This window comes from Desulfitobacterium sp. LBE (assembly GCF_007830365.1).
Taxonomy (GTDB): Bacteria; Bacillota; Desulfitobacteriia; order Desulfitobacteriales; family Desulfitobacteriaceae; genus Desulfitobacterium; species Desulfitobacterium hafniense.
Genome location: NZ_VLKD01000001.1, coordinates 1511806 through 1569476 on the forward strand (window position 1 = coordinate 1511806; position 57671 = coordinate 1569476).

Annotated in this window: 46 protein-coding genes and 1 pseudogene (2 of these 47 only partly in view); 10 read left to right on the forward strand and 37 right to left on the reverse strand. The window is 50.6% G+C overall.

Features of this window, described 5'->3' with window-relative positions; all coding sequences use genetic code 11:
- The 4 genes from DESLBE_RS07295 to DESLBE_RS07310 all read left to right on the forward strand — a co-directional run.
- Positions 1-357: the 3' end of a DmsC/YnfH family molybdoenzyme membrane anchor subunit gene (locus DESLBE_RS07295; RefSeq protein ID WP_144676017.1), read on the forward strand. Its footprint begins 477 nt before the window's first position; 357 of the gene's 834 nt are visible here — the last part of the coding sequence; its start codon lies beyond the left edge, outside the window; the stop codon is at positions 355-357.
- A 442-nt stretch (positions 358-799) separates the two neighbouring features.
- The gene (locus DESLBE_RS07300; protein WP_144676018.1) at positions 800-1783 is read left to right on the forward strand and encodes an ABC transporter substrate-binding protein; all 984 of its coding nucleotides are present in this window, start codon (positions 800-802) and stop codon (positions 1781-1783) included.
- A 35-nt stretch (positions 1784-1818) separates the two neighbouring features.
- Positions 1819-2718 (forward strand): ABC transporter permease, encoded by a 900-nt coding sequence (locus tag DESLBE_RS07305; protein WP_144676020.1) that lies wholly within the window; start codon positions 1819-1821, stop codon positions 2716-2718.
- Positions 2711-3505: an ATP-binding cassette domain-containing protein gene (locus DESLBE_RS07310; RefSeq protein ID WP_005808997.1), complete on the forward strand. Its 795-nt coding sequence runs from the start codon at positions 2711-2713 to the stop codon at positions 3503-3505. Before DESLBE_RS07305 ends, DESLBE_RS07310 begins: the two co-directional genes overlap by 8 nt.
- An 83-nt stretch (positions 3506-3588) precedes the next feature.
- Here DESLBE_RS07310 and DESLBE_RS07315 read toward each other — a convergent pair whose 3' ends face one another.
- Complete coding sequence (locus DESLBE_RS07315) at positions 3589-5676, reverse strand: heavy metal translocating P-type ATPase (RefSeq protein WP_018213309.1); 2088 nt, start codon at positions 5674-5676, stop codon at positions 3589-3591.
- Positions 5677-5700: 24 nt separating this feature from the next.
- A complete protein-coding gene (locus DESLBE_RS07320) occupies positions 5701-5922 on the reverse strand; it encodes a DUF6110 family protein (protein ID WP_015943762.1) in 222 nt (73 codons plus the stop codon).
- A 413-nt stretch (positions 5923-6335) separates the two neighbouring features.
- Here DESLBE_RS07320 and DESLBE_RS07325 point away from each other — a divergent pair, with 413 nt between their 5' ends.
- Complete coding sequence (locus tag DESLBE_RS07325; RefSeq protein WP_144676022.1) at positions 6336-7061, forward strand: methyltransferase domain-containing protein; 726 nt, start codon at positions 6336-6338, stop codon at positions 7059-7061.
- Positions 7062-7185: 124 nt separating this feature from the next.
- Here DESLBE_RS07325 and DESLBE_RS07330 read toward each other — a convergent pair whose 3' ends face one another.
- From DESLBE_RS07330 to DESLBE_RS07340, 3 genes are all read right to left on the reverse strand, one after another.
- Positions 7186-8931: an ABC transporter ATP-binding protein gene (locus DESLBE_RS07330; protein WP_144676024.1), complete on the reverse strand. Its 1746-nt coding sequence runs from the start codon at positions 8929-8931 to the stop codon at positions 7186-7188.
- Complete coding sequence (locus DESLBE_RS07335; RefSeq protein WP_144676026.1) at positions 8924-10738, reverse strand: ABC transporter ATP-binding protein; 1815 nt, start codon at positions 10736-10738, stop codon at positions 8924-8926. The genes DESLBE_RS07330 and DESLBE_RS07335 overlap by 8 nt, the downstream gene beginning before the upstream one ends.
- A gap of 268 nt (positions 10739-11006) precedes the next feature.
- Positions 11007-11627: a TetR/AcrR family transcriptional regulator gene (locus DESLBE_RS07340; protein WP_005809017.1), complete on the reverse strand. Its 621-nt coding sequence runs from the start codon at positions 11625-11627 to the stop codon at positions 11007-11009.
- Between the two features lie 180 nt (positions 11628-11807).
- Here DESLBE_RS07340 and DESLBE_RS07345 point away from each other — a divergent pair, with 180 nt between their 5' ends.
- Positions 11808-12518: a DUF421 domain-containing protein gene (locus tag DESLBE_RS07345; RefSeq protein ID WP_144676028.1), complete on the forward strand. Its 711-nt coding sequence runs from the start codon at positions 11808-11810 to the stop codon at positions 12516-12518.
- A 90-nt stretch (positions 12519-12608) separates the two neighbouring features.
- Here the strand turns inward: DESLBE_RS07345 and DESLBE_RS07350 are convergent, their stop codons facing one another.
- Positions 12609-20396 carry a DUF4073 domain-containing protein gene (locus tag DESLBE_RS07350; protein ID WP_144676030.1) on the reverse strand — a complete coding sequence of 2596 codons (7788 nt, stop codon included), beginning with the start codon at positions 20394-20396 and terminating at the stop codon, positions 12609-12611.
- Positions 20397-20765: 369 nt separating this feature from the next.
- Here DESLBE_RS07350 and DESLBE_RS07355 point away from each other — a divergent pair, with 369 nt between their 5' ends.
- The 3 genes from DESLBE_RS07355 to DESLBE_RS07365 are packed head-to-tail and all read left to right on the forward strand — an operon-like array spanning position 20766 to position 23683.
- Positions 20766-21134 carry a BlaI/MecI/CopY family transcriptional regulator gene (locus DESLBE_RS07355; RefSeq protein ID WP_144676032.1) on the forward strand — a complete coding sequence of 123 codons (369 nt, stop codon included), beginning with the start codon at positions 20766-20768 and terminating at the stop codon, positions 21132-21134.
- Positions 21135-23048, forward strand: coding sequence for a M56 family metallopeptidase (locus DESLBE_RS07360; RefSeq protein WP_144676034.1), 1914 nt, complete (start codon positions 21135-21137; stop codon positions 23046-23048).
- A 50-nt stretch (positions 23049-23098) separates the two neighbouring features.
- The gene (locus DESLBE_RS07365; RefSeq protein ID WP_144676036.1) at positions 23099-23683 is read left to right on the forward strand and encodes a DNA-3-methyladenine glycosylase I; all 585 of its coding nucleotides are present in this window, start codon (positions 23099-23101) and stop codon (positions 23681-23683) included.
- Between the two features lie 85 nt (positions 23684-23768).
- Here the strand turns inward: DESLBE_RS07365 and DESLBE_RS26935 are convergent, their stop codons facing one another.
- From DESLBE_RS26935 to moaA, 4 genes and pseudogenes are all read right to left on the reverse strand, one after another.
- A complete protein-coding gene (locus DESLBE_RS26935) occupies positions 23769-25547 on the reverse strand; it encodes a hypothetical protein (protein WP_243131252.1) in 1779 nt (592 codons plus the stop codon).
- A 10-nt stretch (positions 25548-25557) separates the two neighbouring features.
- Positions 25558-25992: an ATP-binding protein gene (locus DESLBE_RS26810; RefSeq protein ID WP_202980543.1), complete on the reverse strand. Its 435-nt coding sequence runs from the start codon at positions 25990-25992 to the stop codon at positions 25558-25560.
- A gap of 217 nt (positions 25993-26209) precedes the next feature.
- Positions 26210-26584 (reverse strand): annotated as a pseudogene (locus DESLBE_RS07375) (Rpn family recombination-promoting nuclease/putative transposase); the annotation flags it as partial.
- Between the two features lie 134 nt (positions 26585-26718).
- Complete coding sequence (gene moaA, locus DESLBE_RS07380) at positions 26719-27678, reverse strand: GTP 3',8-cyclase MoaA (RefSeq protein ID WP_015943757.1); 960 nt, start codon at positions 27676-27678, stop codon at positions 26719-26721.
- A 434-nt stretch (positions 27679-28112) separates the two neighbouring features.
- On the opposite strand from moaA, the gene DESLBE_RS07385 reads away from it, so the two are divergent.
- Positions 28113-28868 carry a type II toxin-antitoxin system prevent-host-death family antitoxin gene (locus tag DESLBE_RS07385; RefSeq protein ID WP_144676040.1) on the forward strand — a complete coding sequence of 252 codons (756 nt, stop codon included), beginning with the start codon at positions 28113-28115 and terminating at the stop codon, positions 28866-28868.
- Positions 28869-29071: 203 nt separating this feature from the next.
- On the opposite strand, the gene DESLBE_RS07390 is transcribed toward DESLBE_RS07385, so the two are convergent.
- The 27 genes from DESLBE_RS07390 to tig all read right to left on the reverse strand — a co-directional run.
- A complete protein-coding gene (locus tag DESLBE_RS07390; protein WP_144676042.1) occupies positions 29072-30016 on the reverse strand; it encodes a hypothetical protein in 945 nt (314 codons plus the stop codon).
- Between the two features lie 3 nt (positions 30017-30019).
- Complete coding sequence (locus DESLBE_RS07395) at positions 30020-31468, reverse strand: sodium:solute symporter (protein ID WP_144676044.1); 1449 nt, start codon at positions 31466-31468, stop codon at positions 30020-30022.
- A gap of 87 nt (positions 31469-31555) precedes the next feature.
- Positions 31556-32551, reverse strand: coding sequence for a radical SAM protein (locus tag DESLBE_RS07400; protein WP_144676046.1), 996 nt, complete (start codon positions 32549-32551; stop codon positions 31556-31558).
- Positions 32552-32592: 41 nt separating this feature from the next.
- Entirely contained in the window at positions 32593-33588 is a 996-nt protein-coding gene (locus DESLBE_RS07405) for a radical SAM protein (protein WP_172625401.1), read from the reverse strand.
- 31 nt (positions 33589-33619) lie between these two features.
- Entirely contained in the window at positions 33620-34636 is a 1017-nt protein-coding gene (gene arsS, locus DESLBE_RS07410; protein ID WP_144676050.1) for an arsenosugar biosynthesis radical SAM (seleno)protein ArsS, read from the reverse strand.
- Between the two features lie 50 nt (positions 34637-34686).
- On the reverse strand, positions 34687-35019 hold the full coding sequence (locus tag DESLBE_RS07415; protein WP_005809059.1) for an arsenosugar biosynthesis-associated peroxidase-like protein: 333 nt from the start codon (positions 35017-35019) through the stop codon (positions 34687-34689).
- Between the two features lie 90 nt (positions 35020-35109).
- Positions 35110-35754, reverse strand: coding sequence for an ATP-binding cassette domain-containing protein (locus DESLBE_RS07420; RefSeq protein WP_015943751.1), 645 nt, complete (start codon positions 35752-35754; stop codon positions 35110-35112).
- A gap of 22 nt (positions 35755-35776) precedes the next feature.
- Positions 35777-36979 (reverse strand): ABC transporter permease, encoded by a 1203-nt coding sequence (locus DESLBE_RS07425; protein WP_144676052.1) that lies wholly within the window; start codon positions 36977-36979, stop codon positions 35777-35779.
- A gap of 41 nt (positions 36980-37020) precedes the next feature.
- Positions 37021-37464: a DUF4418 family protein gene (locus DESLBE_RS07430; RefSeq protein WP_243131253.1), complete on the reverse strand. Its 444-nt coding sequence runs from the start codon at positions 37462-37464 to the stop codon at positions 37021-37023.
- A gap of 14 nt (positions 37465-37478) precedes the next feature.
- Positions 37479-38513: an ABC transporter substrate-binding protein gene (locus DESLBE_RS07435; RefSeq protein ID WP_144676056.1), complete on the reverse strand. Its 1035-nt coding sequence runs from the start codon at positions 38511-38513 to the stop codon at positions 37479-37481.
- A 1-nt stretch (position 38514) separates the two neighbouring features.
- Entirely contained in the window at positions 38515-39315 is an 801-nt protein-coding gene (locus DESLBE_RS07440; protein WP_144676058.1) for an ABC transporter ATP-binding protein, read from the reverse strand.
- Positions 39309-40331, reverse strand: a complete 1023-nt coding sequence (locus DESLBE_RS07445) for an ABC transporter permease subunit (RefSeq protein WP_144676060.1) — start codon at positions 40329-40331, stop codon at positions 39309-39311. The genes DESLBE_RS07440 and DESLBE_RS07445 overlap by 7 nt, the downstream gene beginning before the upstream one ends.
- A gap of 100 nt (positions 40332-40431) precedes the next feature.
- Positions 40432-40593 (reverse strand): hypothetical protein, encoded by a 162-nt coding sequence (locus DESLBE_RS26520; RefSeq protein WP_015943745.1) that lies wholly within the window; start codon positions 40591-40593, stop codon positions 40432-40434.
- A gap of 43 nt (positions 40594-40636) precedes the next feature.
- Entirely contained in the window at positions 40637-41728 is a 1092-nt protein-coding gene (locus DESLBE_RS07450; RefSeq protein ID WP_144676062.1) for a GTP-binding protein, read from the reverse strand.
- Positions 41729-41850: 122 nt separating this feature from the next.
- Entirely contained in the window at positions 41851-42696 is an 846-nt protein-coding gene (locus DESLBE_RS07455; protein WP_144676064.1) for an MIP/aquaporin family protein, read from the reverse strand.
- Between the two features lie 78 nt (positions 42697-42774).
- Complete coding sequence (gene arsM / locus DESLBE_RS07460; protein WP_144676066.1) at positions 42775-43749, reverse strand: arsenosugar biosynthesis arsenite methyltransferase ArsM; 975 nt, start codon at positions 43747-43749, stop codon at positions 42775-42777.
- 106 nt (positions 43750-43855) lie between these two features.
- Complete coding sequence (locus DESLBE_RS07465) at positions 43856-44179, reverse strand: hypothetical protein (RefSeq protein ID WP_144676068.1); 324 nt, start codon at positions 44177-44179, stop codon at positions 43856-43858.
- 374 nt (positions 44180-44553) lie between these two features.
- Entirely contained in the window at positions 44554-45852 is a 1299-nt protein-coding gene (locus tag DESLBE_RS07470; RefSeq protein WP_144676070.1) for a VWA-like domain-containing protein, read from the reverse strand.
- Positions 45828-46496, reverse strand: a complete 669-nt coding sequence (locus tag DESLBE_RS07475; RefSeq protein ID WP_144676072.1) for a hypothetical protein — start codon at positions 46494-46496, stop codon at positions 45828-45830. The genes DESLBE_RS07470 and DESLBE_RS07475 overlap by 25 nt, the downstream gene beginning before the upstream one ends.
- Positions 46493-47575, reverse strand: a complete 1083-nt coding sequence (locus DESLBE_RS07480) for a MoxR family ATPase (RefSeq protein WP_144676074.1) — start codon at positions 47573-47575, stop codon at positions 46493-46495. Before DESLBE_RS07480 ends, DESLBE_RS07475 begins: the two co-directional genes overlap by 4 nt.
- A 317-nt stretch (positions 47576-47892) precedes the next feature.
- On the reverse strand, positions 47893-49875 hold the full coding sequence (locus tag DESLBE_RS07485; RefSeq protein WP_144676076.1) for an FAD-dependent oxidoreductase: 1983 nt from the start codon (positions 49873-49875) through the stop codon (positions 47893-47895).
- Between the two features lie 234 nt (positions 49876-50109).
- A complete protein-coding gene (locus DESLBE_RS07490) occupies positions 50110-51876 on the reverse strand; it encodes a sigma-54-dependent Fis family transcriptional regulator (RefSeq protein WP_144676078.1) in 1767 nt (588 codons plus the stop codon).
- 479 nt (positions 51877-52355) lie between these two features.
- The gene (locus DESLBE_RS07495) at positions 52356-52799 is read right to left on the reverse strand and encodes an FKBP-type peptidyl-prolyl cis-trans isomerase (RefSeq protein ID WP_144676080.1); all 444 of its coding nucleotides are present in this window, start codon (positions 52797-52799) and stop codon (positions 52356-52358) included.
- On the reverse strand, positions 52800-53297 hold the full coding sequence (locus tag DESLBE_RS07500; RefSeq protein WP_144676082.1) for an oxidoreductase: 498 nt from the start codon (positions 53295-53297) through the stop codon (positions 52800-52802). It abuts the gene before it with no gap.
- A gap of 2 nt (positions 53298-53299) precedes the next feature.
- Positions 53300-55633: a molybdopterin-dependent oxidoreductase gene (locus DESLBE_RS07505; RefSeq protein ID WP_144676084.1), complete on the reverse strand. Its 2334-nt coding sequence runs from the start codon at positions 55631-55633 to the stop codon at positions 53300-53302.
- A 76-nt stretch (positions 55634-55709) separates the two neighbouring features.
- Entirely contained in the window at positions 55710-56336 is a 627-nt protein-coding gene (locus DESLBE_RS07510) for a hypothetical protein (RefSeq protein WP_144676086.1), read from the reverse strand.
- 592 nt (positions 56337-56928) lie between these two features.
- Positions 56929-57671: the 3' portion of a trigger factor gene (tig, locus tag DESLBE_RS07515; protein ID WP_144676088.1), read on the reverse strand. The gene runs 562 nt beyond the window's last position; the window shows 743 of its 1305 coding nt (coding positions 563-1305); its start codon lies beyond the right edge, outside the window; the stop codon is at positions 56929-56931.

The following is a 57671-nucleotide window of genomic DNA, read 5'->3' on the forward strand; positions in this document are numbered from 1 at the left end:
GCCAGCCTCAAGGAACTGCAGAATGTGGATAAAAAGATCTACGGAGCCATTGTCCTGGCTGCAGTGATCTTTCAGGCCGTCTCTGCCGTTCCCCATGCCTTAAGTTTAGGTAAGGCGGGTATGGCTGCCCAAACCAGCGCAGCCATCTTAAGCAGCATGACCATGGTCATCGCCCTCAAATGGCTGCTGATCCTGGGGGGCGCGGTGCTCCTCTTCTGGCCCTCCAAGCAAAAGTCCGGCAGCGGCTTTAAAGCCGGTCATGTCTATCTGGCCTGTGCTCTCCTGGTCTTTGGTGAACTGATTGGGCGGTATGTCTTCTACGCGGCGATTGTAACCACAACCATCGGCATAACCTGAGCATTGTGAGCATCGTGCGAAAAAATCGAAACCACTTTATTTTCTTCCGTCTGTCCACAAAAAAACCTTGACAAAAGAATCCACCCCATGATACTTTATTAAAAACCGTTGATGTAGAGATCAAACCGTGGAGCGCACTTACAGAGAGCCGGGAGGGCTGGAAACCCGGCAGAAAGCGGTACGGCAAATGGACTACAGAGGGCGCATGGAACGAAAGCCTGGGCTTTTTAGTATGATGCGACGCAGGCCAGCGTTATGAGGCAGGAGTGTGTTGGCACTCTGGAAGAGTTGGGTGATAGTAGTCTATTACCAAGCAAGGTGGCACCGCAGGTATAAGCCTGTCCTTGATTACGGGTATCCGTATCATGGGCAGGCTTTTTTGCATATTCCCGACACCTTCTGATCTCAAAAAACCAACAGAAAAAGGAGAGGAAGATAAATCATGAAAAAAACACTGGCAAAAATCCTTACTTTAATGCTGCTTCTGGCTGCTACCGGCTGCAGTGCGGAAACCACCCCCAAAAACAGTGACTCGGCCAATGCCATCCAGGTCGGTTTAGTCCAGCTGGCCGATAATGGTGCCTTCACGGACATGCGGGAAGGATTTATCGACAAGCTGCGGGAGCTGGGGTATACGGAAGAACAATTGGTCATCGACTACAAAAACGCCAATGGGGACACAGCAACCCTGAATTCCATCTTTCAAACCATGGTGGATGCTCAAAAAGATCTGATCGTGACCATCGGAACCCCCGCAACTCAGGCCATTGTCAATATGGACAGCGGCATTCCCGTGTTTTTCATCTCCGTTTCCAACCCAGTAGGAGCTAAAGTCATTACAGATATGTCCACACCTGATAAACATGCCACCGGCACCTCCAACGCTATCCCGGTCAGCGAAATGTTCAAGCTCTCTGATCAGCTGACACCTGACCGCCAAACTTACGGGTTGATTTACAATACCGGTGAAGTCAATGCCGTAACCACCATTGAACAGGCTAAAAACTATCTGGACTCCGTCGGCTTAAACTATAAAGAAGCTATCGTCACCTCTTCCTCCGAAGTTCAGCAGGCCGCCGAGTCTTTGGTCGGCAGTGTGGATGCCTTCTTCATTCCCAATGACAGCATGGTGCAAAGCGCTATGCCCCAAGTTGCTGAAATTGCCAAGCAGGCCAAGCTGCCTGTCTACGGCAGTTCTGCCGTCATGGTCCAATCCGGCGCCTTTGCCACAGTCAGCATCGATGACATCACTATCGGCGGCATCACAGCCGAAATGGCCGTGAAGTTCTTAAAGGGCACGCCAATTGAACAGATTCCGGCCATTACAGTGTCCGACTTTACCACTGTCATTAACCAATCCACGGCGGACGCTATCGGCGTGACCATTCCCCAGGATATACTAAGCCAGGCCGCCATCATCGAATAACCACCCTGACACATATTCTCACAGGAGGTAGGATTATGACTTTGCTTCTCGGCTCCGTCCAGCTCGGATTAATCTACGGCATGCTGGCTCTTGGCATCTATATTTCCTTCCGCATCCTCAACATTCCGGATCTTACCGCCGATGGGAGCTTCACTCTCGGACTCTCTGTGTCCGCTGTCATGACCCTGGCCGGCCACCCTTTTCTCGGTATTCTGCTGGCTGTTGCCGCCGGGGCTGCCGCGGGAACCGTAACCGGGCTGCTGCAGACCAAACTGGAGATCCATCCCATCCTTGCCGGAATTATTACCATGAGCAGCTTGTACAGTATTAATCTCTATATTCTCGGGAGCCGCTCCAACCTTTCCCTGATCGGCAGTGACAGCCTCTTCAGTCCCCTGGCCTGGCTTCCGGCCAACAAAGAAGTATTGAAGACCCTTGTCCCCTTTATCGTTTGCTTTCTTTGTGCCGCCGCTCTGATTTGGTTTTTCAAAACCCATCTCGGCCTCTGCATACGGGCCACCGGGAATAACGAAGACATGGTCAGAGCTTCCTCCATCAATGTGGATGCCATGAAAATCACGGCCATAGCCATTTCCAACGCCTGCATCGGACTGTCCGGCGCCGTCCTTGCCCAGTATCAGGGATATGCCGACATCAGCTCCGGCATTGGCATCATGGTGGTTGGTCTCGCTTCCGCTATCATCGGAGAAGCCATTTTCGGACGGCGTTCCTTGACGATAGGGCTGCTCTCGGCCATCTTCGGCTCTCTCATTTACCGCTTCATCATCGCCGCCGCCCTGAAATCCAGCATTTTCCCCGCCTATATGCTCCGGGTTGTCTCAGCCGTGATCGTGGTCATTGCTTTGTCCCTGCCCGTGATTAAAAAACACCTGGAATTACGCAGCATGAGAAAGCAGGTGGATCAGGATGCTTAAGATCATCAACGCAACCAAAGTCTTTTTAAGCGGCACACCCAACGAGCATATAGCGCTGAATAACATCAGCCTCTCCCTGGCCCAAGGTGAATTTGTGACCCTCATCGGTTCCAACGGTGCCGGAAAATCCACCCTCTTTAACGCCATCGGCGGCACTTTCTGGCTAAATCGCGGCCGGATTTTCCTGGAAGAGGAGAACATCACTTACCTGGCTGAGCATAAACGGGCCGCCATGATCGGACGTTTGTTTCAGGATCCACTGAAGGGAACCGCTCCCGATATGACCATCGAGGAGAATCTGGCCCTGGCTTATAACCGCCAAGGCCGGAATGGTCTGCGCCTAGGCGTGCACCCTCAGGATGTGAAAATCTTCCGTGAGAAAATCGCCCAATTGGATATGGGCCTTGAAAACCGCCTGCGGACCAAGGTAGGACTGCTCTCCGGCGGCCAGCGGCAGGCCCTTTCCCTGCTCATGTCCACCATTGCCGGCCCCCGCCTGCTCCTGCTCGATGAGCATACTGCAGCCCTGGACCCGGCAGCTGCCGAAAAGATCATGGCGATTACCCGGGACATCGTCAGTCAGGAGGGCATCACCACCATGATGATCACCCACAATATCCAGACCGCTCTGACAACCGGCTCGCGAACCATCATGCTGGACCAGGGCAAGATCATCCTGGATCTCGCAGGTGAGGAGCGCAAAGAAATGACGGTTCCCCGTTTGCTGGAATTGTATTCTCAGCAAAGTAAAACCGCCTTCGCTAATGATCGCATGCTGTTAAGTTAAGTCTAAATCCAGTTTATGTCTCTTAAGCCTCTTAAACCTTTTAAGCTTTTTAAGTCTGTAAGTCTGTTTAAAACTAAGCATTCCTATTCCGGCAAATAATTCCGCATACTGCTCACCCCGGTGGCTACCGTGGAGAGATTGTGCAGCAGCGCCGAGCTGCCGGGAGAGATAATCCCCAGCACACCAAGTGTCAACAGACCGGAATTAAAGCCCACCGTAAAGCGGAAGTTATTTTCGATCCTTCTGATCAGCAACGAGCTTAACCGGCGCAAGGCAACGATGGATTTTAAATTGCCCTGGGTTAAGACCACATCGGCAATATCCCGGGCGATATCCGCGCCGTTTTTCATGGCAATCCCTACATTTGCTGAGGAAAGGGCCGGCGAATCATTGATTCCGTCTCCCAGCATCATGACTCTTCTGCCTTGCCGCCGCAGCGAATTAATATAGTCGGCTTTTTCCGCCGGCAGCACCTGGGAGCGATAGTCATCGGCATCAATCCTTCGGGCAATGGCCTGAGCCGCTTTCTCACTATCTCCGGTGAGAAGGGCGATATGATGGATGCCCAGAGCCTTCAGCTCACCAACTATCCCGGCGGCTTCAGGCCGGATGGGATCTTCGATGCAAAGCATTCCCGCCAGTCTGCCCCCTACGGCCAGAAACAGCAAAGAGTACGCTTCCGCCTTCTTATCAATAACCTCCTGCTCGGCAGCTGTTACCTCCACCTTTTCATCCTCGAAAACAAAATGCCCGCTGCCGATGACGACACGCTTGTCCTCCACATAAGAAGCAATCCCATGAGCTACAATGTACTCCACATTGGCATGCATTTCCCTGTGCTTCAAATTCTTTTCATTGGCTTTGGCCACCACAGCAGCCGCTACCGAATGGGGGAAATGCTCCTCCAGACAGGCCGCCAAACGGAGAACCCGGTCACGCCGATACCCGCCAAAACCGATCACGTCAACCACATAAGGCTTGGCCTCGGTCAGGGTTCCGGTTTTATCGAAGACAATGGTATCGACCAAAGCCGCTTCTTCAAGGAATTTCCCGCCTTTGATAACAAAACCGTGCTGAGTTCCCTCCCGCATCGCTGTTAAAATAGCGATGGGCGTCGTCATCTTCAGCGCACAGGAGTAATCCACCATGAGAGCCGCCGAAGCCAGGGCCACACTTCTGGTCGCCAGATAAACACCTCCGGCGATCAGAAAGCTGTAAGGCACGATGGCATCAGCCATGTTTTCGATTTTTGACTGTACCGCCGCTTTCAGTCCCTCGGATTCATCGATAAGTTTTATGATCTGATTCAGTTTTGTTTCACTCTCTAAGGCGGTTACCCCGATCAGCAGCTCGCCCTCTTCAATGACCGTGCCCGCATAAACCGTATCCCCTGGGATACGCCTCTGCACGAGGGACTCCCCGGTCATAGTGGATTGATTGACCATGGCCTCCCCTTGGAGGACCACACCGTCCACAGGGATATAGCTCCCCATTCTGGCCACCACCTGCTCGCCGATGGCAATATCCTTCAGGTTGGCCAGACTTTCCTGCCCATTGCGTCTGACCCAGGCGGAATTCACTCGCAAAGCCAGGCCTTTGGCCAGATCATCCCGGGATTTCTTGTGGGTCCATTCTTCCAGCAGATTGCCTACGGAGAGAAAAAACATGACACTGCCTGAAGTATCATAATCTCTCTTTAAAATGGAGACGCTGATTGCCGCGGCATCCAACACGTCCACATTGAGCTTTTCTCTGCTCCAAAGCCGCTTAACCGCCTTCAAAACATAGGGCAAGGCTCCTTTCATCATCCATAAAGCCTTCAATCCCGGCGGCATATAGAGCTTTGTCAGAACCCTTTTGCCAATCATATATACCAGCTGGTTAAGGTATTGATCCGTGTAAGCATTGTAAGGAACTTCTCCCACCGGCAGCTCATAGTCTTTCAATTCCGCCCTCTTCAGCCCGGCTACCGCCTCAATGACCTCTTCGCGGCACCCTTCTTCGTAGTTCACGGCAAGGCTGCCGGAGAGCCGGTAGGGCTGGATCTTATGTATAAAACTATTTTTCGCAAGACTATGGCATAACGCTGCCGTTTCCTCTTGGGAAAAACCGCCTCCGGGAAATTTAAAGCGAATTCTTCCGGGAATATCATGGCTTATTGTATAGTTCATATCCGGCACCTAATGAATACTTGTCTATTCATGCTCGGAGACAAGCTTTGCCTCGGCCATGATATCGTCCACATTGGCCTTCGCTTCTTCAATCATTTTGTCGCATTCAGCCTTGGCCTTTAAGCCGGTTGCCAGGGTCTTAACATAAGCTTTCTTGGCCGTTTTGCTTGTCGCCAGCTTCAGGCCAAAGGTTCCCGCCATTAGCCCCAATCCGAACAAAGTTATTTTTTCTTTCCCTAACATCATAAGTTCCTCCCTTTCATTATTAAAAATGCATATATAATGATAATCATTATCATTATTTTAATAGAGTATACTACTCTCTTTTTTCTCTGTCAAGGGCATAGCAGGGGTCGCGCCTGGAAAAGATCCGGACTAGCAGCACTAGAACGGATTCAAAATAATCTCTGGCCATAATGAATAGTGCTATGATATAGTGAGTTAAAGAAAGAGGGAGTGTATTGATGTCGGTAATTCTGTAAGGGTTTAGTTAAGAACATGAAACGAGCAGATTGTTCTGCTTTTATTGGTGTTGTCAAAAACTGCCTTACAGATTGAATGAGCATCCATTATTTATAATGGTGTAATTTGTAGCGCAGTGTCACACTGTGCTTTTTTTGTTTTCTTTCTATAAGGCGAAAATTAGAAAGGAGCATACCATGTATACATTTACAAACCAGTTTATTTCTAATGATAAAAATGTTGAGTTCCTGAAAGCCGCTATGATGGGGCCAAATGCCATGCGCTTAGCGGAGGAATTGTCATCACACCTGAACATTGATGAGACTATGCGCATACTTGACCTCGGCTGCGGGTGTGGTCTTTCCACCCTTTTGTTAACGAAAAAATATGGCGCCTCCGTTTTCGCCGCCGACCTTTGGATCTCGCCAACTGAAAACTATGAGCGTTTCCAATCTCTGGGGATTGCTGATAAAGCCGTGCCGATTTCCGTAGACGCGACCAAAGGGCTGCCTTTCGCCAAGGGCTATTTTGACTTGTTGTTCACCGTGGATGCTTACCATTATTTCGGGGATACGGCGGAAATGCTCCCGTCCCTTATTCCTTTTGTAAAAAAGGGGGGCTATATCGCCGTGGCTATTCCTGGATTAAATTACGAATTTGAGGATAAGGTTCCCGATGAAATGCAGCCGTTTTGGAATAGCGAGATGGCAAGAACCCTGCACTCTCTTGATTGGTGGAAAGATTTGTGGAAGAAAGCAGAAGGCATTGAAATGGTGGACAGCCGCGAAATGGCCTGCTGCAGAGAGGCGTGGCAGGAATGGCTGACCGCTTATCATCCCATTGTCGCTGAGGACATCAAAATGATGAAGGCTGAAGGCGGAAAGTATTTTAATCTTGTTCAGTTGATCGCTAAAGTACTCTAATACCTTTGTTCCAAACTTTGCCCCTCAAAATGCCAAAGACGGACTATCAGCTTTACGCCGATAGTCCGTCTTTGGTTGTCACATTCCCCTTGCCTACGGCCCGATCTGAATGCTCCCTTTTTTCTTACCGCACCGACCAGCCCAAACTTTCCTGCTGGATGTTAAAGAGCTTTTTATACAGACCGTTTTTCTCAAGAAGGTTCTCATGAGTTCCCTCTTCAGCCACTCTCCCCTGGTCCAGGACAATAATCTTGTCGGCGTTGCGGATGGTGCGCAGACGGTGGGCGATGACAATCACCGTTTTGCCCCGGATCAGACGGGAAATGGCCTGCTGGATGGCGGCCTCGCTCTCCGGATCCAGAGAAGCGGTGGCTTCGTCCAGCATGACGATGGGAGCATCCTTCAGCAAAGCCCTGGCAATGGAGAGGCGCTGGCGTTCGCCGCCGGATAAAGTGGAACCGTTCTCACCCAAAAGGGTATCATACCCCTCGGGCATCCGGCTGATAAACTCGTCGCAGCGGGCGGCTTGGGCGGCGGCCAGAACCTCCTCCCGGGAAGCCTCCATGTTGCCGATGCGGATGTTGTTGTAGACAGTGTCGTTGAACAGGACCACATCCTGAAAGACAAAGCTCATATAGCTCATCAGATGCTCCGGGTCCAAGGTCCTGACATCCACTCCCCCCACGGTGATCCGGCCCCCGCTCACATCCCAGAAGCGGGCAATCAGCTTGGACACCGTGCTTTTGCCGCTGCCGGAAGGCCCCACCAGGGCCGTTATTCCTCCGGCGGGAATGGTTGCGGTCATATGGTGGATGGCCCCTTCCCCTTCCCGGTTATATTGGAAATCCACCTTTTCAAAATTAATGGTAAAGTCCTTAAGCTCCAGCTCCTTGTTCCCTTCCATGGGCTGGATGCTCATCAGCTTCTGCATGCGCTTTACGGCGATGCGGTGATACAGAAACTCCGGCAAAAGAGCCAGTTCGGTTACGATGGGACCATAGATGCGCACCACAACCAGCATATACAGCAGCATGGGCACAAATTCAATCTGACCTCCGGTGAGCAGGGTTGTTCCTATCAACACGGTAAGACCGATGCCTGCCTGCAGAACCACCTGAGCGCCGGTCACGAACACCCCGGTACCGAACTCCATGGCTATAGCCAGTTTTTTCATGGTCCGCAGGGCTTTTTCCAAGGCACTGAACTTCTCTCCGTCCAGATTGCAGGCGCGAATGACCTTGATTCCTTCAATATATTCCTGCACCTGTCCGGCCGCCGCCATCTTGGCCTCCAGGTGCTTTTTGTGAAGCTTGCCATAGAATCTGCGGCTGATAAAAATAATAGCGAAGGCCAGGGGCACCGTGATAAAGATGGCCAAAGCCATCCGCCAATCATAGAAGGCCATCATCACACAAATCACGGTGACCGAGATGGCATTCGCTGCAATCTGGGGCACCACATGGCTGAGGACATGTTCGCTGGTGGCCACATCATCCATCAGATGGGTGGTGACTTCGGAAATATCTTTATCATTAAAAAAGCTCATGGGCAGCTTGCGGATCTGCTCCGCCAGAGTAACCCGGGTATTCTCGCTTTCCAGATAAGACACGATATAAGTCTTTTTATAATCGTTTCTCAGGCTGAGGAAGATGAGCAAGGCCGCCAGAATCCCGGCCCCCAAAAGCATCCACATTTTCGTCCAGGCTACCTCTCCCCCGGAAAGAGGTTTGATCAATTCTATAATCATCTGGATCATGACGATAAAAGAAAGCATCATGGAAAAATTGCTCAGGGTGCAGGCGGCAATGGCCTTTTTCAGATCCTTGTAGCCTTTATCGGTCAGCATAAAAGCGGCTTGTAATTTAGGCATGAGCGAAAACCTCCTCCTGACTCATCGTCCAGCTGGCGGTGTCCATATAGGTCTTCCACATCGCGGCGTATTTGCCGCCCCTGGCCAGCAATTCCTCATGGGTTCCTTCCTCGCACACCTTGCCTTCCTCCACTACCACGATCTTATCCGCACCCTGGACCGTAGACAGGCGGTGAGCGATCATAATCACAGTTTTATCCTTCATCAGCCTTTCAAAGGCCTTTTGAATCAGATGCTCATTTTCCGGATCGGCAAAAGCCGTGGCTTCGTCCAGCACCACTATAGGAGCATCCTTGACAATGGCCCGGGCGATGGCAATCCGCTGCTTTTCCCCCCCTGACAAATGCACTCCTCTGGTGCCGATCACCGTGTCATACTCCTGGGGCAGCTTCATAATAAAGTCATGGCATTGGGCGGCTTGGGCCGCTTCCCTGACCTCCTGATCGGAAGCCTGGGGGTTGCCCATCCGGATATTGTCCATGACACTTTGTTTAAAAAGGAACACATCCTGAAAGACAAACGTCACCTTCTCCATCAGGTAATGGCTGTTCATCTGCCGCACATCCACACCGCCGATGGTGATCTGTCCCCCGCTGACATCAAAAAACCGGGGAATCAAATGGGCGATGGTGCTTTTACCCCCGCCGGAAGGGCCCACAATAGCCGTGATCTGCCCCTGCTTCGCCGCAAAGCTCACTCCGGAAAGAGCCTCGGTTTTCTTATCTTTGTCGTAAGAAAACACCACATCCCCAAAGTTCACATCATACCCGGTCACCGTTTGGGGATTAGCCGGCTGAGGGAGCTCCGGTTCCGCCAAGACCCTATCCATGGCCTCCACCCCGCCGATGATCTTCATGGCGTTGCCGTTGACATACATAATCTTCATCAGAATCGTAGCCACCGACTGGACAAAAATCAGATAGAAAATAAAATTGCTTAAAAAACCGATATAGTCCGTGGTTCTCATCCCGATGAAAATTCCCACCGGCACCACAAAAAGATAGATATTGTTAACCAGGGCGACAAACGCCGAAAAAGAGTTTTGCCAGCTTAAGGTGTAAGGGATGACCATGGAGGTATAGGCCTTGATGGTGTCATGAAGACGGCGGAAGGAATAGACCGTCTGCCGGAAAGCCTTCACCACCGAAATTCCTCGCACATACTCCACCGAAGCGTTGTTCATATCCTCCAGAGAGGCCTGATATTTTTTCATCATGGCCTTGGACCCTTCATTGCCATAGACGGACATCTGGATCAAAAAAGCGACGATAATTCCCGCCAGGGCCGCCAGCCCCAGCCGCCAGTCCACCGCCAGCAGAATCACGATCATCACCACCGGCGCCACAAAAACGGCCACCAGATCGGGTAGTTGGTGGGCAATGAACCCTTCCACCTTTTCAATATTGTCATCGGTGATTTTCCGCAGCTTGCCGCTGCCGATCATCACATGAAAACCCAGGGGAACCTTGGCCAGATGGGTGGCAAAGTTGACCTTCAGTTCGTACAGGGTGCCAAAGGCCGCCAGATGGGAGCAGCTCAGGGCCCCGAAATAAAGCAGAATATTTCCCACCACTCCGCCAAAGGCCAGCCAGCCATAGCGAATCATCAGAGCACTGTTCAGGACCTCCAGATCCGGCAAAGCGGTTAAGACTTCCTTCACAATCAGATAGATAGCGATATAGGGCACAAAGCTCACAATGGATGCCAGGGCCGATAATACTCCGGCGCCAATGATCAGCGGTTTTTTGGTACCGGCAAGTTCCAGCAGACGCGCCGTGCCGGTTTTTTGCTTCCCAGCGGATGACATAACAGATATCTCCCCTTTCAGTGAACAGCTCTTTTTTGGGTTAGTTCAAGTAATCAACTCTGGTTAGCTCAAATTAGTGCAAGGAATCGGCTTTAGTTAGCCAAAGCTAACCTTGTGTTAAAAAAATAAACCCCTGCGGTGAAACTTTCCTGCCTCCTTTCTCTTCCTGGGTTAGCGTAAGCTTCTTAGGTTAACAGCCCCTTCGGTTAGCTTATGCTAACCAACTGGTTTTATATTCCCCCTTTCCTATAGAGTTGGAAAGAGGGAGTTATGCACCGATAAACAGTTTTTTCCATCCTGCCGCAAAAAAGCGGAAGATACTGCTGGTATACTCCACAGCCCGCTCCCGGGGAACATCGTGAAGCACCATCTCGAAAAAGGCGGAAAACTGCGCGTTAACAAAAATGTGAATTACTTCTCTGGAGACATCCTTGATCATGTAGCCCTTTTCCCGGGCCAGTCGGATATACTCCAAGGTCATATCCACTTCCATCTCGATCAGGATATGGACAAAGCTCTCATAAGCGGTTTTTTCCGCTGCCGAGAGGAGCAATTTAAAGACCTCCAGATGGTCATAGATATATTCTGTCCACCTCAGCAGACTTTGCTCCGAGGAAGACCAGTTATGGTCAAAATCATAGGAGTCTTGCCCCCGGAGATAGTCCTCCCCTTGCTGCCGGAACATTTGGATAAAGCCATGAAAACAAGGAGCCACCAAAGCCTCAAATAAGGCGGCCTTGTCTGTAAAATGACGGTACAGCGCACCGGTCGTCACCTCGGCCCCCGTGGCAATCTTGCGCAGCGAGGCAGCGGAGAAGCCCTTGGCCAAAAATTCAGCTTGAGCGCTTTTCAAAATAGCTTCCCGTGTCTGTTCTCCGTCACGAACCATGTCCTGAGTACCTCCATGCTTTACATTAAGATAACACCGTTATCTTAATCCTTAACAGTTATTTTGTCAAGGACCTTCGGCAAATTATTGCTATTCTTCTTCTTCTCAAAGTCTGCATGTTCGACCGGTCTTTGGGCTCATAATACCATAATAAGCATAAAAACGAAGGAGTGAACAGATTTGGATTACTTAATTATCGCGCTCCGCATTATCTCTGTTATGGCACTGTTCCTGTTTTTGGTTCTGAAAACCGGCCGGCGCAAGATCGCCGAGCTTCCTGTCTATGACTTTTTATCGATTATCGTGCTGGGCAGCGTGATCGGCGCCGATATTGCGGAGCCCAATATTCCTCATCTCCCCGTCTTATTCGCGGTAGTACTCATCATAGCCCTGCAATATCTGGTAAGCTCCCTCTTGATCAACAACAAAAAAATCGCCCGTAAAATCACCTTCGGCCCCACTGTCATCATCCAGAACGGCCAGTTTATCAAAGCCAACATGAAAAGACTGAAATACTCCATCGAAACTGTCCTGATGGTATTGAGGGAAAAGGATATCTTCGACTTAAATGAGGTTGAATATGCTATCGTCGAAGGCAGCGGCAGTATCAGCGTTCTTAAAAAACCTCAGTATCTGCCCTTGACTCCTTCGGACATGAAGCTTAAGCCTGACGCCAAAGGCCTGCCTCTTCCTCTGATTATTGATGGCAAGGTCCAGGACGGCAATCTTCAGCAACTCAAGCGTGACCGCTCCTGGCTCGCTGCAGAATTGGCTCAGGCCGGTATCCCTGATTTCAGTGAGGTGTTTTACGCCGATTGCACCAGGGAGGGCAGATTATACATATCAAAAATAGTGCAGGCCAAAAACTTCCATGATGACTTCACGTTATAGTTACCTGTAAGCAAGCACTCCCTATCCGGTTTTGAGCGGATAGGGAGTGCTTGGATTATATGTGCCGGTCTTTAATTGTTGTGTGCCATTCTACTTAATGAGCTCCTTCAGCTTCTGCTCTATCTCGGCATTGATGACCGCCTCTCCCCCAAATATTGTGGCTCCGGTCATCTCCCTTGACTTTAAGTAGTCTATGACGTCATTGGGTATCGTGTCGTTCAGCAATAAGATGGGGGCATTATGGTTGGCTGCATAGACACTGCCCGCCAGGGCATCGGGGAAGTTGTTGCCCGTAGCGATGCCGATGTTTTTGCCGGATAAGTTAAAGTACTTTGCCACGGCCAGAGAAGTCTGATACCGGTCTACTCCCCCAATTCTGACGATGTTTTCTTGCTTCAGGGAGGTTAATTGAGCCACTTCATCTTCAACCTGCTGGCTGATGACTCCTTCCAACCCGATGATATAGACTTTGATGGGTTTGATCTGAGCTAGTTTGTTTTTTACCCCTTCACTGATGCCGTTTTTCTCCACCAGGAGAATGGGGCTTTGGATGGCGGCGGCGGCACTGCTTACGGATAAAGCATCGGGATAGTTTCCGCCATAAGCCAGGATGACCGGCCTGCCTTGTTCTACTTTAAGTTCTTCAGCGATCTTCAGAGCTGTTTCGTAGCGGTTGGCTCCGCCTAATCGGATGATCTGGCTGTATCCATGGGCTTGGATTGTCTCTTCTACTGCTGCCGGGACGGCACCGGTGCCTCCCAGGATAGTGATGGTTCCTGCTGTTTCTACATGCTCTTTCAGATAGTTCAACAGGCTCTCCTGATCCTGGGCTGTGCTGCCTACCAGCAGCAGAGGAGCATTGAGTTTGTAAGCCAGGACGCTTCCCGCCAGGGCATCCGGGTAATTATTGGCTGTGGCTAAAACTACATTGGCGACTTTGCCCGAATAATTGGCTTGAGCGATGGCGATGGCCGTCTCCACCCGGTTGGAGCCGAAAAGCCGTTGGACTCCGCTCAGGGATTGATGCATTTTGAAATCCCATTTGACGATGTCCTGCTCTACGGTGATGATGGGGCTTTTGTAGCGTTCATAGCCTGCTTGGGTGGCTAAGAGATAGTAGTCCGACTGGGGAAAGACCATATAGGCATAGGCGCCATAACTGTTACTGACCTGGGGATTGGCATTGTCGTTGGGCTCAAACCCGGTAAGGGTCGGCAGCGCCACCAGGGTATCCGGGGTTTTGCCGCCGGCCCGGTTGCGGGCGGTATCGGCATAGTAGAGTTTGACGTCCACTCCGGTGATAGGCTGGTTGGTGGCGGAGTCCAGGATGATGCCATAGGGGTCGATTAAGGTGCTGGTCAAACTGATGGCTCCGTCCTTGTCTACTTTGACCTCAATTCTCCCAATGGCAATTTTCTGTCCGTTGCCCAGATCAAAGGTGACCTTAAATTGGGATTCGGTTCCGTTGGCCAGATTTTTCACCTGGATGGTGCCGTCGGCGGACAGGCTGATGGAGGAGGCTGTTCCTTGGTCGGGAGTAAAACCTACTTTGTCAAGATTGCCGAACTCCGTTCTGGTGCCGTCGGGTTTCTTTTCCAGGATGGCTTCCTGGGATTTGAAGGAGAGGGTCTTGGTGCCATTGCTGTCGTTGGTGATCTGGGCATTGATGGTTTTCGTGGTTGAGTTGGCGTGGCTGTCGGTGACATTCACCGGGATTGCGGCAGGGTTTGCCGGTGTTGTGGGTTGTGTTGGGGTGGGAGCCGGAGTTGAGGGCGAAGAGTCGTCATCGTCATCATTGCGTGAGTCTGCCGCCCGGTTGATAGTTACTGCATAGTATTGGACGGTGGTTCCGTCCTGGGCTGTGACTTTGATGTAGGCTGTGGTGGCTCCTCCGGAAGTAAGAGCCAGGGTGGAACTTCCTGTTACTTCTTGAGTGAAGGCTGCATTGGTGTACAGCTTCACTGTGGCGTTGGCTGCTGCTCCTATGTCTGTAAGTCCGATACTGGCTTTGGCATGGGCTACGTTCACAGAGGCAGTCTTCGGTGCTTCTTTTGTGCCGGCCTCAGTACCCGCTGTGATCGCCGTTCCTGCTAGAGTGGCAATTCCTGCGTCATTGCTTTCGGTTAAGACAATAGCATATGCTTTTAAAGTTACTCCATCTTCGGCCAGCACCGCTAATTTGTCTCCTTTGGCAAGCTTGGCAGCCGCAGCTTTAGCCGTTGCATTGGCAAAATCCGTAGGACTCGCCATTGGTGTTCCTTCCGGGACGATCTTCCACGCTGCATTTTCATGCTTATTCAAATTGCCGAGGAAGCTTTCTACCGTAACATCTGTATGAATAACGGCGGTATTTGATTGGATGGTATTTCCGCTGATATTATAGGAGGTTGCCTTTGCTGTTACAGCAGCATCCTCTGAAAGATTTACTGTAAAGGTCAACGTGGTTGCAGGTCCCGCCGGATTGCTTCCGCTTGCTTTTATCCTGACCTGCACTGTTTGATTTCCTGTAAATATTGGCGGATTTGCGGAATCATAGGCTGTCCATGTTGTTCCCCCATTTGTGGAATATTCCATGGTATTGTCTGCACCTGTGATCTGATTGGTCAGATCGTTTGCTGTCACATTCGGCGATGCTACTTCATCGTCCATTATGGTCAGGGTGGCGCTGCTCTGACCCAATGCCGCTCCGCCTGCGGCATTGCTCAGGGTGAGGTTCACCGTCTCATTTCCTTCCAGAATAGCATCTTGAATGATTGCTACAGTGAAGGTCTTGCTTGCCGCATCTCCGTCTGCAAAGCTCAGTGTCCCGCTGGCAGCTGTGTAGTCAGTTCCCGCTGTGGCTGTTCCATCACTGGTAGCATAATCCACCGACACCGCTCCGTCACTGCCGCCGGTCCGGGTGACGGTAATGGTCACGCTGCCGCCGCCTTCTCCGATAGTGTAGGCCGCATTGCTGAATGCCAATACTCCCGGCTGGGTTGCCTGTCCAATTATAATCTCCGCCGAATCTGAGCCAGCATGATACAGATCGTTTCCGGCAAGGCGCACCACATAGGTGCCTGCCGAAAGCCCGGTGATCTCACCGGAAGTGTTGGCGGTGACTGCCGTATAAGCACCCCCGTCTTTTTTATGTTCGTAGAGCCTGTTGGGTATCAGTCCGGTAATTTTACCGTCGCTTCCGCCATAGCTGCCTGCATCGGTTTTCCCCAGTCCGGCGGGGACATCCTGAGTTCCCTTATCCACAGTAATCGTGGCGGTTATTTTTGCGCCGGCCTGATGGGTAGATGTTTCCGCTGTTGTAAGGCCAATTTCTATGGTTCCTGCTTCGGTGACCGTAAGGAGGTTACCTGAAATGGTTCCTGCTCCGGTGCCGCCTTCCTCTATCGTAAAGGTTTGTGCGCCTGCGCTGGAATCCACCGTAAACAATCCGGACACGGCGGTAAGATCGATCTCCGTTCCGGCATAGGCAACGGTTGCAGCACCGGCTGTGTTGTTTACCGGCAACTTATCTTCCCACTGCGCATAATAGGTAGCTGATGAATTGGTTGCAGACGTTACCTTGCTGCCGCCGGTACCTGCTGTATACCAGCCCTTAAAAGGAGAATCCCCTTTTGTTGGTGCATTGAAAGTAGTTGCCAAGGTATCGCCATTAAACAAATACTCCGTTTTAGCGGCGGTATCACCATCAATATTTCCGCCGTTCAGATTGTAGGTAATTCTCTGCGGGATTGCACAAAGATATGCTCCGTATATCCAGGGCTGAAGGCCCGGGATATTACCATAGTCCTGATAGCGTACTACAGTCAGCAGTAAACTCTTACTTCCACTGCGAATGTCTATTTGGGAGCCTTCAGAATAGGTACCAAATGCCTTATAATTGCCATTGTCTATATACCAAGAACCACCAGCGTTAATTAATTCTAATGGCGTGGTTGTTCCAAGCCACCACACACCCGCATTGACATCAGCTATATTTGTATAGTCTTCACAATCTCCAAAATCCACAACATACACCAATGTATATTCACTTGGAATAACAGGAACATTTGTAATAGTCGCATATCCGTGCTTATCAAATACTACTGTGGGTGAAATCTCCTGTCTTGTTTCACTTGGTGTAAAAGTTACTGTTGCATTCACTTTATAGTAAAGGGTGGTGCTTTCGTCCTGGGCTACCACTTTGATGATGAAGAAGTCCCCGTTGCTGATGGCTTCGTTTCCATAAGGAGCTGCACCTGTAAAAGCTGCTTCATCCGGAGATGCCCCCGAAGCATATTTGACCACCTTCACTGTTGCATTGCTGTCGTTGGAATCGAACAACGTTACATAGGAACCTGTATTGCTGGTATCCGCTGCCTGTGCCGCAGTGAGGGTCACTGAGCCTGCCACTACAGAGGCCAGTGCCGCATGGGATGTTCCCAGATCTGTCACGGTCTGGCCTTTGACCGTCGGAAATGCTTTCAGCGTTGCATCATTGCTTAAGGCTGCTTCCCTGCTGATAGTGACCGCATAGTATTTGATGGTGGTTTCGTCTTGCGCCGTGACCTTGATGTAGGCTGGGGTGGCTCCTCCTTCGATGAGAGCTAGAGTGGAACTTCCTGTTATCTCTTGGGTAAATTCTGCATCGGTGTAAAGGTTCACTGTGGCGTTGGCTGCTGCCCCTATATCTGACAGCCCTAATTCTGCCTTGGCATTAGCTACACTTATTGAAGCGGTCTTCGGTGCTTCTAATGTGCCGGCCTCACTGCCCGCTGTGACAGCTTCTCCTGCTATAGTGGCAATGCTCGCATCATTGCTTAAAGCTGCCGCTCGGTTGACAGTCACGGCATAGTATTGGACGGTGGTTCCGTCTTGGGCTGTGACCTTGATGTAGGCTGGGGTAGCTCCTCCTGAGGTAAGCGCCAGGGTGGAGCTTCCTGTTACTTCTTGGCTAAAGTCTGCGTCAGTATACAGCTGTGCTGTGGCGTTGGCTGCTGCTCCTATGTCGGTAAGTCCGATGCTGGATTTGGCATGGGCTACGTTCACAGAAGCGGTCTTCGGCACTTCTTTTGTGCCGGCTTGATTGCCCGCTGTGATCGCCGTTCCTGCTAGAGTGGCCATCCCTGCGTCATTGCTTAACGCTGCCGCCCGGTTGACAGTCACGGCATAGTATTGGACGGTGGTTCCGTCTTGGGCTGTGACCTTGATATAGGCTGTGGTGGCTCCCCCTGCGGTAAGCGCCAGGGTGAAGCTTCCTGTTACCTCTTGGGTAAAGTCTACGTCGGAGTACAGCTGCGCTGTGGCGTTGGCTGCTGCCCCTATATCTGACAGCCCTAATTCTGCCTTGGCATGGGCTACATTGATGGAGGCGGTCTTCGGCGCCCCAATAATTCCTGCTTCACCGCCTGCCGTGATGCTCTGGTCTAGAACACTGTCTAAGCTCGCATCATTGGAAAGAGGATCCGTTGTCAGGTCAGTTATATTACGTAAATCCAGATTGTCTATGCTATAAACAGCAGCGTCCGAAGATACTCCGGTATACGTTAATGTAAAGCTACTTATTCCGGTAAAGCCCGTTCCTGAAAAATTCAGTAACTTATACGTTGCATTACCCAAAGTAGATGCGATACTTCCTGAAGCTGATCCGCCTTTATTTGTTGAAACAACATAATCGCTGCCTGGACCTGTTATATCTGCAACCTGATTATACAAATCAAAGGACTCAAGATCAAAGATCTTTCCTGGTATGAAAACAGTAAGTTCGATAGGCCCTCTATGATTTACATTTGACACAAACCATGATTCTCCATCGAAATTCGCACTGCCTACCATCCCATCTTCTGGTGGGGCGCCTGCTCCTGTCACTGAAATATCAAGAGTATAGCCGCCTTCAGTCCACTGGGCATGAGTTGGAGTCAGGAACTCCTCTGAACCCTTATCGAGATCGAATGTGAAAACTTGTGACCCCGCATTAGTTGATTCAGGTGTTACCGTTACGTTGACCCGATAATATAGGGTTGTAGTTCCGTCTTGTGCTACCACCTTGATAATGAAGAAGTCCCCGTCGCTGATGGCTTCATCTTCATAAGGCGCAGCATTGGTAACGGCCGCCTCATCCGGAGAAGCTCCCAATGCATATTTGACCACCTTTACTGTGGCGTTACTGTCGTTCTTGTCAAATAACGTCACATAGGAGCCTGCATTGCTGGTATCTGCTGCCTGCTCCGCGCTTAGCGTAACCGAACCTGCCCCTGCAAAGGCCAGTGCTCCATTGGGTGTTCCCAGATCGGTCACGGTCTGGCCTTTCACCGTCGGAGAGGCTTTCAGCGTTGCGTCGCCGCCGAGGTTAGCCGACAGAAATGCTGCCAGCTCACCGCTTGCAGACCATGTTGCAATAACAAAGGCCATCTTGTTCACATCTGATGTAACAGCATTCTGGATGGCTGGTCCCGGGTCCACATCTGCAGTATCACTAATTTTAAGTATAACCCTTGCTTCATTGTTAGGGGCCATTTCAACATCTACAAAACTGTCTTCCCCTGATCCTCCCACAGATTTAACCCACTGGGTTGTGCCTGAGGAATTCAGCTTCCATAGGAATGCGTCGGTATTTCCGGCGCAGACGAGGCTTTCTCCATCAATGGAATGGGTTCCGGCAATGTTAATGGTTCCGGCAGCATATATATTGTCCATGGTATCCAAAAATACTCTTGTAACCATCTCGCTACCTGAACCAGTACCGGTTGCCAGCTTATACCATACCAGATCTCCTGAAGGATCCAGCTTTGCTACAAAACCATCCACACCATTGCCTGTCAATGAGGTCGTCCCTGTTCCCGGGTCTATATCAAAACTAGCGGCAGGGGCACTAAAGTCGCCCACAACAATTAGATTGCCGGAAGAATCCACCGCAACCTGAGCTATATGTTCGTTTCCGTTCGTTGAGGCCATTGTTTTAAACCACTGTAAAGTTCCTGCGGAACTAATTTTTAAAATATAGCTGTCCATTCCAATGGTACCTAAACGATTGTATAGAGTACCTCCAATATTCATTTTATAAAAGGTTCCCGTCGCATAAACATCGCCTGTCGAATCGTTTGCAGCAATTCCCAGGGCACTAGGATCACCGCCTAAATTTTGCCCTGTCACAGACCACACAATATTCCCGTTATTATTTAACTTCATAACATAAATATTCTTTCCTGCTCCTTCTGTAAAAGCAGCCGATGTTCCATCCCTTCCGGTTACGGTCGCGGATCCAGTGTAGATTCCTGTCGTGTACACATTTCCGCTTGAATCAACAGCCAGTCTGGTCACCGATGAGGCAGCGCTTCCGGCAATTCCAATTGACCACTGATAATTTCCGTTCATATCGAATTTGGCAATAAATCCTGTTGTATAGGTTTGGTTTCCCGATAACTCATAGATGCCATCCTGATCAACATCAAGTTCTCCAAAAAAGGTTCCACCGATGAAAACATTGCCGGATGAATCCACTTTAATGCTTGTTCCAACGTCTCCATAATAAGGGCTCTGTTTGGGGGATCCTATTGCCTTAGCCCATACCAAAGCTCCTGTTGGAGCATACTTAGCGACAAAAATTGTATTAAGGCTGCCGTCGGATTTGGTTAGTATAGTGCCTCCAAAATCAACTGATCCCGATGCTACATGATCTGTAAATTTGCCGACGACATAAGAGTTGCCAGCGCTGTCTGTAGCCCCTCCCTGGGCGGTGCAGTTGCTGGTTGTTTCCATCGCCTTCACATTGATAAATGAAGGCGGAGCCGCATACACCGGCGTACTTCCCATGAAGCCCTGCAAAAGAAGCAGCAGGGACAGTATCACACTTACTAATCCGCGGGTTCCTTTTCCCCTTCGCTTGTTTCCTTCCTTTGTCATATAATCGCATTCCTCCTCTAAATAGCTTTGATGATTAAGAAATTCATATTGTTAATAGTTAAGATCCTTTTCTTCTTTGCTTTTCTTTTGCCATTATGGCCCCCTTTTAACTCTTTATTGGTCTCTCCATGCCTTATGGACAAAAATAGCTTATTTATAATTGTAGCAAGCACTTCTCTCAAAAAACTCTCAAACCTTATAAGATATTTTTGGTGAAAAAAGTCACACATAGGATATATGTGTCCATTCTTGCTTTGGCGATATTGCCAAAGGGGCAGGAAATAATTTTTGAACTACTTAGTTGACAAAACCCGTTTTACACTTGTAAAATTAAATCATTCGACATTTGTAAAATAAGGAGCAGCGACTATGACAGACCTACAAAAACTTCCCGACAGTGAGCTGGAAATTATGATGATTATCTGGGATGCGGATGAAGGAGTAACCTCCGATTACATTATGGATCGCCTGGATAAGACCTGGCAGAAAACCACCGTGCTTAATTTTCTAAGCCGGCTTGGCGACCGCGGCTTTTTAACAGTTCATAAGCAAGGCCGATTCAATGTTTATGAAGCCCTGGTAAAAAAAGAGGATTATCTGCAAAAGGAAAGCAAGACATTTTTGCAGAGAATGCACCACAATTCCCTGACCAGCCTGGTTGCCTCCCTCTATGACGGTGCCGGCATTTCCAAGGAAGATTTGCAGGAACTGAAAAAGTTTATCGAGGAGGCGGAATAAATGCTGGGGAATATTCTCCTGGTTTCCCTCACCCTGTCGCCGGTCATTATCTTGCTGCTCATGATTTCGCCGTGGTTACATAAAAGATACAGCGCCCAATGGTGTTACCTTGTCTGGCTTGTATTAGCGCTCCGTCTGATCATTCCTTGGCGGTTTGAACTGCCTAATGCCCCTGTCAATCTACCCACACCGCCCCAGCAAACGATTATGTTTCAACAAGACGGCAGGCAAGGCCTGTTCATCGGCAATGGCCACCTGGAGAACAGCCATAACCCGCCTGCAGCTGCATCCGGTTCAACCTCAACCCCAGTCTCTGCACCCGGTTCAGCCTCAGTCTCCGCCTCCGTCCCTGATTCAGTTTCAACTTCGTCCATAGCCGCAGCAGATCACACCTCCGTGATCACCCTGCAGGAACTATTGCTTGTCGTTTGGGCCTTGGGGGCCGTGTCCTTCTTCCTGTTCCATCTGATCAGCTATACACGGTTCAGGAGAAAAATCAGGCCGTATTGCCGCAAGACCGATTCCGCGGTGCCGGACAGCGTTTTCGAAAGTGTCTTGCTTGACCTGAAAATCAAAAGCAGGCCCCAGCTTCTCAGCTGTTCTGAAATCGCAAGCCCCATGCTGACAGGCTTTTTCAAGCCGGCAATCTTATTGCCTGACCTGGAGTATACCCGGGAGGAATTGTCCCTCGTCCTGCAGCATGAGCTTACCCATTACAAACGGGGCGATACCTGGTATAAGCTGCTTTTGCTGGCGGCCAATGCCGTCCACTGGTTCAATCCTCTCGTCTATTTCATGGTCAAGGCGGCCAACCGGGATCTGGAGTATTCCTGCGATGATCTGGTGGTCAAAAACAGCGACCTGAGTTTCAGAAAAGAATATTCCCTTACCATTTTGAAAACAATGCAAAACCAGCAGCCGCCGGCCCTTTCCACAGGTTTTTCCGCAAGCGGCGAGAATGCCAGGAGCAGATTTGCCAATATTTTAGACGGCCAAAACAAAAAAAGAGGGATTTGGGCCCTGGTTTTGGTGCTGGGTCTGGCCGCTGTCAGCAGCACCCTGGTCGCTTGCAACCAGGTGCAGGCAAGCGTCAATAGCCTGGAAAGCGCCAATAGTCAGGAAAGCAACCCCGTCCGGCTACCGGGCAGTTATGCCGAAAATCTATATCAATATCAAGGCACTGATGTGGACGATAAGGCGAGAGTAAGTGCCCTTGTCCAGGCCCTTCAATTTACGGATTTGTCTGTACAATCTATCGAGATCAAAACGGACAGCGAACCTTATCAGATTACGGTCAATTATCAGGTGGGCAGCCGAGCCGATTATCGCTTTGCCCAGGATACTTTCACCGGCTTAAGCAGAAATGCGGCCGTGCTGTTCAGCTTAATTCCCAAGGCCGACCATATTTCTTTGAATCTTTATGATGAATATGGCGACTTTAGAAGGAGTCCTTATAGCCGGGAGGATTTAGATACATATTACGGCATGGACTATTTTACAGCCGATAGGGTGCACGAAGCCACAGACAGCCTGGAATCCTTTACCAATTACCTGGACCATGTTGCCGCCCTGAAAAACGCAGAGGAATTTTACAGTGAGGATAAGCTGATCAGGAAGCAAAACGAGGAAATGATGAAGCAGATCTATGCTGTGATCGGGGATGACTGCGAACTCATCGCAACCAGCTTCATCACCAACAACCCTATGAATTTTCGGGGAACGATCCCGGAAGCCATGGCCGTGAGTCCCGAAATTCAAAAACTGGCAGAGCAAAACGACCTGCTGGCCCAATACAAAGACAAAGAGATAACCTTCTCTGTCCATATCAGCCGCAATTTTAAAATAAACGGCCCCTATACCAATTATCTGTTTGCTTTTGACGGAGAGAGAATGATTGCTTATATGGAGCTGTAAACAGCTGGCGCCGTGCGCTATATAGATACATTAAAAGAAGGAAGATGACCATGCCAAATGAATTAAAACGCAATGAATTAAACCGCTGCGATTGGGCGGTAAAAAGCAAGCTGGAACAGGAATACCATGATCAGGAATGGGGCGTTCCCGTTCATGATGACAAAAAGCTGTTCAAAATGTTAATTTTGGAGGGTAAGCAGGCAGGGTTGAGCTGGGCTACCATCTTGGCAAAAATGGCTACTCTTTGTGCCGCCTTTGACGATTTTGACCCGGCGATTCTTGTGACTTATGATCAGGCAAAAGTAGAAGAACTTCTCCAAAATAACGGAATTATTAAGAACAGACAAAAAGTCAATGCTGCTATCAGCAACGCCAAAGCATACTTCACAATCTGTGAGCAATTCGGTTCTTTAGACAACTACTTATGGTCCTTCGTCGATCATAAACCTATTGTTAATTCCTGGCTTACCCTGGAGCAGGTTCCCTCCAGCACCTCTGTCTCAGATGCCATCAGCAAAGACTTGAAAAAGCACGGTTTTAAATTTGTCGGAACGACCACCATCTATGCCTTTATGCAGGGTGTGGGGATGGTCAATGACCATTTAGTTTCCTGCTCCTTTTACGAGCGCAATTAGCTTTTGTCATCGAAACCAAGGCCTGTTCAGCCCTTCTGTTTAAAAATCCGGCAATTCTGAGCCGACTCATCTAGATGAATAAATTTCAAAAACGGTAATTTTTAATAATCCCCTCGGATACCTCTTCCACCACATCTTTCCAGAGGTTGACCGGTTCCTTGGCCAGCTCTGTCTGCACCGTCTCCTTTAAAGGGGCCTGGCTGCCGCAGGTTTGACTGTCTTGATAACGCTGTTTAACCTGCCGGACTGCTGCCGCTACCTGATCATCATAGTGATTCTGTTCCAGGATCTCATTGGCGATGACCCGGCCCAATTTGGCTTCAAGGCTTTGCTCCAGGCTCTCCTCCATGATATTTTCCGGCGGTATCACTTTGCCTTGATCGTAAAGCCTGATTTTTCCTTCCAGCCAGGCCAGGAACTGAGGGGTGCTCATAGCATTCAGCTCCACCCTGTGCCCCTGCAGCCAATTCTCCCACCTGGGATCAAGATAGCCGGCCACAGCCCTTTTGCGGCCTGTTTCCACCTCTTCGACCTCCAACCCCATGTCCACCGCTTCTTCAGGGTCCAGCCCCAGATTAATGATCTTGACTTTGCGTCCTGGTCTGGCCCTGGTTTCGTTTTGCAAGGTCTCATAGATGAGGGTGCCATAAGCGTCTGCGTCATGAATGCAGAAAAACGTGATCTCCTCCTCCCCATGTTCCCCAAGGGCATCCAGCAAATCCTTCACCGCCCGGCTGGCGTAACCTTTGCTGGTAAGCAAGGCCAGATCGTATTTCTCCGGGATTTTCTTTTCCTTGAGCACATGAAAGAAGCCCTCTTTTTCAATATACAGGACTTTATTGAAGGTCCAGGCCGGCTTATGGTAATTTTCCACCGCGATGGTGCCGATGGAGATATCCCGGCCGGAATGGGGATGGTACAGGGTTCCCCGCTCATCCCGATACATCAGCGGAATGTCGCCGTGTTCCGCCTCATAGCCGCCGATCAGTTCCTTACAAAAATAAGGATAATCCGGTTCTCTGCCGGTTTCCCTGATCACGTAGGGCCGGACGGCATAATAGAGCTGGCGCAGGCTGAAGCGGTATTCTCCGTTGCCGCTGGCTTTGGCAATGGCTTCCTGCAGGCATTCTCCCACAACTTCTTTCTGGGATCTCTTTTTCCCCGCCACCGCGCCAGACAGGGATTTTTGAGCTCTGCTGAGAGTCTTTTTAACCCCCTCGGCCAACTTCGAGGCGACAACCGAGAGATCCGGCTCTTTCCCGTCCGTCACAATCGGGATATAGGGGGTCATGATATTGCTCAACAAAAAGGCAGGTTTGGCCTTCACATCGCAATACAGGCCGCAGCCAAAAATACTCAGGGTATTCTTATCGTGGTAGGCATTGACCTCGCCGGTTATCGGAGATTTGTTGAGCAGCACCGTGATATGGGGCATATCGGAAGACGCGGCGTAGGTTTCCAGAACAAAGGGGATTTCAGCCTCATGTTCCCCTTTGATCGTCCTGACCTTAAAGGTGCCGGTGGATTTCCAGTAACCGCTCCAGCTCTCCAGGCTGCCGATCTTCCCCAGCCTCTCCGGGTTAATATTTTTAACCGCTCCTCTGAGCTGAGCCAAAAGTGCTTCCGTTTCTGTAAAACTTAAAGCAGCGGCAGGGGTCTTGGTATATTCTCCGGCTATTTTTCCCGCTTTGCTGCCGGTGCAGCCGTCAAACTGGGTGATCAGATCCCGGACCGAACCTCGGAAGGCTTGAAACAATTCAAAGAAATTCTCGCTGGTATACCACCAGGGCGAGGTTTTTCCCCGGTAGATTTCTCCACGGGCATAATCAATGGCCATACTCGCCCAATTTAAATTAAGGGGCATTTCACCCAGATTAAAGCTGATTTTTGTCCCCTCTTCGGGGTAATCCTTTAAGCATTCCGGGAGAGCCGTCCCATCCTTTTGGAAATGGATCCTGTAATGCTTGCCCCGGGTGCAAACATGGAGCTCGCCCCCCCGAGGCGGCCACCGCCCCGGCGACCACACGCAGACCGTTGCCCAATGCCCCTCTGGTGGGCAGACGTAAATACTTGGAGGATCGCAGGGGCCTGCTGATGGAAAACAAATCCGGATCCAGACCGACGCCACGATCCTTGACATAGAATAAATCACCCTCGTAACCAATCTCACAAGCACCGCACAAATCCAGGGCATTATCCACCAATTCTTTGCAGACCAGCATGGATAATTTACTTTCCGGCACCCCTGCTTTTTGAGGCAGTGTCTCCATATTTCTGAACAATTTCCAGTCTTCACGCTCAAATAACATACCCAGACTCAGTCCTCCTGCCTGTCAAGGTCATCCTGAAAGCTCACTGGAATATAATATGCACCTGCAGGAGGAACTGCTTATTCTTTCCGGCGGTATATAATTCAGTATAAATTGAAGCCTAAGAACGAAAAAACCGCTCTTAGGCTTCAATTTATACTCTTTTCCTGGAAATATCCCAACTTAATCCTTCTGAGCCCTGTGCTTCCATTGGAAATCAATCTTTTAAGCTCTTGATATCTTTTTCAGACAACCCTGTCGCTTCGACAACTTTCGTTATTTCAAAGCCCAGGTCTAAGAGCTTTTTGGCTACTTCTGCTTTACCTTCCGCTTTACCTGCTGCTATGCCAGCCGCTCTGCCCTTTTCAAGGGCTTCTTTCAACCGAAGCTCAGCCTCTCTGATGGCTGCTTTTTCATCCAGCACAGCCTTGCGCCGATCAAAATAGGCTTCTCTGATTCTCGGATCATCACTCGTTTCCTCCCAAGCGGTCATCGCTTGATGCAGTACGGGATCTTTCATAGCAATCTCCTCCAATGTCTGCAAGATTTCCTGATTATCCGCTCCTTCCAGGAGCAATAACCAGCGTACCAATCCTACAGCACACTACCCATATTATACCATAATCTTTTCATGCAGACATGATTAATCTCTGTTCGATGGATCATTCAAGGCCAGGCCCATCCTAATGAGTAGGGATGGCCAATGTCAGCTTTAGGCATAGAAGTTCACCCGCCTATCTCATTCATGTTGCGTAAAACCGGCTCATAATCTTCGTTTTGCATCGAGTGTCGATTGGGTTTGGCAAAGACACCATCCAATAAGAATCTTTCGTAATCTTCGCCATAATTGCGGATATCCAATTCAAGATCAGAATGCAGACAGGGTTTAAGCTTACCATCAGGGGTAATTCTAATTCGATTGCAATAGTTGCAGAAATGATTGCTCAAGGGGCTGATGATTCCCACTCTGCCTTTGCTATTGGGAAGTTTATAAAGGCGTGCCACTGCTCCCTGCCCTTTAACAGCTAAAGGCATCAATTGTGGCACTCTTTTTAAAATCTCCGTACCTGACAAAAAATGTTCCCGATCCCAGCCGCTTGCTTCTCCTATGGGCATGAGTTCTATGAAGCGAACTTCAACATCATCTTCCCGGGTCAAATTCACAAATTCTTCGATTTCATCATCATTGAATCCGCCGATAAGGACAACGTTGATCTTCAGAGGCCATAACTTGGCCTCTTTGGCCGCTTGAATTCCTTCAAGGACAGAAGAAAGCTTGCCGCCTCTCGTAATCTGGGAATATTTCTCCGCATCCAAGCTATCGAGGCTAATATTCACTCTTGTTAGTCCCATTTTCTTGAGTTCATCGGCATACCCACTGAGTAAGGTTCCGTTCGTCGTTAGTCCTAAATCTTTTAATCCCCGTGATTTAAGCTGAGCGATCTGATGAATAACGTCGATAATTCCCTTCCTGACAAGAGGTTCTCCTCCTGTAATTCTTATCTTTTGAAAGCCTAAATCAACAGCGCTGAAAGCTATTTGCTCAATTGTTTCGAGGCTGAGAATTTCCTTATGGGCCTTCTTCTTGATTCCCCCTTCCGGCATACAGTAGCTACACCTTAAATTGCACATCCCTGTTACAGATATCCGCAGATAGTTAATATCTCTTCCATGGGAATCCAGCATAATTCCACACTCCTTAAACATAAGGGCTGTCTCTGTTTCTCTAATATAATGCAATTAATATGCCAAGCCGGTATAAGCAAAAGCAAAACCAGCAAACGCCCGTTAAATAAGGGTTTTATGGCCGTTCTCGTAATTATTACAGCAAATTCATTTTTGTCTTTTGTCATTTTTGAAAACTTTTTCTTAAATTGAAACAAATGGGACAAAAGCAAAGCTGCCTTAAACTTTTATGTGTCGAGGCAGCTTTGCCTTTGTCCCTGCTCATTATCACTGACCGTGATTACGCCCTTGGCTTGCATCTTCTGTATGCTTTCCATGGTGAGCAGACTGACCTGGCGATGCCAATACCGCCAAGATAAATAGCCAATTTATTCTTGATTAAATAGCTATAATCATTTATATTAATAGCTAACATGATGAATGGAGGTGGTCCCATGCGGATCAATGCCACGGACCTGCAAAACGCCTTCGGCAAATATCTGGCCCTGACCGAAAAGGAAGATATCATTATCACCAAAAACGGCCGGAGCGTCGCCAAACTCACCCGCTACAACGAACCGGATTATTTTCTGCTCCACGAAGAAGCGCTAAAGTACAAAACGACCAGAAAGATCAGCTACGAAGAGTATAGGGAGCTGGTGGAATCCCCCGATCAGCGCTACGAACTGATCGACGGTGAAGTCTACCTGCTGGCCTCCCCTGCTTTTGACCACCAGGTAGCAGTCAATGAGATCGCCTGGCATTTTTACAATTATTTTAAAGGAAAACCCTGCCGGTCTTTGACCGCGCCCCTGGACGTAAGGCTTTTCGGCTATGCGACTAAATTTGAGGAAGATCCCAATGTGGTGCAGCCGGATATCGTGGTGGTCTGCGACGAAGAGAAAGTCAATGCCGACAACCGCTACGAGGGGATTCCCTCCCTGGTGGTGGAAGTCCTGTCCCCATCCACGAAAGGCAAGGATATGGTGACGAAGTTAAACCTTTACATGAAAAGCGGCGTCCGGGAATACTGGATTGTGGATTTGGCGGAGCAGAGCATCACTCACTATGCTTTTTCCCCGGAAAGGGATATCGAAGGTCTGACCATTTTCCGGGAAGATGAAACCGTCCGATCTCCGCTTTTTCCGGGCCTGGAGATACGCCTGCCGGATCTTTTTGGGGAAATTCGGCCCAAGTCCCGGCAGGACTGAGTAGTAATGCCGGCTCTATACGCTTGCCGTCCCCCTGGGCCAGGTATGTAAAGCCCGCGTCCTTTCGTGGTGTCCGCCGCAGTATCCCGGGGATTGACCCCCGTTTCCGCACCAATGTTGTTGGCGCCGCTAACGGGGTTACCTGTCCAAGATTCGAATCCGGTTTCCAATCTTGGACAGACCTTTTCCCTGCGCGAAGATTTTTATTTGTTATTGCACCTGAGAAATCCTCCCAACAGGGCGTCTTCAATCTCATCTTCAGTGCCTTGGACGATGCGTTCCCGATAGGATACCTCCCCAGGGCTTTCCTGGGGCCATAGGTCATCAAACCATCTTATAAATGCCTCATGATCGTAGCGGAGGGGTAATGCTTCAATATAAAGTCCCCCGACTTTACCGCGATATAAAGCGTCCTGATGGGGCAAAGCTGCAATCCGGGTGATTAAACCGCCAAACTGCCCTTTGAAATTCGGCATACCTGCCGCGCCGTTATTGATGACCGCTCCATGCCCCCAGGCCAGGGCGGCAGGCGCGCAGGTATGTGTTGTCGCCAGCACATCTATCCTGCGCTCGGACATCCAGCGGGCGAGTTCGGTTTGCCGCCCGGCTTCCGCTAAAGATTCCCTGGAGCACTCCCATCCCGCCAGAAACTGTTCATCACCGTGAGAGATCGCCACTCGTTGCTTCCCGACTTCAACAACAGCAACACCGGGGCGCCTTGCCAGCGCAGCTTTATATTCGGGCAGGAACGCAAGCGCCTCTTTTAATTCCCGATGAATGAGATTGGAACGCTCCACGGCCTCCTGGGAAACACAGTCCGGATAAGCGCATCCGCAGCCTGCACCGATGTCGGTTTCCCGTCTGAGTTCCGCCTCCACGTTGCCGATCAGCTTGATGTACGGCTCAGCCAATCTCTCCGTATGGATAAAATCCTGAGCAGTCTTGTCAAACCAGTGCATGTCTCCGTTAACCACCACCAGGGAAGCATTCTCTTCATCAGCTAAAAGCGCAAGGGTTTTCAAGGCTTCCGGATTGCCGTATATCCCGCCGGCCACATAGAGTGTATCACAATGGCCACAAGGTTCGGCCTCAAAAAGTTTGGGCGGCAGGGCATAATCGGCGGGACAGCTTCTTCCTGCTGAAATCATTTCTTAAGCACGCTCCTCTATTTCGCCTGCCGCTGCAATCGCTTCGTGTGCTGAGCCACTCGGTCCACTTTCTTTCGCCTCACGGGCTGAGAGAATCAGCCCCGGAATGATATAACCCAGGGTGCACAAAATGAGCCCGTACAGGTTCACGGCCAGCAGAACCCCATTGGTGCCGCCGCCGATCCCAATGCTTGAGGGAACCGCGCCGACAGTAAAGGCGATACCTAAAACGATACCGGTCCAAAAACTCAAATGAAAACCCAGCCGGGTAGGCTTTACCAATCCGTGCAGCAAAAAGATCGGCGCCAGCCCCATCACCATGGTTCCGCTGATTGTTGTCGCTTTCAAAATATCTGTTCCGACAATCATGGGCAGATTTCCGATTAAAGCAAAGACGAGCATGACAAACATGCCGATAATGCGCGCTTTATTGCCGAAATCTTTTCCTGCCAGGGCGGGCAGCTCCTGGGCGCATAGTTTGGCCAGACTTGAGAAAGTGGAATCCAGAGTCGAACCGGCGGCGGAAATCATAATGACCGCCATGAAGAAGAACATTGCCGTGGACATCACTTTACCCAAGGCAGCAGGAACATTCCCTGAAGACGGCAGACCCAGCAAGGTGTAATGAATGCCGATAAAGCTGAAGATCAAAATAGCGAAAAAACCCAGCACGCCGGAGGCAATAAAAGCTTTCACCATAATTTTTTCTTCACTGATGAAGCCGCGGTCAGTCAAAACCGGGTCGTGAAACGGGTAACTGAAGATCTGCAAAAGTGTTACCAGCAGCATGTCTACACCCGTGCTGAGACCCCACACGCCCGATGAAACATATTCACCGATCGGATGCTTAGGTACAATCCAAGCGATGACGAATACTAAAACCACAACGAATAAAACGGCCTGAATCGTGTCGGTAACAATAGAACTGCGCAACCCTCCCCGCATGGAATAAGCAAGCGTGATAAGCGTAAAGAGCACCGCTCCCCAAATAAATGCCGTGCTGCCGCTGTCACCGTAATAAGCACCAACCACTGAAGAATTGCTCCAAACCTCATTGAACAGGCGAATCAGAATGGCTGCCGAAAAAGCCAGCGCCGCGGCCGGACCGTAATTGGAGGTGAGGAAACTAACCAAACCTTTGGCTGCGAATTTGGTACGCAGGCGATAAATGGCAAAACCGGCCAAAGGTATGCACAGCCAGTACGAGGCGTAGGCAAGTCCGCCTACAATGCCGTACTGAGCGCCCAGATTGGCCGCATTGGTGACGGATTTGGCAAAAATCCAGCTGATAAAGATACTGGCGGTCAATAAGAAGGGTGATGAGGCACGTCCATGCTTATCTTCACCGCGGAAAAAACCGCCCAGTGTTATGACACGAGGAGAAATAGCCATCATAATCATTCCGTAAACAATTAAAAAACCCCAAAATAAGTAGCCTTGAAAACTTTCCATTACGCAATCTCCTTTTTCATCTGATACCATAAACTCTGCTTTATACAGTCGCAACGGTCATTGCTCTTTCGCATCAAGCCGCCATCATCATGCCGAAGCCCCGAACATTACCGACGGTCCCTCCAGAACCTCCCAGCCGGCTTCCCGCAATTCATCCTGACGCAGTTTGACGGTGGAGCCCCTGACAGTATTGGTCTCCGTATCCCGGGGGTTGGAGCCGACTTCCGCCCAGGTCAGATTAACACCGGCCATCGCTCCCATTTCCAGCCCGCCGCAATGTCCCCTCACCTGATAGCCTATGGCCAGCTTTACAGCCGCCAGAATATGGGAGGTTTGAGCGCCTGTCAACACACCGTGAGCTTCCAGAACTGAACCGGGTATATGCACCCGGCCTCCCGCGCCGGCATGCACAGGCCCCATTTCTCTGATCAGCATGGTCTTTTCTACGATCTCTTCTTTGCTATGCTCCGGGCCGATGGGTTCAACTGCCGTTCCTATCAGCAAGCCGGCTTTTTGGGCTGCGGCAATGGTCTTCAGCCTGGTCCGGGGTTCAATAGCCGTGGTCGTTCCCTCCCCCATATGTACCACATGATAAATACCATGAAATCCGGCTTCTTTCAAGGCCCGTGCGCCCTCTTCATCAAAGTCATCCGTATTGGCAATAAACGTGGTCTCCGGCTTCAAGGCTGCCTTGACCTCCCTGGCCATCCGGATAAAATCCGCAAAGGGGTACCTGGCCGTTTCCATCAAATAAACGGCATTGGCGCCGTCCGCTTCCAGGGTCAGACAGCTGGCAATCACTTCCTCCAGCGAGCGTATCACCGGCTGGGGAAAGACTTTGTTGACGGCGGCAAAGGAACAGAATCCGCAGTTTTTGGGGCAGGGACCATTGTCAATGCCTACCTGGGCATGGACCTCCGCCTTCCCTCCGGAAGCCGCCTCGCTCATCTTGCGGGAAGCATAGCGGATCATAAATGATTCTTCGGACAAAGACTGAACGGAAAGCAAACTTAAAAGTTCTCCCTCATTGATCTCTCCCCCGTCCAGGGCTTTATGAATAATCTGGTCGATTTTTTTATCCAACGCTTATTCTCTCCTTTTTAACAGGTTGGGCTTTCTCAATATCACCACCGGTACATTACCGACGGTCCCTCCAGGACCTCCCACCCGGCCTCTGTCAACACTTCCTGGGTATTTTTTACAGTCCAGCCGCGCACCGTGCTTTCGCTGGTATCCCGGGGATTGGAGCCCACCTCGGCCCACAGGAGGCTGGCTCCGGCCATAGCTCCGATCTTATTGGGCTCATGGGTGCAATTTCCTACCACATCGTAACCCACAGCCAGACGGACCGCCGCCAGGATAGGCGCCATTTGCGCATAGGACAACGAGCCATGGGCCGCCAGGGGCGAACCCGGGATATTGACCCGCCGTCCGGCACCGCTGTAAGCCGGTTTCATATCCCGGGTGATGAGGGTCTTTTCCACCAGTTCCTCCAGGGTATGCTCCGGTCCCACCGGCTCCAGGCAGGTTCCAACCTTTAAGCCTGCCTTGGCGGCCAAGTCGATGGTTTGCAGCCTTTTCCGGGGATCAATTTTTGTAATAACACCCTCCCCCAGGCGCACCGCATGGTAAATTCCGTCGAAGCCGCTCTTTTTCAAAGCCCTGGCTTCATCCTCGTCAAAATCCCCCACATTGGCAATCAGGGGAACTGCTGTTTTTAAAGCCTGCTTCACTTCCCTGCCCACCTTCAGGAAATCGGCAAATTTATAGGTAGCGGTGGCCATCAGATAAATGGCGTTGGCACCTCCCGCTTCGAAATTCAAGCAGCTTTCGATAATTTCTTCCAGAGGGCGTACTTTGGAGCTGGTAAAAATCTTATTCATGGCCGCAAAAGAACAGAATTGACAGTCCCGGGGACAGGAACCAGAGTTCAATCCTACCTGGGCATGGACTTCCGCTTTGCCCTTGCAGGCGTCATCGCTCATTTTGCGGGAAGCATATTGAATTAAATAGGATTCTTCAGACAGGTAATCGACAGCAAACAGCGCTCTCAATTCAGCGGCGCCGATTTCTCCGCCGCCCAGAGCCTTATCTACGATTTCACGAATAGTTTTACTCATCATCTCTTCCTCCAACTCTTTTATTTGGCTTTTACACGACAGACCCGCCGCAGCTTGAACCGCTGCCGGCCGTGCAGGCATAACAGTGATTGTGAACCGCGATTTCCCGCCGGCAGAGATCTTCTTTCCGGCAGGCGGAGATATGCTGGGGGGAATCGGGCAGCCCCAGCATCTGATTAAAATCACAATCATAAAGATAACCATCCCAGCTGAGGGAAACCATATCCCGGCACATGACATTTTGGACGGTGGACGGATTAAAGGCCCCCGCCAGCTGTTCCATGTAGCGCTGGAGGTTGCCGGAATTCTTCAGGAAAGTTAAAAACCGGCCCACCGGGAAATTGCCGATGGCAAACAAACTATTGAAGGTAATGCCATGCTGATCCAGCAGAACCCGGCGGTAGTCGGCCTCGATCCCCTGCTGGGCCGCCGGCAGAAAAGCGCCCCCCGGATTATAGACCAGGTTCAGCTTTAAACCGCTGCCCTCCCGGCCATAGCCCAGTTCATTGAACTTTTTCAGCAGTTTGATCGAGGACTGGAAAACCCCGTTCCCCCGCATGCGGTCGGCATCCTTCTCGGTATAATAAGGCAGGGAGGAAACAACTTCCACCTGATGCTCCGCGTAAAATTCCGGCATCCACCCATATTTTTCATCGTCCAGTACCGTCAGATTGGTTCTCGTCATCACCTGGCGGTTCAGTTTTTTCGCTTCCTGAATCAGCCAAGGAAAATTAGGATTTAATTCCGGCGCGCCGCCGGTGATATCCAAGGTCTTGATCCCATGGTCCGCCATGACCTGTAAGCCTTGGGCCATAACAGCCTGGGACATGGATTCCCTCCGCAGCGGCCCCGCTTCCACATGGCAATGCTTGCAGCTTAAATTACAGATCTTGCCCACGTTCATCTGCATGGTCTGAATCGTCTCTTTGCTTTTCAGAGGAAGAACGCCGCTCTCCTGCAATCTTTCCAGAAAAGGTTTGATGTTTAAATGATTTAAAGATTCCAGTTGGGAATCGCTGTTTTGTGCTGTTGCCTGCAACAAGCTCACACCCCTTTCTCTTTCCCTTCAGAAACGTGATAACTCCGAAATTGTCAGACCTAGAATCCAATTTTCTTCACGATATTTTTCATTTGGACGCCGTGCACAAGAGAGGCCCCGCCGCGAATGGCACAGGCCACATGGATCGCTTCCGTCATCTGCTCCTCATTGGCGCCCTTTTCCAAAGAGCTCTGGGTATAAGCTTCGATGCAATAGGGACATTGCACGGCGGTGGCCACTGCCAAAGCAATCAAGGCTTTTTCCCGCGGGCTCAGGGCACCTTCCTCAAATACCGAACCGTAATAGGCCATGAATTTCTGCCAAAGGTCCGGTGCCTCCTCACCCATGGTGGCAAATTTGGCCAGATCAGCAGGATTGTAATAGGTATCCATTAAACATTTCTCCTCTCGTCCGCACGTTGTGCGTTTCATATAAAGACTATAGAAAGACTGTGACATATAAAGACTGTTTCACCTCTCCTGCTATTGCAAATGTCCATCAGCAATGGCAACAACTTTGTCCGCCCGGGCAGCCAGCCCCAGATCATGGGTGACAACCACCAAAGCGCAGCCTTGAGCCGGCAAACCCAATAAATAATCACCCACCCAGGAGCATAATTGGGGATCCAGGTCGTTGGTGGGTTCATCGGCAAACACCACTGCCGGATCAAGAAGCAAGGCCCGGGCAATGGCCACCCGCCTTTTCTGCCCGACACTCAGCTCACTGGGGTAATAATCAAGCCGGTGTCCCAGTTCAAATTCCTGCAACAGGTTAACGGCCTTCTCTTTCATTTGCCTATTTTTGGCCAGATAAGCAGGAACCAGCACATTATCGAGAACGGTTAAAGAGCCGATCAGATTGGCGCTTTGAAAGATGAAGCCAAATTCCTGATTGCGCAGACGGTCCTTGCGGTCTTCCGCCAGTTTGCCAATGTCTTCATTTTTATACCATATTTCACCGACCGTAGGGCTCAGCATCAGTCCCAGCAGGGACAGCAGAGTGGATTTGCCGCTGCCGGAGGGCCCGGTGACCGCCAGGGATTGTCCCCCATCAAGTTCCAGGGAAATTCCTTGCAAAATCACTTCTTCACCATAGGTCTTGCCGATATTTTTCGCTGAAAGTAACATGTCTGAACTCCTTTGCCTCCTATTAATCAATGTCACCCCGCTGGATAGCCAGGGACGGATCGATCCTTCCTACCTGCCCCAGGGGCACGCTGACCGCAATGAAACTGATCAGGCTGAACAGACAAACCAGTCCGAAAACTCCTGCCGCCAGGGTCGGGCTGCCGGGTGCACGAAAAGGAAAGGTGCTTTGGGTTTGCAGCAGATTCAAGACCAGCCGGTACAATCCCCCGCCTGCAGCCAAGCCAAGCAGGATGCCGCCGACCGTAAGCAGCAGCGCTTCCCCGGCAATCAGCCTGCGCAGATCCTGTTTCCTAGCCCCCAAAGCCCTGTAGAGCCCCAGTTCGCTTTTGCGGTCCCAGGCCATGGACAGAAAACGCCCAAAGAGCTGGAAGATGGAAGCCAGGACCAATAAAATTCCGCAGCCCAGCATGATCAGGAAGACCACCTGCATCTGACCCTGGATTTCTTTAAAAACACTGCTCTGCTCAATCACCTTAAACTTTCCCAGACGGGAGATCTGATAGGCCACCGCGGCCGACCGGCCTTCTTCCACCTGGACCAGCAGGGCGGAAACCAGGGTTTCCGGTTCTCCGTACCTTGCCCAGAAATGATCATATCCGGCAATGTTTTTCGAAAAAGCCCGCACGGTATCCATATCCATGAGAATCGACTGATCCATGCTGGTCCCGGTAAAGTCCAGGCGGGCCGCCACTTGGACGGGATTGCCGAGGATATTGGCGGAAGCAGCCTCAAACCCGCCCACATTGCTGCCGATAATAATCTCGTCGGCAGCCAGCTTACGGCCGATCAGCTGATCGGTCCAGGGCTGGATCAGCCAATCGCTCTCAGGGTCAAAGCCGATCAAGCGCACCTCACCGGTAGAGGAACAGCAGCTTTCATTCAGGGTCTGGCCAAAAAATTGCGGCGTCACCCGGACTACCCCATCGATTCCTGCCACCTGCCCAGCAACGTCTTCAGTCATATAAATCACCGCCGGGGCTCCTGTAAACAGCAGGTCCGTATCCGTAAGCATAGTTTCCGCCTGAGCAGGGATCACCAGAATATCGGCCCCCAAACGCTGTTTGCTGGTTGCGATGCCTTCCGTAACTCCCTGGTAGACAAGAAAAAGGGCCAAAAGTACCGCCACGCTGACGGTCACCGACAGCATGGTCGCAAGGGACTGCACCCTGCGCTTGTTCAAGCTGTGGAGAATAAGTTTTCTCATAACTTTCGTCATGCCTTTCTAAGCAAAAATACCGGCAATCATTAGAACGTTCTCTTATGCCGCTGAACATCCTCCGCTTTGAACAGTTGAATACCGGCGGCAAGGATTAAAAGGCCATAGATGATCCTGCAGAACAAGGCCGTGGTATGGCAAGCCATCCCTTCTTTCACGCAGATACCGATGACTGCATCCGTCGTGATGGCAATGCCGGCAGCCCCTAAGCCTATGATCACGATTGAGGACAAACGGCGGAGCTGCGGTTCCTTCAGAAAAAACTGTCCGGCAGATACTAAGATCAAAAGAACAGCCACCGGGATTTCCGCCCGGAAGGTCCAATGGCATTTCATGGGCACACTGCCCCCCGCAGCTGTCTCGATCAACCCGCTGCAAGGAGGAAAGACAAACATGCCGGCCAATAGGATAAGGGAAAGGGCGGTGGCCAAACCGGCGAGGAGCCGCCATAGTTTTGAGGACAAAGGATCCACCTCTTTCTAAACAACTAGTGTTCCCCCATGAAGGAGACCATCTGGACGTAGAGCCCGTCAATATAAGTATCCAAGTCGGCAGGCGCCTTTTCCAAGGCTCCGGCTCTGGCAATCTGGTGCCAGATTTCTCTGAAGCTGTCGTCCACTGTCTTCTTGTCCCCGGCAATCCAGGTATAATCCTTGATCAATTGAGCGTTCAAAGCAGCCTCACCGGCAATATAGCCTTTATCCATAACCATTTGAGCGGCTTCATCAGGCTTTTCTTCCAGATATTCGCAGGCTTTGGTAAAGGCTTGTGACATGCGTTTGCCGATCTCGGGATTAGCGTCCAGAGTTCGCTTGTTCATGCCGATAAAGCAGCAGAGAGTATCTTTCAGGCCCGGATCAAAAGTATTGGAATAAAATTTGGTTTTTCCATTCTGAACAGCCATTTCCGGGAAAGGATCGTAAGTAGCAAAAGCGTCCACTTCTCCTTGATCCAGGGCCTGCTCCATTTGGGCATTGGGGTAAGAAAGCCAGGTCACCTTTTTCGGGTCTTTCCCCAGTTTCACCATTTCCGAGGCGATTTGGATCTGAGCAATACCGCCAATAGCGGCCGCAACTTTTTTTCCTTCCAGATCGGCTACGCTTTGAATGCCGCTTTCCTTGGCAGCCGCTCCCTGAATACATCCTTTGTGCAGGGAGTCGATAATCATTAATTCCAATCCCTGTTCCATAGGTTTGAACTTATCAGGAGTCAGTTCAAAAGCATCCAATTCGTCATTGGCCATCAAAACCGCCACATCACCGGTAATTTTTAATAATTTAACATCAAGGCCGGCTTCCTTAAAAAATCCCTTTTCATAAGCCACAAAAATGGGGGATTCGCAGGTTCCGCCCCAATAACCGACCACAGCCGGTATTAGATCGCTGTTTTCACCCGTCTGCGGGGTGTTGTCAGCGGGGGTTGTGTTGGCCGGAGTGGCATTTCCACCCCCACTGCAGCCGGTCAGGACCAAAGCCGCTGCCAGCAGCAGGACCAAAAGCAAACTCAACCTGTTTCTTTTCAATTTAACTCTCCTCCAATTTTTTCTTGTTTTTTATGGTTTGATTTATATTGCAGCATTCCAGAATAGCCATGATCTCCCTGCGCAAGCGGACAAACTCAGAAGAGGTTCTGTCCCGGGGATGTTGGAGGCCGATAGTCACTTCCCCAATTGCCTTACCGGGCCGGGAGGACAGAATAACCACACGGTCGCTTAAGTACACCGCCTCCTCAATATCATGAGTTACCAGAATGATAATGGGTTGATCCCGTTGCCATATTTTGATGATTTCATCTTGAATGGCCATGCGGGTGAAGGCATCAAGAGCGCTCAAAGGTTCATCCAGCAGAATCAACCCCGGGTCCTGAATAAATGTGCGGGCCAGAGAAGTGCGGCTGGCCATGCCCCCGGAGATCTGATGGGGATAAGCCTTCTCAAAGCCCTGCAAGCCCACCAGTTCGATATATTCCTGTACTTTGGCCTGCTCCTGCTTAAAAACCCTGCGGGCCTTGAGACCGAAAGCGATATTGTCGTAAACCGATAACCAGGGAAAGAGGTTGGTGTCCTGAAACACGAACCCCCGGTCATAATGAGGTCCGGCAATCATCTCCCCGTTATAGCTCAATGTCCCGCCCTGGGGTTGATCCAATCCTGCCACCAGGCGCAGGAAGGTGGACTTGCCGCAGCCGCTGGGTCCCACCAGAGCCACGATCTCCCCCCGGGTAATTTCCAGATTGAACTGAGCCAGAGCATGAACCTCCTTGTTGTCTGTGTCATGATAAATGCGCGTAATATTGTCAGCCAGCAAATGGCGTTTCCCTACCATCTCACAGTCCCTTTCTGCCATTTCAGCAGGCGGTTGCGCAGTCTAAAGAGGGTATCCATCAGGATAAAGAAAATTATAATGAAGATGCCCACCGTGCTGAATATTTTAGCGTATTCACCCCAGGCCTCGGCCCATTTGATATACCAGCCCAGTCCTGCTTCCACCCCCAGCATCTCCGCAATAATCAAGGCTCCGAAGGAAGAGCTTAAACCCATGAACAAGCCGGTGAACATGGCCGGCAAGGCGGCGGGGAGCGCCACATGGAGCATGATGTAAACTTCACCGGCACCCAAAACCCGGGCCGTCTCGACGAGCCGTTTATCCGTATCGCGGATGGCCGAACTGACCATCAGGGTCAAAGGAAACCAAATGCTTAAAACGATCAGGAAAACGCTGGCCTGGCGGCTGGTGGCAAAGAGCACCATGACGATGGGCAGCCAGGCCGCCGAAGGAACCGGCCCGATCATTTTCAAAACCGGCATGAACCAATAATTGCAGATCTGGCTCCAGCCCAGCAGGATCCCTGAAATCATGCCGCTGATGATGCCGATCACAATTCCCGTAAACAAGAGTTTCATGGAAAAGTAAAGACTCACCGCCAAGGTCTCCAGGTTGGACGTCACAGAGCTCAGAATCTTGTCGGGGCTGGGGACAAAAGGCAGGCGGAAATGCCCCGTTTTCAGGGTGGCCATATCCAGCGCCGCCACCAGCAAGACGGCCGCCGTCAGGAGCCAGGACAAATAAAGCATTTTGGCCCGCAGCTTCGGCAGCAAAAAGGCAGCCAGACCAAAAATCATATATATTCCCAGGCAGATTTTTAAGAAGGCGGGATAGGTCACGGATTGGTAGCCCTTGGGATAGGCATTGGGCAGGGTCAGGTGCAGGATCAAGGCCGCCAGAAGCGCCCCGGCCGGGGCGAGCATCTGGAGAATCTGCGGCAAACTTGCCGTACGTTTTACCTCTGCCTGCTTTGCTTTTTGCAAAAGATAGTTTCCATCACTCTCTGTTATAGCCACTGGATTTGATCAGCTCCTTCCCAATTAAAATTTGCAGTGACGCTCCTTTTGCTTCAACCTAAATTTCCGCCAAGTTATCTATATTAACAAGTTATTTACATTAATTAATAACCCGAAGAGCTTTCTGCAGCGGCTCAAAATTTTTCACACCTGAATTCTGCCTGGAACCAGGCTTGTTTGCTTCACGAAAATGGGAATTTCTTTGACAGAACATCCCTTTGGCATTTTTTTGCTTGCGGAGACTTACCAAATACTTATACAACCCGTTCACCTCCCGGCAATTATACAAAGCATGCCTTGCTTTATTATCCTACGATTGTCCCATATCTGTAGGTGGGATTAGGGCGTCCCGGTTTCAGGCATTTTAGAACAGCGATAGTGGCGGTGATCTTATCTGCCTGGGCCTTAGCAATCTCTTCTTTCACAATCTCCTCCAGCAGATCCGGCTCCATCTGGACCCGGGCGTTCAAGGTCAGTTGAGCCTTCCGGCCGGTGCCGGCGGATTCACGGATATCCAGGGAATCTTTCGCGCCGGTGATATTGCCGATGACATAGCCTTTGTCCGTGGCAATCAGCAATTTCACATGGCCGATGGCCGCATTGAGGCTGCCAAAACGGCTGCGCAGGGAATTCAGCAGGTTCCTGCCCAAAGTATCCCAATCTGCCCCTTGGCTTTGCAGCTCAATGGTGGCATTCAACCAACCCAAAACCGCTTCTCCTTCTGCGTAAGTATCGTAATCCACTTCCGCCAGATGGGTCCCGGCCCCGCTGCGCTGCTGGGCCTCATGGAGCCAGGCTGCCAAGCCCTCTCCGGTTTTGGCGCTGATGGCGTATACAGAAGCCAGCGGCCACTCCTCTGCCGTGCGCTTCTTCAGGATCTCCACCGCCAGTGGGGTTAACAAGTCCGTCTTGTTGATAACAATCAAATCCGCTTCCTCAAGTTGTTTGCGCAGAATATAAGCGGCACTGGGATGAAGTCCTGCCGTCCTGCCGTCCAAAATATCCGTCAGCTGCCGGGGGTCCACCAGTACAGAAAGAGGGGCAACACTGAGTTTATCCGCAAATTTTTCTTTTAACGGCTGCAGAATGGTTGCCGAAAGATCCGTGCAGCTGCCTACCGGCTCGGCAATAATAATGTCGGCAGGTTTATGGGCATTGACATGGTCAATCGCTTCCATAAAACCCGGAAAGTTGCAGCAGAAGCAGCTGCCGCTCACCTCGGACACTTCAGTGCCAGTTTGCTCCAGATAAACGGTATCCACCAGTTCGGAAGCCTGATCATTGGTAATAAGCCCGACCTTTCTGCCCGTTTGACTGAGCTGGCGGGCTGCCTCGCCGAGCAGTGTTGTTTTTCCCGCACCTAAAAATCCGCCGACTAAAATAAGCTTGGTTTTCATACCCATCCTTCTTTCCGTTTATACTTGTCATCTTATGCTTGTCATTCTTTTCACGATTCAAGATAATTTTGATAATGCCGATTTGTTATCCAGTTAAGTTACTGACTCCTTATCCAATTGAACTAATTGAGGCTGGGGCTTACCCTCTCCCCTAATTCTTCTTCACAGCATTGGCTTTCGGTCTTTCTCATCAAAGGTTCCAACACCCACGTAAAGAGGAGTCCGGCTGCCAGCCCGCCAAGCACAGGTGCCAGAATATAGACAAAGAAAAAACCGCCGGATTGATCGGGAAAAGCAGCCGCACCCCAGCCGAAAATCCACGCCACAAGACGGGGCCCGAGATCCCGGGCCGGGTTCAAGCCGGCCTGAGTCAAAGGAGCGATCAGGCAAAGAACTGAGGTTACCGTCAAACCGATAAACAGCGGAGCTAAGTTGTTGTCCGGTCTCCCCAGGTTGCATCCTTCCGTCAGGGAAAAAATCATCAAGACCAGTAAGAATGTACCGACAATTTCAGCACCGATGGCCAAGGGCATAGAGACAACCGTGGTGCTCCCGGGCAGTTGATAATATTCTCCGAACATTTTGGCTATCGACATGGACTCAGGTGTACCGCGGACAATTTGCTGGGCGCTTTCCAAAGCAACGATGGAAGGATTAAAAAGGACATAGATAAGCAGCCCGGCGCAAAAAGCGCCTAAAAATTGACCCATCAGATAGACAGGCAGTTTCTTGACCGTCATTCTTTTCGTGGCCACCATGGCCAGGGTGACTGCTGGGTTGAGGTGTGCGCAGGATAAATGACGGGTGGCATAAATAGCTAAGCTGACGCCGATCCCCCAGATGATCCCGATTTGCAATAAACCGGTATGAGAATTAAATAAGACCGATACGGCTACCGAACCACACCCGAACAGGACCAATAGAAAGGTACCCAATAGTTCACCGAGAAAATCACGTTGATATTTCATTGGCAAAACTCCCTCGTTCTTATTTATGGTTATAGACAAATGACCATAGACCATTAACCAAGCGGCATCCATGTTCTATCAGCAGCAGCAACCACCTCCCGAACCGCCATAATGATAAGTAGGAGCGGTCACCACCACATCCGTCCGCTCTAACCGCCGAAAGTAAGCGGCTGTTTTCTGACACACGGGGTGGGGAATATCCCTCGGTACAATGCTGCCTTCATCATCCCATAGCCGCTCTTTGCCGAAATAGATGATTGTTTCCCCGGCAAAAATACGGGCTCCTCCCTCAGGCACCGGTTGTTTATAGGCAACCAATTCCAGGGATTCCAGCAGGATATTTTCGGTTAAGGAATAGCGCTCTTTATCTAAAAGCCGGTAAGGCCTGCGGGCTCTGATTTCAATAGTGCCAAATCCTGCCCCGCTGATTTGCTGCAGATAGTCCTCATAGCTCAAGGCTCCGGACAAGCACATGGCCCTGAGGCGTTCATTCTGCCGCAAGTGCTCCGGTATGGGCTGGGAGGCAATCGGGTCGGATATATAAAGCCGCCCCCCCGGCTTTAAAACCCTGTGCATTTCCAGAAGAGCCCGGTTCAAGTCTTCTCCTTCAAAAATATTAAAGAGGCAGTTTTGGGCAGCCACATCCACACTTTCATCCGCCACAGGCAGATCAAGGGCATCCCCTTCCCGCAAGTCAATAAAAGCGGATTGAAACCAGCTGTTGGCTTCCTCGGCAAGCTTAAAGTTAGAACGGGCTTTGGCCAACATTTCCGGCACCCGGTCCACAGCAATGACCGAGGCGGCCCGGCGGGTAAAGTAAGCAAATTCCAGAGCTTCCAGACCACCGCCCACACCGACGTAGAGAATGGTGTCATGAGGCTTAAGCTCCCCCAAGTGAACCGTGGTGCCGCAGCCATAATTCATCTCACTCATGGCCGTCGGCACAGTCAGCCCGGGAAGATAACGGCTGGGTTGTGAGATGCAGCATAGGGAGGCCTGGGGTGTCAATGCCGCCTCTTTGTATAACTCGTGAGTGATCTTTAAGTAACTCATGATTTTCCTGCCTTCTTTCTTTGTCTCATTTCAGTGCATCACAGTGGGATACAGCGCATCAAAACTGTACACCGGCTCCGGGGAATCCTGCCCAGGAGTTTGTCCACTAACTCAGTAAATTGTTGTCACGATTCTCCCGGCTCAAGCTGACCCTGCGGTCAAAAACCTGATCAACCAATCTTACGGTTCGTTCCGTATTATCCAAGGATGGGAAAATAACATAGGATTTGATGGCGGCTTCGACCTGCTGACGAACGACTTTGGTTAAGAGCTCGGTATTCTTTTCATAGACCCGCTCTGCCAAGGCTTTGTTGATTAAACTCCGAACCGTATCGGATACGGTTTCTCCCCTTTTCTCGGCAATCCATTTGATTTGATCCACCATGGCTGCAGGCATTTTTACCGTGACAGATTTAAGTTCTGATCCCATCTTAGATTCCTCCTGATTTTCGTCTTACCGGCTAACTCCTTAATTATCAGCTTATTAAAGGATACTTAATGCTTTTTGTCTTACCGGCCCTTTCACACCAGAAACATATGCAAGAAACATGCCAAACGCGGTCAAGTTCACAATCCCTTGTCTATCAGGCTTTTCCAGCCTTTTGCCCCAGGAGCGCCTGGCCTGATTATGTCTCAATATAGCAAAGGTTTTTCATAATGAAACTTCGCCCGGGTCAACCCCAAATTCGAAACCGGATTCGAATCTGACAACCCCTCTTGAGCAGGGGACCGGCAGATGCCGACAGGGCCTGACGCACTACGTTATGAGCAACGTTTTGCATCAGGCCCTTTTCCTTTAGGTGTCTATATACTCATTTGAATCACTTTGGCCCAATCCGGAGCTGTTCCGTCTCCTGACAACACGACGATGACCTTCATTCCCTTCGGCGGCTGCGCCGGCCATGCTGTATAACCGTCGGTCAACACGATTCCCACCTGGGGCAGCGGCCTCAGCCTCGATACACCTTCCAGGCCGGCTCTCATATCTGTTCCGCCACCGCCGGTAAGCCGGATTTGCTCCGGACGAAACACCCTGCGGCAGGATTGAACCGTATGATCCACGGCCAGGACCCGAACTCCTTCTTGCCGGCCTAAGGCTTTAAGAATACCGGAAATCTCGGCAAGGGTCCGGGCCAGCATGGGATCGGATATACTGGCGCTGGTATCCGCTATGATGGCAACCGCCGGCACAGGCCGCCGCAGGGAGGGCAAAATAACCTCTCCCTTGCCAACCTTTCCCTGGCGCCGGGAGGGACGGCTGTAAGAATAATCCGTGGCTCCTGCCGTATCCGCTACAGTGGAGCGGATTGCCGAGGCAAGCTGCTTTTTCCAGTCGATTTTGGGGCGGAGTTTTTCCTCAGCCCACCGTGCTAAATGTCCGGGAACCTTTCCCTGCCCTCTGACATGCTCTTCGATTTGATGGGCCACATCCCGCCGGATCAGCTCTCCCTCCACCGGGCTGATCCCTGATGTTGAGCCTTTGCCGGGAGGCTCCTCCTCCCAAGGAGCCCTTTGACCTGTTGCACAGGAACCGCAGCGGCCTGAACCAGGCCTGGGTGAGTCCTCATCTTCATGGGTTCTATCCGCAGCCTGAGTATCCTTGCCATTCTCATTATGGGAATTGGGTGCATCCGTTTGTTCATTCTTGGGGGAGCCGTCTGCAGACTGCTTTTCCCGGTCTGCCAATGCCGTATAGTACTCCTCGGCAAGCAGGTTATCCGGCAGACCGATGGATTGAGGGGTAACCGGCTGCACCGGAAATTTGACCCCTTCACGGATCAGGTCATCGTTGATTTCCGCATCAGCAGCCAGATTGCTTAATTGGGGATTAAACGATTTCATTCGCTCCGGATGATCCCGAAGGAGATGACAGATCTCATGGTAAAGAACTCCCCCCATAATTTCCGGGAGCCACTGAGATAAAACTCCAGGATCATAATAGAGCCGCCAATACATATCCACGGCCAGCGTCCCCAAGCCCGGCTTCGCTACCGGCTGGAGAGCCCATGCCGCCGAAGCCAGATAGGGACGCTCTTTGATCAGGCGGAGGCGGGCTGCCTGCAATTCCTGCGGAAAAGTCACGCCATGAACACCTCCAGACATTTTAAGGCTTCAATGGTTTCCAGGAGTCCGGAGGAATCACCGGCCCGACTGGCACCTGTTTGCAAGCTGTTTTCATCCGCCGTGATTTTCCGGGTTTCTTCCCTCTGCCTGCTCATCGTTTCCTCCAGATTGGTTGAAGCTCTGTCTAAGCCATAAAAAGGCAGGTACCCCGGAAAAAAGTAAGTGTAGCGATAGTTTTTGAATTTCGGCAGAAAAACCGGCGGATAGTTCTCGATAACCTTTTTCAGAAGGGGGGCAGCATCCTCTGCGCCAATGGAAAAGGAATGAATCCGGCTGTTGTCAATGCTGATCCGTGATGAGCAGACAGGCTTATCCTGCTTAATGGTATAAAGGCGATACTCTTCCCCTCCCTCTTGATTAAGGCAGACTTCTGTCTTCCATAAACCGGAACGTTGGCGATGAATTTTTTCCAGCTGTTCAACCCAATCTTTACCCAGAGTGATTTTTAAAACCACATAGATAAGATAGGCCGGCAGATTCGAACTTGTGCTGTTATAGAAATCCAGTCTGGGCTCATGGCCGGCCCCCATGCCCACGATGACCCGGCCATATTTATAAATTTTCGAGGCATTCTCCGCCCAGGGAAGGTTTTTATAAGGGGTGGCTGGAGGTGGAGGATTCACATCAGGCCCCCTTGCTGCAGCAGCGGCACAAATTCACGAAGCTCTTTTTGGGGCAGAGGAAATTCGGGCCTGCGGGCAGCAGCTAATTTTTTAGCGGCCACCGCTGCCACATCTTTTTTCCCCTGCTCCGCAGCCAGAGCAAGTACGAGCCAGGCGGCGGCCCAGCGTTCTTTCGTCAGCCTTCCCGTAGCTGCCGTTATGACCGCGGTCAAGATGGCAAAGGACTGATCTCCCCGGTCCGGCAGCTTAAGCCGGGTTGGGTCGGCCAGTATTTCTTCCGGATCCGGCAGATCCAAATCTTTGCGCCAGGCAAGGAATTCCAGACAGGCACCCTCCCCGATGCAGCCCGCCAAAAGGGCGGCCGCCACGTCATCCTCTGCCGTCACGGAATCTGCTGCCGCCAGTAACCGGGCAGCCATAACCCATGATCTTGGCGACGGCCAGGCCCGGCCGGCTTGCCTTTCATCATTGGGCACCTGTAGCAGCAAATGAGGTCTGTGCCGGATAAAGGAGGCAAGCAGCCCTTGTTTAGCCGGCACGGCATCTTCCCAGCCTTGGGGGAGCCGGGCTAAATGGCTTATAGACCATCCGTAAATCATGCCATCAATCCACCCCTGGGTGTCCAATGACCAATAAAGATGGCAGAACCGGTTGGCCAACGGGGGAGACAGATCCCATCCGCCCACCGCCTGTTCCGGCGGATTGGCCGAGGCAACCACGGAAACACTGCCGGGCAAAGTCAAATCGCCCACCGCCCTTTCCAAAACAACCCTTAATAAGGCAGACTGAACAGCCGGCGGCGCTGTGGATAGTTCGTCGAGAAAAAGCACCCCTTTCCCGGCACGTACCAGGCGATGGGCCCAGGCCGGCGGCTCCAGGTGTACGCCTGCTTCACCTACTACAGGCAGGCCGGAAAAATCCGCAGGTTCACGAATGGAAGCGATAACCACCTCCAGCGGCAGATCAAGAACCTCCGCAAGAGAAGTTATGGTCGCTGTTTTTCCCACACCGGGGGGACCCCAGGTAAGTATGGGAACCCCGGCCTGCAAAGCAATCGATAGAGCAGGTACTATGGACATTGTCTTGCACCTCATTCATTTCGTATGGTCACTTATATGTTATATTTTGCCAGATAGTTTCCGGATTTATAACTTAACCCCGCCATAATGCTTAATATCCAGCCAAAACAAAAACTTCCCATCCCTCCAGGGACGAGAAGTCATTCCAGTGTTGGTGCCGCCACTATTTTTCAAAGGATCTATATTCTGATTATTCCCCCCACCAATACCATGAATGCTCCGCTTCTGATTAACGATTCCGTTAACCTTGGGCGGAGCATTTTGAATATCGCAAAGTCCCTCAAGCTTGATTTATACAAGCTTGATTTAAGATAAAGCTATTTTCCGGCGGCAATTCTGCCCGCCCGGCGTCCGAAGGTGACTGTGCGGCCACAAGCAGCACCGGTGGAGAGATTAGGATAGGAATAAGCGAAATAAGCCCCGGAATCATTCCCCACCACATACAAACCTTCGATGGGGTTGCCATCCTTGCCGACGGCATTCATGTTCGTGTTGATTTGAATGCCATCCATCGTGCAAAGGATAAATCCACAGTTCTTAGCTCCATAAAAGGGAGCCTTGCGGACAGGGCTGAGGCGGCTGGCCTCTTTGCCGAAATCCTGATCCTCACCAAGCTCATACAGCTGGTTATAGCGCTCAACAGTCTTCACCAGCTTATCGGCAGGCAGATGCAAACCCTTGGCCAATTCTTCCAGGGTATCAGCCTTGATGACAAAACCCTGTTCCACCAGGCCGGGCAGCATTTCATGTTCCATAGCCTGAAAAGGAATATTAGGGTCGGCGCCGTTTTCAAAAGGAAACATACGGCTGCAGCCATGGGTAGCGAAGCTCTGAATGTGGGCCGTCCAGTCTGAATCGAAAATCGTATAATGGGAACGATCTTTCTGGAACTCATCGGCGTGGAGAATCCCATCATAGGTCCCGGACTCGTTGAAGAAACGCTCGCCATGGGCATTCACTTTCAGCCAAGGCTGGCTGCCCATCCAAAAGAATCCTGATTCTCCGGATTTGGCCTGCTCCAGCCCCGGCACAACATCGGGCTTCAGGGCGCAGCGGTCAAAGGCCATCATGCTATGGGTATCATCGAACTTGGCGCCGGCCCAGAGGCAGGCGCGGATACCATCACCGGTGGTACCGGGAATGGCTTCATTGCGCCCTAAAAGTGCCAAATTCTCCGGTTGAAGGGCCTCCAGCATCTCGTAATTCCGGCCATACCCCCCTGTACACACAATCACTCCCTTGCCGGCATTAATACGGATGGGCTGATCTTTGGCATCCGTGGCATATACCCCCACCACTCTACCCTTGTCTATAATAAGTTTTTGCATTTTTGTCTCATACTTAAATTCCACACCTAAAGATACGGCATAATCACACAGCACGGTGTTGCCATTAAGCTCCTGGCCTTTCCCGTCATTGCTCCCTGTCCAACGGGGGCTGTGACCGGTGGCAAAATAGGGGTAGCGTTCAGCATGCCCCTCTCCTCCTTCATGCCACAATTGAACATTACGCTCAGCAAGACGATCCCCATACCAGTTAATGGTCTCTCCCGACTCCTCGCAGAACGTCCGGATGAGACGCTGATCCACACGTCCGGCGGCTGTCTTCGTCATCTCGGTTATATAAGCAAACTTATCGATCTTTGTTCCCAAATCCTGCTGATAACGGCTGTTGAGGGCACCCAGGTCATCGCGCACCCCACCGCCGGCCGAGTTTTTCTCGATCACCAGAGTTTTGGCTCCGTTTTCAGCGGCAGAGCAGCAGGCGAACAAGCCGCCGGTACCGCAGCCCACCACCAGAACCTCAGTATCAATAATACTGACACAATCCGAGTCGGAGATGTTGGGTTCGGCACCCAGCCAGGTGGGACTATCTGAATTGGTGTTGGCGGAAGCCGCATTATCCGGAAGAATTACGCTCTCTCCTTTGGCCTGGGCGATACAGGCTGCGGCGGCTTTCATAACCCCCTGGCTGGTGACCGATGCGCCGCTTACCACATCAATCTCCGCAGACTGTGCTTCCAGCAGTTTTTGTTTGAGGGTCTCACCAGCCGCCTGCCCGATGTCCTTGGTCTCACCGGAAACATCCAACTGAACATCCGTTATTCTCTCGGCATCGAAGGTCATGGTTACTTTTATGGTACTGATTCCTTCGGCTGTGGCAGAGTAGGTCCCGGGGGTGTATGTCCCTTTAGCGGCAGTCTGACTGCTGCATCCCGCCAATACTCCCACAGCAGCCGCGCTGACAACCCCGGCGGCCCCCTTTAAAAAATTTCTTCGGTTCAATTCATTCCCTTTCATCCATGCATGCCTCCTAAAATAATTAATATATTTGCCTTACTGTCATTTATAGCAATAATCATGCCATCCCCTCAGGAGCCTTTAAATTCAAGGGGTATGGCCTTTCCGTAGGTTTAGAGGACAGCAAAAAAGAGGATTTTGAGACAAAATCCTCTTCAAAAAGTATCTTTCAGTTCGTTTTCTCATTTTAGGACACATTTTTGAGTAAAATCAGGATGAACTGAAAGACCTGCTTTAATTTTTGAGAAACAAATCATATTCTTTAACTTTTCGGTAAAGGGTTGATTTACTCATCCCCAGCAACTCTGAGGCGACGCGGATATTCTTATTCGTCTGCTGTAAAGCCTTTTCGATCGCTACTTTTTCCAATTCACTTACAGAAGTTATCTTATCTTTGGCACAGTCCTTAACTTTGTTGAGATTTAAAGATTGAGCCTTGTTATGATTGACCTGAGTGTTTTCAAGCACGATCTCACTGGGAAAATCCTCCGGCTTGATTTGCCCGTTCTTCGCCATGGTGACCGCGTAGAGAACCGCATTCTGCAATTGCCTCACATTGCCGGGCCAGCCATATTTGAGCAGCATATATTTAGCCGCTTTACTCAAGGACGGTACGCGCATCTTTTGTTTTTGGGCATACAGCTTAATATAATGTTCCGCCAGATGGAGAATATCTCCCCCTCGTTCTCTTAAAGGCGGGATGCAGATCTTAAAGGTTGCGATACGATAATATAAATCTTCACGGAATTGATTATTCCTGGTCAGCTCAAGCAGATCCTTATTGGTAGCCGTAATCAATCGGAAATCCACAGGGATAGAGCGGTTTCCCCCCACCCGTTTCACCTTTTTTTCTTCGATCACCCTTAACAGCACGGCCTGCAGCTCCAAAGGCATATCGCCGATTTCATCCAAAAAGAGGGTGCCGCCATTGGCCTGCTCAATTTTCCCTATCCTGCCCTGACGCTCCGCTCCGGTAAAGGAGCCGCCCTCATATCCGAACAATTCACTTTCAATCAGTGTTCTGGGAATCGCCGCACAGTTCTCCGCCACAAAGGGCCCTCTTGGCCGGCTTTCATTGTGGATGGACTGAGCAAATACTTCTTTTCCGGTACCGCTCTCCCCCTGAATCAGAATATTGGCCTCGATCCTGGCAAATTTCCGGGCATTATCTATGGTCGTCAACATGGTTGCCGATTCGCCAAGGATCTCTTTAAATCTGAATTGGGCTTCGGAATGATTGGGGGAGCGTTCCTGGGCTGGGATGGTATAGAATTTATTTTTTCCTAATAACTGAATTTCGCTTTGTATAGCCCAGGCCGTAGAAACGACCAACCCTAATGAATGAGAGTTTTGCCGCTGTATATATGGACTGGCGATGGAAAGAACTCCTTCCAGGCTGCCGTTGGCATTAAATATAGGAGCAGAAGAGCATGACGAATGAGAAAAGCTTTCACAATAGTGCTCAGAGCCACAAACCTGAGTAGGACACTGCAAAAGAATGCTGAGTGCATGAGAGCATGTCCCCACTGTTGCTTCTGTCCATACCCCTCCCGGTAAAAGCTGCAATTGGGTGTTGGTGTTTTTAGCCTCTTGAAAATCACCTTCAACCACTCTTAAAATCACTCCCTGTTCATCAGTAAGGATTATAAAGCAATTGGTGTTGGCTGCGATGCTTTCAAGCTGTTCAATATAGGGATCAGAAGCTTTTAACAGCTTTTCTTTTTCACTTATTCTCTTTGCAAATGCTTTCTGGGTAAGCGTCGGCGCTTTGGAGCAATCCTGCATATCAACATGATACTCTTGAAACGATCTCAGCCAGGATTCAGCAATATCAAGGCGCACTATATCAATATCTTTAAGTTGAACTCTGTTGTTAATCAAATCCATCTTTAATTGCCTGACCTTGTCAATATAAACAATATCCGCTTCATCAAGCTCGAACCTTAACGAGCTATCGATATTCCTTATGATTGGACTCAGATAATTTTCAATAGATAACATCCCTAATCGCCCCTTCCAAGGCAGGCCTCAACTTTACTTTCATTATACATCTTTTCACAATCCTTGCATCACTTTTCTCCTGGTCATAGTCTGAAATATTCCCCCAGTATGAACGCTCATATTATGAAAGCTCATATAATTCTGCACATGAGAAAAACATACCTTTATCTCCAGGGGAAAAGCGAGCCATGAGAAAAGCGCCGACAAATGCCGGCGATCAAGGTTCTGATCGTGAAGGTTTTGATAAAACTTCTCCTGGGGGCGGCGGGTATACGGGAGGGAGCTTTCGGCCGCATTCGGGGCAGAATATGGCCTCGGCCGGAGGCTCAGTACGACAGTCAGGGCATCTCCGGGTCTTGAGGTTCAGTATTTTGGTGAGTTTTCCGCAACGATTACATAAGGTGCATCCATACCCGCACATAATGGCCTCCCCTTGGGCTTCCGCCGGCAGCTGCCGACGGAAGCCTGTTTTTTGCATTCTAATCCAAAAGATCCACTAGTTCAAACCAGTAGCATAAATCTTTTCCCGCCAGCAGATGGTTGAAATCGATGGTCACGGTGTCCTTAGTTACCGCGATGCACTTGACCGGCACCGACTGCCGTGAAATGGGATGTTCCCAGGGAATGACGCTCCCCACCTCCAAGCGTTCCCCGTCTTTGATAAACCAGCGGGGGTAGGTTTTCACGCCCTTCGGGTCGTGGGCACCGTAGGCCTTGGCCCAGGGAATAATATACTCTCCCTGGCTGCCAATCTCCATCTCATTCAGGACATCTTCCACCCCCGGCGGCACCTGACCGGCACCGATGATAATCTTCACCGGTTCTCCCTGGGAGCGGTCTTCCACTATTTCTCCCCCCACCGGTCCGCCCCGATAGCGGACGAGGGCGCATTTTCCCGAGCGCTGTCTGTACTTCATCTCCATTTATTTCTCATCGACCTTCTTGATTTCCACCATTTCCACCCGTTCGTCGGAGCGGTGTACCGTATTTTGGAAATGATCGACTGCTTTGACATCAATCGCCGCGGCATGATGGCGTTTCTCGTTTTTCGAGACAAATTTGCCCTTAGCTTCCAGAGGCTTATACTGTGGCACCCAAAGAACTTGCTTAGGCTTGGCGGCTAACTTTTCAGCCAGCTCCCTTACCGGTCCGTAGGTCATGACATTGGCCAGGCAATGATGAACACAGATCGGATTGCGGCCGGCGGCGGTACGATCCGAACAGAGATCGCAAAGATCGGTGGGGACGGGAATCCGGTTAAAATTGAACACATCCCCTTCCATATTCCAGGGGCCGTCATCATAGAGGCGGATGCCCCATTTACCTACCGGATAGCTATGTTCCTCCTTGCATGATACCACGCAGGACTCGCAGCCGGTGCAATACTCATAGTCAATAAGCAGCCCGTAGGTTTCGCTCATGGTTACTGATCCTCCCTTTTAAATTTTTCCCATACCTTATTCATGTCTGTATCCAGGACCTCAGCAATGGGCTTAATATTGCAGAGCAGGCACTTGAAAGGAGCGCCGAAACCCAATTTACCAAAATGGAAGTTAGGCACCAGATTGTTCACATTGGAGCGGAAAGTGCCGTAGAGATTAGGCTCCGACCCTTCTTCCTCCGGGAACCACCAGCCATGCTGGCAGTGGATGGTGCTTTCGTCCACGACTTCCGCTACCTTAGCTTTAAACTTGGCAGTGCCAAACTGATTCCAGACCTCACACCACTGACCATTGGTAATGCCAAGACGTTTAGCAGTCTTCGGGTTAATTTCCACCAGTGGATCCGGGTTTAATTCACGGGTATAAGGAACCTGGCGGTTTTCCGAATGGAAGAAGGCGAAGGTGCGGGCTCCGGTGGTCAGCACAAAGGGGTATTTCTCCAGTAACTCAGGGGTTTGCACAGGACTGTACTGGGGTTCTTCATAATAGGGCAGCGGGTCTTCTCCAAACTGCTCGAAGACAGTGGAATAGAGCTCTATCTTGCCGGTGGGCGTATTGAAGCCGGGAGTGTGGTCCATCCGCAGATCCCCTGTTTCATACTTGTAGTAGGTAACGTCACGCTGGATCGTGACCTCTTTTTTGACTTCCTCAAACTTCAGGCGGCCACTCAGACGCAATGTATCGATGAAGTCGTGATAATCCTTGTATTCCTCAAACATATGAGGGTTAAGCCGTTTGCCCACCTTGTAGCAGGCTTCAATATCCGAGAGGCATTCTCCGGTGGTAAAGGCTTGGTTCATAAAATTGGTGGTCACCGGCGAACCGCTGTAATGAGTAAAGGAAACACCGTCTTCCTCAGCGGCGGCGGAAAGGGGCAGGAATATCTCACAGGTAGCCTCAGCAGAAGGGGTCATGAAGCAGTCGATGGTAAAGCAGAAATCCAATGTCTTCACCATGGCGTCATGCCAGCGTTTGGGTTCAGCGGAAGTACAGGACATCAGGTTGTTTCCGGCATAAAATCCGAACTTAATGGGGTAAGGCTTGCCGGTCTCCAATGTTTCCAGCATCATATCGGCATGGGCGTTCAGAATGGTGTTGCAATAGGCCGGGTATTTATCCAACCCGATCATCTTGTCCATAAGTTCTTTGCCGACACCCTTTTCGATGCCAAAACCGACTTCATTCAGCCCGAAATTGATGTCGCCAAGGATCTGACCGCCGGGAACATCGACATTGCCGGTAATGGCCATCAAAGCGATAAGGGAATGCCCGGCCTGCATCCCATTGGCCTTCTGATCGATAGCCAGCCCCCACTGCAGGGCCGAGGGTGTCCCGGCGGCATACATCCGGGCCGCCTCCACAATCTTGTCGGCAGGTATCCCCGTGATCGCGGCGGCTTTTTCCACCGGCATGGTCTTTACCCGCTCCACCAGTTCTTCAAAGCCATAACACCAATACTTCACGAAATCATGGTCGTAGAGATCCTCCGCGATAATCACATTCAGCATGGCCATCCCCAGGGCGGCATCAGTACCGGCCCGGAGCCGCAGATGGATGTCCGCTCTGGCGGCCAGCCAGTTAACCCGGGGATCGACCACGATCAAACGGGTGCCCCGCTTCATCAGGTCCAGCACCGCATGTCCGAAGAAACCGTCGCCATTGGATTCCAAAGGAGCTTTGCCCCAGATCATCAAGACCTCCGGCACCTGATAGGCCGGATCCTCATAGCGTCCGGGCAGACCGCCGGCATAATCGATCTCCGGGTAGGTTACCCCCATCGTATAGGCTGTTCCGGCCAGGCGCGGAATGTAGCAGGCATAGCCGGATTGGGTATAGCAGTAATTGGGGGTGCCCAGCATCATTGAGCCATAGGGATTGAGGGTACCCCCCTCCCGCCCGGTGCCGGTAAAGAGGACAATGCTTTCACGTCCGTACTTAGAGGTGATCTCGCGGTAGTTTTTCTCGATAATGTCGATGGCCTCGTCCCAGGTACAGCGTTCCCATTTATCCGCCTGCCCCCGATATTGACGTTCCCGCTTCATGGGGTAGGTGATCCGGCTTTTGTTATAAACATAGTCTTTCAGGCTGATACAGCGAACGCAGAGGCGGCCCTGGGTGACCGGGTGGTTTTCATCCCCCTCCACCCGGATGAGTTTGTTATCCTTAGTGTAGAGTTTGAGTCCGCAGCCCACCGGATGGCAGCCCGGCGGCGACCAGACGGCGGTCCGGGTAACGGTGAGTCCGTCCTCCTCATAGCGCCACGGTTTGCCAAGGTCGTTGACAGCGCCGAGGGTGTCTAATTTTACCGTGCTCATGATTCATATACCTCCTAATCTTCAATTAAAAACAGCAACTATATCAACGGATTCCTCCGTCAATAGCCTTAGCCTCTTACTTCCTGCTGAAGGGTTGGCCTAAAGGTAAAACATTTTTTCCCACAGCCCCATTAAAAAGAAGGGCAATTCCGGCATAAAAAAGCCAGAGGCCAATAACCAGCATACAGCAGCCGCCCACAAGCCCGAGTATGGGGTTAACCCCTAAGTTGGCCAGAGCAATCAGCAGAAAGCCCACAGCCGCAACCCAAACACAGAGGGCCTGTATTTTGCTTTGCCCCATGCCGGAGAGAAAACCGGCAACCAAAAGAACGACAAAAGCACACAGCATGGGAAGTGCGTCGGTCAACCCGGCATCAGCCCCATAGGTTGGGGGAATTTCTTGCCCATACAGAATAAACAGCAGGGCGATGATCCCTTTAACCGCACCCTGGCCCATCAAGACAATTCCTAAGAGTCCGTTAACCGTACCTCCGACAAAGTCGCCCAAGCGAAACTGAATGAACACGATGACAAAGATGACAGGTATAGCGGTCAGAAGCCAGGGTAAGAGGACAATCCCTGTGGCCGGACCTGTGATACCCGTAAAAAAACCCCACTGGGAAAGCAAAAGCAGTCCGATACAGATATTGCCTAATGCAGAAGGGTCGGCCCAGCTTTTGACCGTGTCTTGCCTATGTTCCATAGATAATTACCTCCTGTACATTTGCCTGCCTATGGACGGGATTAGAACTAATTGTCAGGCTGTTTCTTTAAGGGTTCTCCGCAGTGCTTGCATTCTTTTTCATTAGGTGGATTAACTTTTTGACATTTAGGGCAGATGACCGGTTTACCAACAGCCGGCGGTCTAAAGCACATTCCCGATCCCTCCTTTCTCTTATTACGTCTTACCTGCGCAGACACTATGCTTTGCAAAAACTATGCCAGCCTCTGAAACCGGCTGTTTAAGCCACTTTCTGTGATATCTCTTCAACAAAATCACCTGAATGCAATAGATAAGGGGGAGTTTAGCAATAAACCCCGTTTTTTTGAGAAAAAATTCAGCAATTTACTATTTTGAAACAGCAGGAGGAAGTTCAAAGGGTTGCCTGAAAAATCCGCACCCGTCAACAAGCAAAAAAGGGCCGTTGCTCAACGCAACCGGCAGCATGAATTGCCATTATGCGAAAAGGGAGTATTGCCAAACTACTCTATTTAGAGTAGTCAGCGATACTCCCCTTTTGGAATAATCTTCATTCCTTTCGGCAGCTGCACTGGCCATATACCCCATACTGGTATCAGGCCGTTTTCTCTCCATTATCTTCCCTGATCACAGCATGTTCCAACAGATATTGGAATGCTTTTTCCGCTTTAAGATCATGCTCGACTTTATGGACAAGAGGACCCAGATTTTGTCCGGCCTTCTCCGGTGACATATTAATGCTGAGGGCAAATTTCTCACAGCCTTGGTTGAGCTCTTCTTCGCTGACGGTATAGCCCTTTTCTTTAATGATTTTATCCAGGATATAATCTGCTTTCAGAGAATTCTCGGCATCTTCCCAAACTTCTCTTTTAAAGTCTCCGCTTTTTTTATTGATCAGCTGGAGATAAAGATCCAAGGTTCCCCCTTCAGCCTCCAACTGGCCGGAGAATTGTTCGAGCATACTCATGGCCCGCTGCATGATCAGAGACTCCGGGATCTTGACCTGACATCGCTTGAATAGCTCACTCAAAATGGCATTATTGCGCTGCATCAGCACTCGCTGTGCTGCAGCTTGCTCAAGGTTTTTCTTCATTTCAGCGCGGAATTCCTCCATTGTGCTCACATTGCCCACCTTTTGAGCAAAAGCGTCATCTAAGGGCAGAATCTCGATTCTCTCCACCTTTTTCACTGTGACTTTAAAACAGGCCGTCTTGCCCGCAATCTGAGGCTGCGGATGATCGTGGGGAAGAACTTTTTTGATATCAAGAATATCTCCCTTCTGAGCACCCTCAAGCTGGCCCTCGAAGCCCATAGTATCCGAACTGTCGTCAAGCAGGG

Bases quoted from the DNA above. Each gene is read 5' to 3' on its own strand.
- DESLBE_RS07405 (WP_172625401.1), bottom strand. From the start codon at position 33,588: ATGAGTAAAACTATTCGTGAAATCGTAGATAAGGCTCTGGGCGGCGGA.
- DESLBE_RS07325 (WP_144676022.1), top strand. From the start codon at position 6,336: ATGTATACATTTACAAACCAGTTTATTTCTAATGATAAAAATGTTGAG.
- DESLBE_RS07395 (WP_144676044.1), bottom strand. From the start codon at position 31,468: ATGGAAAGTTTTCAAGGCTACTTATTTTGGGGTTTTTTAATTGTTTAC.
- DESLBE_RS07480 (WP_144676074.1), bottom strand. From the start codon at position 47,575: ATGTCCATAGTACCTGCTCTATCGATTGCTTTGCAGGCCGGGGTTCCC.
- DESLBE_RS07335 (WP_144676026.1), bottom strand. From the start codon at position 10,738: ATGTCATCCGCTGGGAAGCAAAAAACCGGCACGGCGCGTCTGCTGGAA.
- DESLBE_RS07470 (WP_144676070.1), bottom strand. From the start codon at position 45,852: ATGTCTGGAGGTGTTCATGGCGTGACTTTTCCGCAGGAATTGCAGGCA.
- DESLBE_RS07310 (WP_005808997.1), top strand. From the start codon at position 2,711: ATGCTTAAGATCATCAACGCAACCAAAGTCTTTTTAAGCGGCACACCC.
- DESLBE_RS07490 (WP_144676078.1), bottom strand. From the start codon at position 51,876: ATGTTATCTATTGAAAATTATCTGAGTCCAATCATAAGGAATATCGAT.
- DESLBE_RS07365 (WP_144676036.1), top strand. From the start codon at position 23,099: ATGCCAAATGAATTAAAACGCAATGAATTAAACCGCTGCGATTGGGCG.
- DESLBE_RS07355 (WP_144676032.1), top strand. From the start codon at position 20,766: ATGACAGACCTACAAAAACTTCCCGACAGTGAGCTGGAAATTATGATG.
- arsM (WP_144676066.1), bottom strand. From the start codon at position 43,749: ATGAGTTACTTAAAGATCACTCACGAGTTATACAAAGAGGCGGCATTG.
- DESLBE_RS07450 (WP_144676062.1), bottom strand. From the start codon at position 41,728: ATGAAAACCAAGCTTATTTTAGTCGGCGGATTTTTAGGTGCGGGAAAA.
- moaA (WP_015943757.1), bottom strand. From the start codon at position 27,678: ATGCTGGATTCCCATGGAAGAGATATTAACTATCTGCGGATATCTGTA.
- DESLBE_RS07420 (WP_015943751.1), bottom strand. From the start codon at position 35,754: ATGTTACTTTCAGCGAAAAATATCGGCAAGACCTATGGTGAAGAAGTG.
- DESLBE_RS07305 (WP_144676020.1), top strand. From the start codon at position 1,819: ATGACTTTGCTTCTCGGCTCCGTCCAGCTCGGATTAATCTACGGCATG.
- DESLBE_RS07340 (WP_005809017.1), bottom strand. From the start codon at position 11,627: ATGGTTCGTGACGGAGAACAGACACGGGAAGCTATTTTGAAAAGCGCT.
- DESLBE_RS07390 (WP_144676042.1), bottom strand. From the start codon at position 30,016: ATGATTTCAGCAGGAAGAAGCTGTCCCGCCGATTATGCCCTGCCGCCC.
- DESLBE_RS07350 (WP_144676030.1), bottom strand. From the start codon at position 20,396: ATGACAAAGGAAGGAAACAAGCGAAGGGGAAAAGGAACCCGCGGATTA.
- DESLBE_RS07465 (WP_144676068.1), bottom strand. From the start codon at position 44,179: ATGGGATCAGAACTTAAATCTGTCACGGTAAAAATGCCTGCAGCCATG.
- DESLBE_RS07500 (WP_144676082.1), bottom strand. From the start codon at position 53,297: ATGAGCGAAACCTACGGGCTGCTTATTGACTATGAGTATTGCACCGGC.
- DESLBE_RS07385 (WP_144676040.1), top strand. From the start codon at position 28,113: ATGCGGATCAATGCCACGGACCTGCAAAACGCCTTCGGCAAATATCTG.
- DESLBE_RS26935 (WP_243131252.1), bottom strand. From the start codon at position 25,547: ATGCCCCTTAATTTAAATTGGGCGAGTATGGCCATTGATTATGCCCGT.
- DESLBE_RS07495 (WP_144676080.1), bottom strand. From the start codon at position 52,799: ATGGAGATGAAGTACAGACAGCGCTCGGGAAAATGCGCCCTCGTCCGC.
- DESLBE_RS07330 (WP_144676024.1), bottom strand. From the start codon at position 8,931: ATGCCTAAATTACAAGCCGCTTTTATGCTGACCGATAAAGGCTACAAG.
- DESLBE_RS07440 (WP_144676058.1), bottom strand. From the start codon at position 39,315: ATGGTAGGGAAACGCCATTTGCTGGCTGACAATATTACGCGCATTTAT.
- DESLBE_RS26810 (WP_202980543.1), bottom strand. From the start codon at position 25,992: ATGTTATTTGAGCGTGAAGACTGGAAATTGTTCAGAAATATGGAGACA.
- DESLBE_RS07320 (WP_015943762.1), bottom strand. From the start codon at position 5,922: ATGATGTTAGGGAAAGAAAAAATAACTTTGTTCGGATTGGGGCTAATG.
- DESLBE_RS07300 (WP_144676018.1), top strand. From the start codon at position 800: ATGAAAAAAACACTGGCAAAAATCCTTACTTTAATGCTGCTTCTGGCT.
- DESLBE_RS07505 (WP_144676084.1), bottom strand. From the start codon at position 55,633: ATGAGCACGGTAAAATTAGACACCCTCGGCGCTGTCAACGACCTTGGC.
- DESLBE_RS07425 (WP_144676052.1), bottom strand. From the start codon at position 36,979: ATGAGAAAACTTATTCTCCACAGCTTGAACAAGCGCAGGGTGCAGTCC.
- DESLBE_RS07415 (WP_005809059.1), bottom strand. From the start codon at position 35,019: ATGGATACCTATTACAATCCTGCTGATCTGGCCAAATTTGCCACCATG.
- DESLBE_RS07315 (WP_018213309.1), bottom strand. From the start codon at position 5,676: ATGAACTATACAATAAGCCATGATATTCCCGGAAGAATTCGCTTTAAA.
- DESLBE_RS07485 (WP_144676076.1), bottom strand. From the start codon at position 49,875: ATGAAAGGGAATGAATTGAACCGAAGAAATTTTTTAAAGGGGGCCGCC.
- DESLBE_RS07455 (WP_144676064.1), bottom strand. From the start codon at position 42,696: ATGAAATATCAACGTGATTTTCTCGGTGAACTATTGGGTACCTTTCTA.
- DESLBE_RS07360 (WP_144676034.1), top strand. From the start codon at position 21,135: ATGCTGGGGAATATTCTCCTGGTTTCCCTCACCCTGTCGCCGGTCATT.
- DESLBE_RS07510 (WP_144676086.1), bottom strand. From the start codon at position 56,336: ATGGAACATAGGCAAGACACGGTCAAAAGCTGGGCCGACCCTTCTGCA.